Annotated in this window: 44 protein-coding genes and 2 tRNA genes (2 of these 46 cut by a window edge); 9 read left to right on the top strand and 37 right to left on the bottom strand. The window is 70.4% G+C overall.

Translation table 11 applies throughout. The annotated features are described in order from the left end of the window. The 10 genes from ACZ58V_RS14990 to ACZ58V_RS14945 all read right to left on the bottom strand — a co-directional run. Positions 1-587, bottom strand: partial view of a VCBS repeat-containing protein gene (locus ACZ58V_RS14990; RefSeq protein ID WP_468190497.1) — the 5' end (the start) only. Its footprint begins 913 nt before the window's first position; 587 of the gene's 1,500 nt are visible here — the first part of the coding sequence; its start codon is at positions 585-587; its stop codon lies off the left edge, out of view. A gap of 136 nt (positions 588-723) precedes the next feature. After that, entirely contained in the window at positions 724-2,160 is a 1,437-nt protein-coding gene (obgE, locus tag ACZ58V_RS14985) for a GTPase ObgE (RefSeq protein ID WP_468189686.1), read from the bottom strand. A 106-nt stretch (positions 2,161-2,266) separates the two neighbouring features. Then, positions 2,267-2,521 (bottom strand): 50S ribosomal protein L27, encoded by a 255-nt coding sequence (gene rpmA / locus ACZ58V_RS14980; protein WP_031130899.1) that lies wholly within the window; start codon positions 2,519-2,521, stop codon positions 2,267-2,269. Between the two features lie 14 nt (positions 2,522-2,535). After that, the gene (rplU, locus tag ACZ58V_RS14975) at positions 2,536-2,856 is read right to left on the bottom strand and encodes a 50S ribosomal protein L21 (protein ID WP_010041937.1); all 321 of its coding nucleotides are present in this window, start codon (positions 2,854-2,856) and stop codon (positions 2,536-2,538) included. 228 nt (positions 2,857-3,084) lie between these two features. Beyond that, entirely contained in the window at positions 3,085-7,116 is a 4,032-nt protein-coding gene (locus ACZ58V_RS14970) for an Rne/Rng family ribonuclease (RefSeq protein ID WP_471290299.1), read from the bottom strand. 260 nt (positions 7,117-7,376) lie between these two features. Then, entirely contained in the window at positions 7,377-8,204 is an 828-nt protein-coding gene (locus tag ACZ58V_RS14965) for a TIGR03936 family radical SAM-associated protein (protein WP_468189691.1), read from the bottom strand. A 48-nt stretch (positions 8,205-8,252) separates the two neighbouring features. Next, positions 8,253-9,431, bottom strand: coding sequence for a hypothetical protein (locus tag ACZ58V_RS14960; RefSeq protein WP_468189693.1), 1,179 nt, complete (start codon positions 9,429-9,431; stop codon positions 8,253-8,255). Between the two features lie 98 nt (positions 9,432-9,529). Further along, entirely contained in the window at positions 9,530-10,000 is a 471-nt protein-coding gene (locus ACZ58V_RS14955) for a GNAT family N-acetyltransferase (protein ID WP_468189695.1), read from the bottom strand. Positions 10,001-10,025: 25 nt separating this feature from the next. Next, on the bottom strand, positions 10,026-10,244 hold the full coding sequence (locus ACZ58V_RS14950; RefSeq protein WP_471290297.1) for a helix-turn-helix domain-containing protein: 219 nt from the start codon (positions 10,242-10,244) through the stop codon (positions 10,026-10,028). Then, positions 10,244-10,660 carry a DUF2975 domain-containing protein gene (locus ACZ58V_RS14945; protein ID WP_471290296.1) on the bottom strand — a complete coding sequence of 139 codons (417 nt, stop codon included), beginning with the start codon at positions 10,658-10,660 and terminating at the stop codon, positions 10,244-10,246. The genes ACZ58V_RS14950 and ACZ58V_RS14945 overlap by 1 nt, the downstream gene beginning before the upstream one ends. A gap of 134 nt (positions 10,661-10,794) precedes the next feature. Here ACZ58V_RS14945 and ACZ58V_RS14940 point away from each other — a divergent pair, with 134 nt between their 5' ends. Beyond that, positions 10,795-11,484 carry a GAF and ANTAR domain-containing protein gene (locus ACZ58V_RS14940; protein ID WP_468189699.1) on the top strand — a complete coding sequence of 230 codons (690 nt, stop codon included), beginning with the start codon at positions 10,795-10,797 and terminating at the stop codon, positions 11,482-11,484. 122 nt (positions 11,485-11,606) lie between these two features. On the opposite strand, the gene ACZ58V_RS14935 is transcribed toward ACZ58V_RS14940, so the two are convergent. Beyond that, positions 11,607-15,251: a LamG-like jellyroll fold domain-containing protein gene (locus ACZ58V_RS14935; protein ID WP_471290295.1), complete on the bottom strand. Its 3,645-nt coding sequence runs from the start codon at positions 15,249-15,251 to the stop codon at positions 11,607-11,609. Positions 15,252-15,590: 339 nt separating this feature from the next. Here ACZ58V_RS14935 and ACZ58V_RS14930 point away from each other — a divergent pair, with 339 nt between their 5' ends. From ACZ58V_RS14930 to ACZ58V_RS14910, 5 genes are all read left to right on the top strand, one after another. After that, the gene (locus tag ACZ58V_RS14930) at positions 15,591-16,622 is read left to right on the top strand and encodes a LacI family DNA-binding transcriptional regulator (protein WP_471290293.1); all 1,032 of its coding nucleotides are present in this window, start codon (positions 15,591-15,593) and stop codon (positions 16,620-16,622) included. A gap of 115 nt (positions 16,623-16,737) precedes the next feature. Continuing rightward, positions 16,738-17,985, top strand: coding sequence for a sugar ABC transporter substrate-binding protein (locus ACZ58V_RS14925; protein ID WP_471290291.1), 1,248 nt, complete (start codon positions 16,738-16,740; stop codon positions 17,983-17,985). Continuing rightward, the gene (locus ACZ58V_RS14920) at positions 17,982-18,890 is read left to right on the top strand and encodes a carbohydrate ABC transporter permease (RefSeq protein ID WP_471290289.1); all 909 of its coding nucleotides are present in this window, start codon (positions 17,982-17,984) and stop codon (positions 18,888-18,890) included. Before ACZ58V_RS14925 ends, ACZ58V_RS14920 begins: the two co-directional genes overlap by 4 nt. After that, entirely contained in the window at positions 18,887-19,723 is an 837-nt protein-coding gene (locus ACZ58V_RS14915; RefSeq protein WP_468189709.1) for a carbohydrate ABC transporter permease, read from the top strand. Before ACZ58V_RS14920 ends, ACZ58V_RS14915 begins: the two co-directional genes overlap by 4 nt. A gap of 46 nt (positions 19,724-19,769) precedes the next feature. Further along, positions 19,770-21,551 (top strand): amylo-alpha-1,6-glucosidase, encoded by a 1,782-nt coding sequence (locus ACZ58V_RS14910; protein WP_471290286.1) that lies wholly within the window; start codon positions 19,770-19,772, stop codon positions 21,549-21,551. Here the strand turns inward: ACZ58V_RS14910 and ACZ58V_RS14905 are convergent. From ACZ58V_RS14905 to ACZ58V_RS14850, 12 genes are all read right to left on the bottom strand, one after another. Further along, positions 21,505-23,475: a TIGR03960 family B12-binding radical SAM protein gene (locus tag ACZ58V_RS14905; RefSeq protein WP_468189713.1), complete on the bottom strand. Its 1,971-nt coding sequence runs from the start codon at positions 23,473-23,475 to the stop codon at positions 21,505-21,507. The genes ACZ58V_RS14910 and ACZ58V_RS14905 overlap by 47 nt on opposite strands. 87 nt (positions 23,476-23,562) lie before the next feature. Next, on the bottom strand, positions 23,563-25,068 hold the full coding sequence (locus tag ACZ58V_RS14900) for a CYTH and CHAD domain-containing protein (protein ID WP_471290284.1): 1,506 nt from the start codon (positions 25,066-25,068) through the stop codon (positions 23,563-23,565). A 66-nt stretch (positions 25,069-25,134) separates the two neighbouring features. After that, positions 25,135-25,743 (bottom strand): hypothetical protein, encoded by a 609-nt coding sequence (locus ACZ58V_RS14895; RefSeq protein ID WP_468189717.1) that lies wholly within the window; start codon positions 25,741-25,743, stop codon positions 25,135-25,137. Positions 25,744-25,764: 21 nt separating this feature from the next. Beyond that, positions 25,765-26,967 carry a rod shape-determining protein RodA gene (gene rodA, locus ACZ58V_RS14890; protein WP_468189719.1) on the bottom strand — a complete coding sequence of 401 codons (1,203 nt, stop codon included), beginning with the start codon at positions 26,965-26,967 and terminating at the stop codon, positions 25,765-25,767. Then, positions 26,964-29,210, bottom strand: a complete 2,247-nt coding sequence (gene mrdA / locus ACZ58V_RS14885) for a penicillin-binding protein 2 (RefSeq protein WP_471290283.1) — start codon at positions 29,208-29,210, stop codon at positions 26,964-26,966. Before mrdA ends, rodA begins: the two co-directional genes overlap by 4 nt. Positions 29,211-29,274: 64 nt before the next feature. Then, the gene (gene mreD / locus ACZ58V_RS14880; RefSeq protein WP_468189723.1) at positions 29,275-29,946 is read right to left on the bottom strand and encodes a rod shape-determining protein MreD; all 672 of its coding nucleotides are present in this window, start codon (positions 29,944-29,946) and stop codon (positions 29,275-29,277) included. Between the two features lie 13 nt (positions 29,947-29,959). Then, the gene (gene mreC / locus ACZ58V_RS14875) at positions 29,960-30,907 is read right to left on the bottom strand and encodes a rod shape-determining protein MreC (protein ID WP_468189725.1); all 948 of its coding nucleotides are present in this window, start codon (positions 30,905-30,907) and stop codon (positions 29,960-29,962) included. Between the two features lie 144 nt (positions 30,908-31,051). After that, a complete protein-coding gene (locus tag ACZ58V_RS14870; RefSeq protein WP_121888712.1) occupies positions 31,052-32,071 on the bottom strand; it encodes a rod shape-determining protein in 1,020 nt (339 codons plus the stop codon). 265 nt (positions 32,072-32,336) lie between these two features. Further along, positions 32,337-32,750, bottom strand: coding sequence for a nucleoside-diphosphate kinase (gene ndk / locus ACZ58V_RS14865; protein WP_184592637.1), 414 nt, complete (start codon positions 32,748-32,750; stop codon positions 32,337-32,339). A 63-nt stretch (positions 32,751-32,813) separates the two neighbouring features. After that, complete coding sequence (locus ACZ58V_RS14860) at positions 32,814-33,179, bottom strand: DUF4233 domain-containing protein (RefSeq protein ID WP_189723586.1); 366 nt, start codon at positions 33,177-33,179, stop codon at positions 32,814-32,816. Between the two features lie 5 nt (positions 33,180-33,184). Beyond that, positions 33,185-34,705 carry a bifunctional tetrahydrofolate synthase/dihydrofolate synthase gene (folC, locus tag ACZ58V_RS14855; RefSeq protein WP_471290281.1) on the bottom strand — a complete coding sequence of 507 codons (1,521 nt, stop codon included), beginning with the start codon at positions 34,703-34,705 and terminating at the stop codon, positions 33,185-33,187. A gap of 203 nt (positions 34,706-34,908) precedes the next feature. Then, complete coding sequence (locus tag ACZ58V_RS14850; RefSeq protein ID WP_468189731.1) at positions 34,909-37,539, bottom strand: valine--tRNA ligase; 2,631 nt, start codon at positions 37,537-37,539, stop codon at positions 34,909-34,911. A gap of 138 nt (positions 37,540-37,677) precedes the next feature. Here ACZ58V_RS14850 and ACZ58V_RS14845 point away from each other — a divergent pair, with 138 nt between their 5' ends. Then, on the top strand, positions 37,678-38,637 hold the full coding sequence (locus tag ACZ58V_RS14845) for a hypothetical protein (protein ID WP_471290279.1): 960 nt from the start codon (positions 37,678-37,680) through the stop codon (positions 38,635-38,637). 64 nt (positions 38,638-38,701) lie between these two features. Here ACZ58V_RS14845 and clpX read toward each other — a convergent pair whose 3' ends face one another. From clpX to ACZ58V_RS14820, 5 genes are all read right to left on the bottom strand, one after another. Then, a complete protein-coding gene (clpX, locus tag ACZ58V_RS14840) occupies positions 38,702-39,988 on the bottom strand; it encodes an ATP-dependent Clp protease ATP-binding subunit ClpX (RefSeq protein WP_020271910.1) in 1,287 nt (428 codons plus the stop codon). Positions 39,989-40,168: 180 nt separating this feature from the next. Beyond that, on the bottom strand, positions 40,169-40,876 hold the full coding sequence (locus ACZ58V_RS14835) for an ATP-dependent Clp protease proteolytic subunit (protein ID WP_308400922.1): 708 nt from the start codon (positions 40,874-40,876) through the stop codon (positions 40,169-40,171). Positions 40,877-40,986: 110 nt separating this feature from the next. After that, positions 40,987-41,592 carry an ATP-dependent Clp protease proteolytic subunit gene (locus ACZ58V_RS14830; protein ID WP_030818448.1) on the bottom strand — a complete coding sequence of 202 codons (606 nt, stop codon included), beginning with the start codon at positions 41,590-41,592 and terminating at the stop codon, positions 40,987-40,989. A gap of 283 nt (positions 41,593-41,875) precedes the next feature. Beyond that, entirely contained in the window at positions 41,876-43,252 is a 1,377-nt protein-coding gene (tig, locus tag ACZ58V_RS14825) for a trigger factor (RefSeq protein ID WP_468189735.1), read from the bottom strand. A 201-nt stretch (positions 43,253-43,453) separates the two neighbouring features. Then, positions 43,454-43,530, bottom strand: a tRNA-Pro gene (locus tag ACZ58V_RS14820). A gap of 163 nt (positions 43,531-43,693) precedes the next feature. Between ACZ58V_RS14820 and ACZ58V_RS14815 the strand changes: the two genes are divergently transcribed. Beyond that, a tRNA-Gly gene (locus ACZ58V_RS14815) sits at positions 43,694-43,764 on the top strand. Positions 43,765-43,817: 53 nt separating this feature from the next. On the opposite strand, the gene ACZ58V_RS14810 is transcribed toward ACZ58V_RS14815, so the two are convergent. Beyond that, complete coding sequence (locus ACZ58V_RS14810; RefSeq protein ID WP_471290278.1) at positions 43,818-46,067, bottom strand: protein kinase domain-containing protein; 2,250 nt, start codon at positions 46,065-46,067, stop codon at positions 43,818-43,820. A 102-nt stretch (positions 46,068-46,169) separates the two neighbouring features. Continuing rightward, positions 46,170-46,364: a hypothetical protein gene (locus tag ACZ58V_RS14805; protein ID WP_142163958.1), complete on the bottom strand. Its 195-nt coding sequence runs from the start codon at positions 46,362-46,364 to the stop codon at positions 46,170-46,172. Between the two features lie 622 nt (positions 46,365-46,986). Here ACZ58V_RS14805 and ACZ58V_RS14800 point away from each other — a divergent pair. Further along, complete coding sequence (locus tag ACZ58V_RS14800) at positions 46,987-48,168, top strand: acyltransferase family protein (RefSeq protein WP_471290276.1); 1,182 nt, start codon at positions 46,987-46,989, stop codon at positions 48,166-48,168. 94 nt (positions 48,169-48,262) lie between these two features. On the opposite strand, the gene ACZ58V_RS14795 is transcribed toward ACZ58V_RS14800, so the two are convergent. From ACZ58V_RS14795 to ACZ58V_RS14765, 7 genes are all read right to left on the bottom strand, one after another. Next, positions 48,263-49,684, bottom strand: coding sequence for a DUF6177 family protein (locus ACZ58V_RS14795; protein ID WP_471290275.1), 1,422 nt, complete (start codon positions 49,682-49,684; stop codon positions 48,263-48,265). Between the two features lie 4 nt (positions 49,685-49,688). Beyond that, positions 49,689-53,663 (bottom strand): type VII secretion protein EccCa, encoded by a 3,975-nt coding sequence (eccCa, locus tag ACZ58V_RS14790; protein WP_471290273.1) that lies wholly within the window; start codon positions 53,661-53,663, stop codon positions 49,689-49,691. Positions 53,664-53,714: 51 nt separating this feature from the next. Further along, positions 53,715-55,139, bottom strand: a complete 1,425-nt coding sequence (locus ACZ58V_RS14785) for an AAA family ATPase (RefSeq protein ID WP_471290272.1) — start codon at positions 55,137-55,139, stop codon at positions 53,715-53,717. 78 nt (positions 55,140-55,217) lie between these two features. Continuing rightward, a complete protein-coding gene (gene eccD / locus ACZ58V_RS14780) occupies positions 55,218-56,555 on the bottom strand; it encodes a type VII secretion integral membrane protein EccD (RefSeq protein WP_471290687.1) in 1,338 nt (445 codons plus the stop codon). Between the two features lie 94 nt (positions 56,556-56,649). Beyond that, positions 56,650-56,955, bottom strand: a complete 306-nt coding sequence (locus ACZ58V_RS14775) for a hypothetical protein (protein WP_471290271.1) — start codon at positions 56,953-56,955, stop codon at positions 56,650-56,652. A 30-nt stretch (positions 56,956-56,985) separates the two neighbouring features. Further along, positions 56,986-57,441 (bottom strand): HD domain-containing protein, encoded by a 456-nt coding sequence (locus tag ACZ58V_RS14770; RefSeq protein WP_471290269.1) that lies wholly within the window; start codon positions 57,439-57,441, stop codon positions 56,986-56,988. Between the two features lie 83 nt (positions 57,442-57,524). Next, on the bottom strand, positions 57,525-57,671 hold the 3' portion of the coding sequence (locus tag ACZ58V_RS14765) for a DUF6508 domain-containing protein (RefSeq protein WP_471290267.1). It continues 1,053 nt past the right edge of the window; only the last 147 of its 1,200 coding nucleotides appear in the window; its start codon lies off the right edge, out of view; its stop codon occupies positions 57,525-57,527.

The raw sequence follows: 57,671 nt of genomic DNA, 5'->3' as shown, positions 1-57,671 counted from the left end.
CGGTTGCCGGTGGCGAGGTCCAGGTTGCCGTCGCCGTCGAAGTCGCCGAGCGCCGGGGTCTTGGCGTCGACCCGGTCCTCCTCGGTGCCGGTGGCGACGGCCGTACCGCCGGACAGTCCCTGCTTCCCGCCCCACAGCACGGCGAGCGTGCCCGCGGCGATGACCTCCCCGACGTCCTCGCCCGGGGCGCCCACGACCAGGTCGGCGTAGCCGTCGCCGTCCAGGTCACCGGCGGCCAGACCGTCGCCGTAGTCGTCGTTGGTCTCCGCTGCACCGGGTATGCCCGGGGTGTCCTGGCTGAGGACCTGCTTGTGGGTCAGGTCGAGGCCCTTGGCCGAGCCGTACACGACAGCCACGTACCCGGCCTGGGCCTGCCCGCCGACCTTGCCGCGCGGGGCGGCGACGGCCAGATCCTGGTAGCCGTCGCCATTGAAGTCGTCGTGGAGCTTCGTCGCGGCGGACTCGGCGGCGCCTGCATCGGTGGCGGCGTGCGCGGCCACCGGGGCGGTGACGGCGGCAACGACGGCGATCGCCGCCGCGACTCCGATGCCTCGGCCGATCCCGCGCTTGCTCGTGGACTGGGGCACGTACGTCAACTCCGTTGATCGTATGGGCAGTTACTGCACGGCGAGGAACAAGATCCTCATCCGCTCTGCCCTGTACGACACCCCGGAGAACGACTTGGTTGCATCAAAGTCGGTCGCGAATTTGCGCTTTGTTAACTCAGAACGGCTCGAAGTCGTCGAACTCCTGCTGCGCCTCGTCCCTCTCGGCCTGCCGGTCCCTACGGCGCTGCGCTGCCGGGCGATCCCCCTCGAACCGGTGGTCCTCGCCCCGTCGGCCGAGCATCTCAGCCCCGGCCGTCAGGGACGGCTCCCAGTCGAAGACGACCGCGTTGTCCTCGGGCCCGATGGCGACGCCGTCGCCACCCCGGGCACCCGCCTTCACCAGCGCCTCTTCGACACCGAGCCGGTTGAGCCGGTCCGCCAGGTACCCGACCGCCTCGTCGTTGTTGAAGTCGGTCTGCCGCACCCACCGCTCGGGCTTCTCGCCGCGCACCCGGAACAGGCCGTCGGCCTCGAGGGTCACGGTGAAGCCCGTGTCGTCCACGGCCTTGGGCCGGATCACGATCCGGGTGGCCTCGTCCTTCGGCTTCGCGGCCCGGGCCGTGGCCACGAGCTCTGCGAGTGCGAACGACAGCTCCTTCAGCCCCAGGTGCGCCACGGCCGACACCTCGAACACGCGGTACCCGCGCGCCTCCAGGTCGGGCCGCACCATTTCGGCCAGGTCCTTGCCGTCCGGTACGTCGGTCTTGTTCAGGACGACGATCCGCGGACGCCTGTCCAGCCCGCCGTACTGCCTCAGCTCCTCCTCGATGACGTCGAGGTCGGAGGCCGGGTCGCGGTCCGACTCCAGCGTGGCGGTGTCCAGGACGTGCACGAGCACACTGCACCGCTCCACGTGCCGCAGGAACTCCAGGCCCAGGCCCTTGCCCTGGCTGGCCCCGGGGATCAGCCCGGGCACGTCGGCGATCGTGTACACGGTCGAACCGGCGGTGACGACACCGAGGTTCGGCACGAGCGTGGTGAAGGGGTAGTCGGCGATCTTCGGCCGGGCGGCGCTCAGCACCGAGATCAGGGACGACTTCCCGGCGCTCGGATACCCGACGAGCGCCACGTCGGCGACCGTCTTCAGCTCCAGGACGACGTCCCGCAGGTCCCCCGGCTCGCCGAGCAGCGCGAAGCCGGGCGCCTTGCGTCGCGCGGAGGCCAGCGCCGCGTTGCCGAGCCCGCCCCGGCCGCCCTGCGCGGCGACGAAGGACGTGCCGTGCCCGACCAGGTCGGCGAGGACGTTGCCCGCCTTGTCCAGCACCACCGTGCCGTCCGGCACCGCCAGCACCAGGTCCTGCCCGTCCTTGCCGGAGCGGTTGCCGCCCTCGCCGGGCTTGCCGTTGGTGGCCTTGCGGTGCGGGGAGTGGTGGTACTCGAGAAGCGTGGTGATGGACTGGTCGACGGTGAGGATCACGTCCCCGCCGCGACCTCCGTTGCCGCCGTCCGGTCCGCCCAGCGGCTTGAACTTCTCACGGTGGACGGAGGCACAGCCGTGGCCTCCGCTACCCGCGGCGACATGCAGCTCGACGCGGTCCACGAAGGTGGTCATGGGATGTGCCTCCAGTTACGTACGGGGTGTTCTCTGAGAACCAACACGCGAAAGGCGGACCCGCTTCCCGTGAGGGAAGTGAGGTCCGCCTCGCGAAAGCTTCCGGTCAGGCGACCGGAACGATGTTCACGACCTTGCGGCCACGGTGGGTGCCGAACTGCACCGAACCGGCGGCCAGGGCGAACAGCGTGTCGTCGCCGCCACGGCCGACGCCGCTGCCCGGGTGGAAGTGGGTGCCACGCTGACGGACCAGGATCTCACCCGCGTTGACGACCTGACCGCCGAAGCGCTTCACGCCGAGCCGCTGGGCATTGGAGTCGCGACCGTTCCGAGTGGACGATGCGCCCTTCTTGTGTGCCATTTCTCCTCAGTCCCTTACTTCGCAGCCGCGGGGATCTCAGTGACCTTGATCGCCGTGTACTGCTGGCGGTGGCCCTGGCGACGGCGGTAACCGGTCTTGTTCTTGTAGCGCAGAATGTCGATCTTCTGGCCCTTGTGGTGGTCCACGACCTCGGCCTGGACCTTGATGCCGGCCAGCACCCACGGGTCGCTGGTCACGGAGTCGCCGTCGACAACGAGCAGGGTCGAGAGCTCGACCGTGTCGCCAACCTGGGCAGTGGAAATCTTGTCAACCTCAACGATGTCGCCGACAGCAACCTTGTGCTGGCGACCACCGCTGCGCACGATGGCGTACACGCGGAACTCTCTCTCGCTCGGGGAAACGGCACCCCCGCAGGCCAGCCGCCCGACTCAGCGGGCAGCCTCTCCTGGGCGCCAGGCGCCCGGAGGGTGAGGTTTACGGGGATGTGACGCGTCATTCGACACGCCGACGGTCTAGGTTACGGGGCCCCGGCCAAGGGGGTCAAACCGAGGCCGGTCCGCCGCCTGTGCGACCGGTCACGCCGGTCGCACAGGGGCGGGATGTCAGCCCTCGTCGGTGGAGGCCGAGACGGAGGACGCGGACGACACCGTCTGCTCCGCCGCCACGGTCTTCTTCGACGCGGTCTTCTTCGCGGCGGTCTTGGTGGTCGCCGCCTTCTTGGCCGTCGTCTTCTTGGCCGCGGTCTTCTTCGCCGCCGTCTTCTTGGTGGCGGCCTTCTTCGCCGTGGCCTTCTTGGCCGTCTTGCGGGCCGTCTTCTTGGCCGGAGCCGACTCCTCGGCGGCCTCGGCGCTCTCCGCGGGCACCTCGGCGGCCGGGGCTCCGGCGTCCGACGGCTCCTCCGCGGCCGACGACACGACCACGACGGCCGCCTCCTCGGACGCGGTGGACGCGGTGGGCTTGCGCACGGCACGGCGCCGCGGACGGGCCGGGGCGGCGCTCTCGGCGGGCACCTCGGCGGCCGGCTCGGGCTGTTCGGCCCGCTCGGGCGCCTCCGTGGCCTCGGACGCGGCGGGCGCGGTCTCGGAGACCGTCACCACGGTCGCCTCCGCCCCCGCGGGGGAACCGGCCGGCGCGGACACCTTGCGCGTCGCCCGCCGACGGCCACGGCCCTTGGGCGCGGCCTCCTCGGCGGCCGGGGCCTCCACGACCGGGTCCTCGACGGCCATCGGCTCGGCCTGCGCCTCGGCGGCCGGCTCCGGCTGCACCGGACGGGCGACCTCCTCGGCGGCGGTCACGTCCTGAGCCGTCGGCACCTCGGCCTCGGCCTGCTCGGCCTTGTTCCGGCCCTTCCTGGCCTTCGGCTCCGCCGCCTCACCGCGCGGCGCACCCGCCGGAGCGGACGCCCGCCGGCTCGCCCGGCGCCGCGTACGCCCACGCCCGGCCGCGGCCTCCGCCTCGGCGGCGCTGCTGTACAGCTCCTCGTCGGGCTCGAAGGACGGCTCGGGCAGGGCGATCGGCTCGGCGATCTCGGCACCGACCTCCGCCTCGGTCTCCGCCTCCTGCTCTGCGGTCTCGACGGCGGCCGCCTCGTGCACGTGCGGCTGGTCGGCGGCACCGGCACGCGCGCGCTTCTTGCGCTTGCCGCCGCCTCCACCACCGGCGGCGGTCGGCTGCTCCATGTGCACGATGACACCGCGGCCGTTGCAGTGGACGCAGGTCTCGGAGAAGGACTCCAGCAGCCCCTGCCCGACCCGCTTGCGGGTCATCTGGACCAGCCCCAGCGAGGTGACCTCGGCGACCTGGTGCTTGGTCCGGTCCCGGCCCAGGCACTCCAGGAGGCGCCGCAGCACCAGGTCCCGGTTGGACTCCAGCACCATGTCGATGAAGTCGATGACGATGATGCCGCCGAGGTCGCGCAGCCGCAGCTGGCGCACGATCTCCTCGGCCGCCTCCAGGTTGTTCCTGGTGACGGTCTCCTCGAGGTTGCCGCCCTGACCGGTGAACTTGCCGGTGTTGACGTCGACGACGACCATCGCCTCGGTCCGGTCGATCACCAGCGAACCGCCGCTGGGCAGCCAGACCTTGCGGTCGAGGGCCTTGGCGAGCTGCTCGTCGATCCGGTACGTGGCGAAGACGTCGACCTCGGAGGTCCACTTCGACAGCCGCTCGGCCAGGTCGGGGGCGACATGCGAGACGTACCCGTGGATCGTCGACCAGGCGTCGTCACCGCTGACGACGACCTTGGAGAAGTCCTCGTTGAAGATGTCGCGCACGACCCGGACGGTCATGTCCGGCTCGCCGTACAGCAGCGTCGGCGCGTTGCCGCTCTTGGCCTTCTTCTGGATGTCCTCCCACTGCTGCTGCAGCCGCTCGACGTCACGGCGCAGCTCGTCCTCGCTCGCGCCCTCGGCGGCGGTGCGCACGATGACGCCCGCGTCCTCGGGGACGATCTTCTTGAGGATGGTCTTCAGCCGGGCCCGCTCGGTGTCGGGCAGCTTGCGGCTGATGCCGGTCATGGAGCCCTCGGGGACGTACACGAGGTAGCGGCCCGGGAGGGAGACCTGGCTGGTCAGACGGGCGCCCTTGTGCCCGATGGGGTCCTTCGTCACCTGGACGAGCACGGACTGCCCGGACTTCAGGGCGGACTCGATGCGCCGCGGCCCGTTGGCCATGCCCAGCGACTCGAAGTTGACCTCACCGGCGTACAGCACGGCGTTGCGGCCCTTGCCGATGTCGATGAAGGCGGCCTCCATCGACGGCAGCACGTTCTGGACCTTGCCGAGGTAGACGTTGCCGACGTACGAGGTCGACTGCTCCTTGTTGACGTAGTGCTCGACGAGCACGTCGTCCTCGAGGACGCCGATCTGCGTACGGTCGCCGTGCTGGCGGACGACCATCACGCGCTCGACGGCCTCGCGCCGGGCCAGGAACTCGGCCTCGGTGATGATCGGGACGCGCCGGCGGCCCTGCTCGCGGCCTTCGCGGCGGCGCTGCTTCTTGGCCTCCAGACGGGTCGAGCCCTTGATGGACTGCACCTCGTCGGACGGCTCCGCCTTCGGCCTGGGCTCGCGGACCTTGACGACCGTGCGCTCCGGGTCGTCGTCGGAGGTCTCGGGCTCGGTGCCGCTGTCACCGGCACGGCGACGGCGGCGACGGCGCCGGCGGCTGCTGCTGGAGCCGCCCCCGCCGGACGACTCGTCGCGGTCGGCGGCCTCGTCGGACTCCTCGTCCTCCTCGGCCGTGTCCTCGGCGTCCTGGGTGGCGGCGTCCTGCTCGGACTCGTCGTCCGTGCTCTCGTCGGAGTCGGCGGAGTCGCCACGACGGCGGCGGCGACCGCCCCGGCGACGGCGACGGCGCGAGCCGCTGCCGTCGGACTCCTCCTGCTCGTCGGAGTCGGCGGAGTCCTCGGCGTCTTCCGGCTCGTCCTCGGCGCTCTGGGCGGCTGCCTCGGCGGCCGGGGCCTCGGACTCGTCGCCGGCACCACGGCGGCGACGTCGGCGGCGCGTCCCGCCGGACTGCTCCTCGCGGGGAGCCTCGGCCGTGGCGGACGCCTCGGTCTCCTCGGGCTCCTCGGCCACGGCCGCCTCGGCGGCGGCAGCGGCGGCGGCGCGCTCCGGCGTCTGGAACTGGGGCTCGGTGAACACGGGTGCCTGGAACACGGCGACGGCCGGACGCGCGGGGCGCGCGGCCGACTCGCTCTCACCGGCGGCCGTGTCCGTGGCCGCGGCGGCGGACTTCGAGGACCTGGAGGACCTGGAGGTCTGGGCAGGCTCGGCGAAACCGCTGGCGGCCCTGCGGGCGACCCGACGACGACGCCGCGGGGCTGCGTCCTCGGCGGCCTCGGCGGGTTCCGCGGCAGGGGTGGCTTCGGCGGGGGCCTCGGGCGCGGGCGCGGCCTCGGAGGCGGGGGCCTCGGTGGCACGGGCGGGCTCGGTGGCGGGGTTCTCGGTCACAGGTGCCTTCGTCTCCTCGGCGTTGCCTTCCGGCGCACCGGCAGGCGCGGACGCCCGCCGCGAGGCACGGCGACGGGTCCGACGCGGGGCGGCGTCCTCGGAGACCTCGGCTGGTGCGGCGGCCTCGGCCTCTTCGGCGGGCCCGTCGGTGACGACCGCCGGCGCCGTCTCGGGCGTCTCCGCCGGAGCCGCAGCAGGCGAGGTCACCGTGCGCGTCGCACGACGCCGGGTACGCCGGGGAGCGGCGTCCTCAGACACCGCGGCGGACGCGGCGGGAGTGGAGACCTCGGCCTGCTCCGACGCCTCGGAGCCGGCCGGAGCGGCGGCGGTCACCGGGACCACGGTCTCGGCGGCCTCCGTGGCCTCCGGAGTCCCAGCGGGTGCGGATGCGCGACGGACCGCGCGGCGCCGCTTGGGAGCGGCGGGTGCGGCCTCGGACGTCTCGTCCGCCTCGGCAGCGGCTGCCTCGCCGGCGTCTACGACCTCGGTCGCGAGTTCGTCGGGATCGGCGGCCGGTATGGCCGGCGCGACGGTCTCCACCGGGGCGTCGGAGGTGCCGCCGACGGGGGGACCCGCCGGGCGGGACGCGGCACGGCGCCGCCGGCGAGGCGGCAGGGTGTCGCTGGGGGTGTTCTGTTCGGAGCCCGTTGAGGACTCTGCGGTTTCGGTCGGTTCGAGCATGCGGGCTTTTCTCCCGTCAGGCTCCCGGGCGCCGCACCTGGTCCGGCGATGCCGGTGACGTCCGCGGCGCGCGCTCTGCGCGTTCGCCGCCGTCCGGGGCGCGGGCGCCGCACGGGAGCTCTCCGTGTCCTGTCTCGCCGGTTCCGTACGCCGAATGCGTACGGCCTGGCGAAAGTCTGCTGGTCGGTACGCTGCCCGACCCAGGTGGCTCCCGAGTCCGAGGGCGGCGCTACGACGTCCGTCCCTTCGCGGAACCTTCCTTACGCCGGCGCCGTCGCGGCGGCAGTCGGTTCGGCCGTTGAGTGGGCCTCCGCTGCCTCGCGGTCGGGCGCGAGCGGGTCGGTCACCGTGCCGGTCTCTTCATCGAACAGCCCCTGCGCCAGCCTGGTCACCGCTGCGGGGACCGGCGGCGCCAGGTCGGCCACGGCGCGGAGACCGGACAGGACGTCGTCGGGTCGTACGGCAGGCGTCACGTGCCGAACAACCAGCCGCAGTATCGCACAGGGCTGGTCGGTCGGCCCAGCAAGGAGCGCGGCGCCAGCCGCTCCGGTGGAGCCGACGCTTGCGGCGGGCTGCGAACTGTGCGTTTCCGTGAGGTCTGGGATCTCCAGGCTCACGACGGCGGCGCGGGCGTCGAAGGTGCGGATGCCGTTCTTGGCTTGGCGCTGGACCTCGACGGTCTCGGCCGCGGTGAAGGCGTCCACCGCGCGGCGGGCCTCCTCCGGCGGCACACCGTCCAGCCGCAGCTCCCATACGGAAGCCGTCAGCCGGTCGGCGAGTCCCGAGGTCCGGGCCTCGACCGCCTCGACGATGTCGAGCCCGGTGGGCATCGACGCGTCGAGAAGGGCCCTGAGCTGCTCCGGATCACGCGGTGCGGTGAGCGCGATCTCCAGGAATTCCGCCTCACTGCCCGTGCCGGTGGGTGCGGCATTGGCGTACGACACCTTCGGGTGCGGTGTGAAGCCCGCCGAGTAGGCCATCGGCACCTCGGCACGGCGCAACGCACGCTCGAAGGCGCGCTGGAAGTCACGGTGGCTGGTGAACCGGAGGCGGCCGCGCTTGGTGTAGCGCAGTCGGATGCGCTGCACCGCGGGTGCGGGCGGCGGGCCTTCGGGCTGTCGCTTGCCCAGTGTCGTTCAGTCCTTCGTGAGAGCGGTCGTACTGCTACCAAGAGTACGTGTCCCGCGCCCCGAAGGTTCCCCGCGGTCGACCGGCCGGGGCCGCCTCGGCTCGCCGAAGAGCATCCGCCGGAAGTCGGCACGCGCCTGCCGTACGGACTCCCGGGCGGTGGCCAGGGCCTGCCGGGTGGCGCGCCCCACGCTGCGGGCGGCTTCGGCGACGGGCCGCAGGACGGTGTCCCGCACGACGTGTCCGACCGGTGTCAGCACGCTGCGGTACACCCACCGCACCGGCTCGACGAAGATCCACCGGAAGAGGGTGCCGAGGAACCGCCCGACGGCGAGGGAGATGTGCCCGGCGACGCGCCACGCGTGCCCGAGGGCGTCCCCGATCTCCCGTCCGATGACGGCGAGGATCCTTCCGACGGGGGCGAGAACCCAGCGCCAGAGGGCGAGCGCGGGCAGGACGAGCAGGATCCGGGTGATCCAGTAGAGGGCCGTTCCGATGCCGGTGACGATCGCGCTCACCAGCCACACCAGCCCCTTGCCGCACCAGGCGATCGCGCGCCCGACGGGTGCGAGCACCCAGGTGTACAGCCACAGGGCGGGTACGACGACGAGGTACCGCGCGAGCCATGCCAGGGCCGTGTACACCCCGATCCCGGTCGCGGCGAGCACGGCGCCGAGCCCCTTGAGCACCCACATCACGGCACGCCCGACCGGCGCGAGCAGGTACGCGTACACCCAGCCGAGCGCGGCACCGACTCCCCTTGCGACCCAGGCGATCGCGTGCCCCACGGGCGTCAGCACGAACCGGTACAGCCACCCCAGCGGCACGACCGCGAGCACGTACCCGAGCCACCCGAGGGCCTTGCCCACCGGCACGACGACGTACCGCCACAGCCCCACGAACGGCCAGACGAAAACGGCCCGCCCGAGCCACAGCAGCGCCCGCCCCACCGGCCGGAACAGCGCGTCGTTCAGGAACCGCCCGGTTACGACGAGCGCGTCCCACACCATCCGCACGGGGACGACCAGCACGAGCACTACGATCCGCACGGGAATGCGGATCGCGACGGCGAGACACCCCTCGGGCGCGGCGCCCTCACGTACAGGCGGCGCAGTCGGTTCGGGCACCCTCTTGCGCAGGTCGACCCGCGCCACGGACCCCTCGCGGGCCGGCTTCTCCACATCCATACCGTCGAAGACGCCTCAGCGCCCTGTCCGGATCCAGCACCGCACAGTCCCGCCCCGTTCTCCCGCGGATCCTCCACCTGGCGCCATGATCATACGAGTCACCCACCCGCGACCCGAGCCTGCAGCAGCCGGGGCGACTCCTGGAAACCACTCCGGGCGTACGCGGGGATCGCCCGCGGAGACGAGTGCACGGTCACCCGCTCCAGCCCGAGTTCCCGGGCCCGGTCCAGAACCGCCTGGATGAGCCGCCCGCCGAGCCCGCCGTCCCGCGCCCCGGGTACGACGTACACGCACTGCAGATCGCCGGAGGCGCGCCGCATCGCTCGGGGTGTGGGCACCCGCTGCACCACGGCCAGCCACGCCATGCCGATGACCACGGCGTCGTCACGCACGACCACCATGCACCGGTGCGAACCGGCGTTCTCCCGGGCCCAGGCGGCGAAGTCCCGTACGAACTCCTCGCGTTCGCCGGGGGCCTCGTCGCCGTTCTCGACGAGCCACTCCCATCGGAGCCCGGCGACAGCGGCCAGTTCGCCCGGCCGGACGGGCCGGATGCTGATGTTGTCCATCACCGCATTCTGGAGAGCGGCGACCTCACCCGTCCACACCGTTGGACTCCCAGCGGAGCAGGTCCCCCGGCTGGCATTCGAGTACTTCGCAGAGCGCGGCGAGGGTCGAGAAGCGGACCGCCTTGGCGCGGCCGTTCTTGAGGACCGCCAGGTTGGCGGGGGTGATGCCGACGCGTTCCGCGAGCTCGCCCACGGACATCTTCCGTTTGGCCAGCATCACGTCGATGTCGACGGCGATCGCCATCAGATGACCTCTTCCAACTCGGCCCGCATCCGGGCCGCCTCGATGTCGCGTGCGACGGCCTGCGCGAGCAGCATGCGCGGCACGAGCACGACCAGCGCGACGCCCGGCACGGCCACGACGACCCCGCACAGCAGCAGGACCGCCCCGGGAGCGACGGCCTCGCCGGGCGCGAGGACGACCGCGAGGGCGAAGACCAGCAGGGCGGCCGCCACGGACGCGCCGATCACGATGTGCACGTACCGGAAGGCGGCGGTGGAGAACACCGCCCCGCGGCGCACCATCGTCCCCAGCCGCCACACACAGACCACAACGACCTGGTCCGTCACGATACCGAGGATCGTGATCACGAGGATCGGGGTGCGGAGGTACGCGTGATCCGGGTTCAGGCCCTCCAGATCGGCGGCCAGCTCCCCCATCACCACGCATCCAATCGATCCACGATGGAAATCTATCGAAACTCGATAGATAACGCAATGGAGCGGCCCTACCTGGGGAAACGTGGCACCGTGGGCAGAGAGCACGCCGAGGCGACGAACGAGGGAGAAGCACCGTGGAATGGCGCGTGTTCGCGCAGGAGATGGCCTTCATGGCGCGGGACCTGCTCGCTCAGCACTCGGTCGATGCCACCCTCGAGCACATCACCGACTCGGCCACGAAGCTCGTGGCGGGATGCGACGCGGCCGGCATCCTGCTCCTGCACGGCAAACGGGTGGAGACGCTGGCTCCCACTTCCGATCTGGTCGTCAAGAGCGACCAGTTGCAGGAGCGCCTGGCGGAGGGCCCCTGCTTCGACGCGGCCCGCAGCGACACAGCGGAGCGGATCTACCGCATCACCGACTTCACCGACCCGCAGCCGCGCTGGCCCGCGTACGCCGAGCAGGCCCGTGACCTGGGCGTGGGCAGCATGATGGGCTTCCTGCTGTACACCGAGGACGAGGATCTCGGCGCCCTCAACCTCTACTCCGGCCGCCCGGGATCCTTCACGGAGGACAGCGAGACGGCGGGCTGGCTGCTGGCCTCGCACGCCGCCGTCGCCTTCTCCAGCGCCCGCAGCCACGCCCAGCTGGAGCAGGCCGTCGCCACCCGCCACGTCATCGGCGAGGCCATGGGCATCCTCATGGGCAGCCACCACCTCACCGAGAAGGAGGCCTTCGACGTGCTGCGCCGCTTCTCCCAGGAGAAGAACATCAAGCTCCGCGAGGTCGCCCGGCGGGTCTGCGAACAGGGGCGCCTCGCCTGACGGCTCCCCCAGCACATGGCTGAACTGGGGGAACCTTGGCCGGGCCGGTCCCCCGGGGGAGCGTCACCGACCCCGCCTGCTCAGCGGGTCCCCCGGAGGAACGACCTCACCCCTCGGTCCGCTCAGTCTTCTCGCGCGTACGGCACGACGGTGATCCGGTCGATCAGCGGCGCGTAGCGGGAGCGGAGCAGCACCCCGGGGAAGGTGTCCGAGGCGTAGGTGGTGCCGTCGTGGTTCGGCAGCTCCTCGGAGCGGAAACCGACCGTGTTCTTCCCCTTCCTGAGCTGGACCGGGACGGTCAGCTCCCAGAAGTTGTTCCGGTGGAAGCTGTGCGGGAAGCCGACGCGCCGCGGCGCGCCGCCGTTGACGCTGATGTCGGCGTGGCGGGCGAGCGGGTCCGGGTTGTAGTGGGTGGCCTCGGACTGCTCCGGGTTGGAGTAGCGGACGCGCAGCGCGTACAGGCCGGCCCGGTCGGCCGTGACGGTGAACGTCGCGGTGTTGCCGTTGCCGGGGTCGCCGCCGATGCCCGTGATCGCCGTGCCGTCGGTGGCCAGGGAGAGCGGGGTGAGCGTGGCCGAGCCCGCGAGCCTGGCGTCGCCGGCCTCGTAGGTACGCGTGGGCAGCTTGCCCTCGGTCGGTGTGACCGTCAGACGGTCGAGGAGGGTGGTGGCCCGGCCGCCGGTCACGGTCACCTTGTTGACGCCGCCCGAGAGAGACACGGCCACGCTGCTCCGTTTCCCGGCCAGGCGCAGGACGTCGTGCCCGTTGACGGAGAGCCGGGCGCCGGTGCCGCCGAGGGTGTCGGCCCTGAGGGTGGCCTCGCGGTCGGCGGGTGAGTAGACCCAGAACGTGGCCGTCTGGTCCTTCGCCAGCCGGAGCGCGCCCGAACCCGACTGGTTCGGCAGGTCGTAGACGGGCCGTGCCCCGCCGGCCGGCCAGGCCAGCTCGCCCTCGTACACCTGGGTGCGGGCCGAGGCGTCCGGCAGGGACAGGGTGAGGCGGTCGACGATGGCGTCACCCCGGGTGGCGCGCTCGCCGTCGAGACTCTTCGCGGCGAGCGTCAGGGTGTGCCTGCCCTTGGTGAGCTTCACCTCGGTGTCGGTGTGGTCCCAGACCACCCACTTGTAGCCGAGCGGCAGGTGCAGCTCCCGCTCGCTCTCCGCCTTGCCGTCCACGCGCAGGAAGACATTGGTCGGGCCCTGCTCCTTCACCTTGTCGAAGGTGTTGAGGGAGTTGGCGAAGACGCTCAGGTCGTAGACGCCGTCCTCGGGCACGTCCACGGTGAAGTCCAGGGTGACGTCCGAGCCGGTGCGCAGACCGCCCACGTCGTAGCCGCCGGAGGTGTAGAACTTCGACACGTCGCGGGGCGAGCCCTCCGGGCCGTTCTTCGACCAGCCGGACCCGGTGTGGGCGGCGTCCTCCGCCTCGTACGAACCCTGCCAGCGCACCGGCGGGGACTGGGTGCTCTTCGCCTTCCCGGCCGGGCTGAGGACGATCTCGTAGGCCGAGGACTCCTTCAGCGCCGGCAGCCCGCCGTCGCCGAAGTCGACGACGACCGTGCCGTCGTCACCGACCTTCAGGTTGCGCTCGGTGAGCAGCTTCGGGCCGGAGTTGTCGCCGACCTGCCCGCTCCACTCGACCTCCTTCACCCAGGCGTGCACGCGGTCACCGAAGAGCTTCTTCGGGACCTTGTCGAAGGTGATGTGGCCCTTGCCGGAGGAGCCGCCGAAGAGCAGCCGGGCCTGCTTCCGCCGCTCGTCGAGCGTGGCGACGCCCTGCATCGTGTAGTTCTCGCCCGGGAAGGGCGGAGTCACCTTCACGGTGTGGCCGCTCATCGAGGCGTACGAGTTCAGCAGCCACCACTGGCCGTTGCCGCGGTTCGACTGCACCGCGGAGTCGGAGAGGTTGCCGTCGATGTTCCAGTACGCGATGTCGGCGTCGACCTTGGACTCCTCGATCGCGGACACCCACTGGATCATCTGGCCGGGCACCGAGGTGTGGTAGTTGAAGGCGTACTCGTTGATGTTGACGGGCAGTTCGGTGCCCGCCTTGTCGGTGCCCTTGAACAGGTCCTTCTCCCACGCCTGGTACTTGGCGACGCTCGCCCGCACCGCCTCCGGGTGGCTCAGCTCGTGCCAGGTGATGACGTCCGGGAGGGTGCCGGCGGCCAGGGTGTGGGTGAGGAAGCCCTTCACCTGGTCGTACAGGACGCTGGTGTTGGGGCCGGCGATACGGGCCTCGGGCATCTTGCCCTTGATGAGCCGGTAGAAGTCGTCCCAGGCGGCGAGGAAGTCGTCGGGGTCGTCGAGCCAGCTGACCTTGTCGTAGCTCCACTCGCCGGTGCCGAACATGTTGCCCTCGGGCTCGTTGAACGGCACGAAGACGATGTTGTCCTGGTACTGCTTCGGCAGCTTGAGGACCTGGTCGACCTGTTTGGCGACCTTCTCCCGGTAGAGCTTCAGCTTCTCCTCGGGCGTGTCGCCCGGCCACTGGTACGGGAAGCCGCGGTGGATGTCGGTCATGTAGATGTACACATCGCCGTCGGTGGAGTCGGCCAGCGGCTTGACCACCTCCAGCGCGTCGGCACCGGGGTGCTGCGGACCGTCCTGGGCCTTGGTGGAGACCGTGCGCAGGCCCATGCCCTCCATGAGGTTGTTGGTGGGCACGTCCGGTCCGTACACGCCGTAGAGGGTGCCGGACGCGCCGCCGTGGAACGCGCCGGTGTCCGAGCCGAGGTCGACGGTGAGCTGCCCCTCGCGGACCACGGTGACGGTGGCCCGCACCGCGCGTCCGGCCGCGGTCCCGGCGACGGTGAACGTCCCGGGCTTCGCGTACTTCTCGGACGGTACGGCGTCCCAGGTGACCGGTATGTCCCGGTCGTAGCCGTCGGAGAAGGAGGCGCGGGCGGCGGCCGGGAGGGCCGGGGCGGTCCCGGTGGTGGTACGGACCTCGAAGGACGTCTTCGAGAGCTCCTGGACGGTCGGCACGGCACCGACCGTACCGGCCACCTGCTCGGCGCTCAGCGCCGCGTGCCACACGGTGAAGTCGTCGATCGCGCCCTTGAGCAGCGGGTCCGGGTAGAGGGACTTGCCGATGTAACCGGCGGCGGTGGCCGAACTCTCCAGCAGATCCTTGGCCTTGATGCCCGTCTCGGCGGAGGAGACCGCCACGCCGTCGAGGTAGGTGGTGAGCCGGCCCGCGGAGGTGTCGAGGGTGACGGTCACCGTCCGCCACTCGTCCGCGGGGAGCGGCGCGTAGCCGCGGACCTGTGCCTCCGCGCCCCCGCCGCCGGTGGTGACGGAGGTCTGGAGCAGCCCGCTGCCGTTGTACGGGGTGCTGAAGAGGTACTTGGTGGTGTCGGTTCCCAGGTCGAAGATCCGCTGCCAGGGCGACGTGCCGCCGCTCCACTTCACGCGCGCGGAGACCGTCAGGTCGGCCGCTTCACCGACCACTTCGCGGGGCAGGCGGACGTACGCGCCGCTGGAGTCGGCCGCACCGCCGGGCAGGGCGAGGGCCTTGCCCCCGGCCGTGCCCTCGACGGACCGGGCGGTGGAGGCGTTCACCAGGTCTGCCGTCAGGCCGTTGCCGGAACTGTCGGCGATCTTCCCGGAGGCCACGTCGTCCTGGTCGAAGGTGTAGCGGGCGGCGGGCCGGGGTGGCTCCGCCGCGTGCGCGGGGGCGACCGGTGCGGCCAGCAGGCCCGCACCGAGGGTCAGCGCCACGGCGGCCGGGGCCCGGCGCCGCGTGGATCTGTCAGCGGATGGCATGGATGGCGTCCTCAATCGTCGGGGGATCATCGAACCGGTTCGATTCGGGCGGCACACGGAGACGCGAGGTGGGTGACGGTGGCGGGCTCGGGGAGGGGAAGGGCAAGCCCGGGAAACGGGATCGCCACGTCGAACCGGTTCGGGAAGCTAGCACCGGTGCCTCGGGCCAGCAATCCCTTCGACACCAGGATCTTGTCGGCCGCAGCGCCCGGCCTGCGAAGTTCGGTCCGGGTGTTGACAGGCGTCCGGCCAGTTCCTACGTTCCCTCCATGCGAACCGGTTCGACGACGACCCGGTCAGCGTCGAACCGGTTCGAGCACCTTCGAGCAAGGAGTGGCCGTGAACATCGGTGAGATCGCCCGCCGGGCCGGTGTCTCGCGGAGCACCGTGTCCTACGCGCTGAGCGGCAAGCGCCCGGTGTCGGACGACACCCGCCGGAAGATCCAGCAGGTCGTAGACGAACTGGGTTACCAGCCCAGCGCCAGCGCCCGCGCCCTGGCCAACGGGCGGACCAGCACCCTCGGCCTGGTCTTCCCGCCGGCCGGAAACCACTACACGGGGATGCAGCTGGACTTCATCGGCAGCGTGGTGGAGGCCGCCGCGGTCTACGACTACGACGTGCTGCTGTCCCCCAGCGACGTGGACAGCGACCGTTCCTTCCAGCGCCTGCTGGGTGAGCGGCGGGTCGACGGCGCGATCCTGATGGAGATCAGGCTGGAGGACGACCGGGCCGACCATCTGGCCGCCCTGGAGTTCCCCTCCGTCGCCATCGGCCGTACCGCTCACCCCGAGGGCAGTTGGTGGGTGGGCCTGGACCACATCGCGCTCGTGGAGGCGTGCGTCCATCACCTGGCGGATCTCGGCCACCGCCGGATCGCCTTCGTCAACCGTCCTGAGCAACTGCTGCGGGCCGGCTACGAGTCCGCGCACCGCGGCCTCGACGGTTTCACCAAGGCCGCGGCCGAGCGCGGGCTGACCGTCCGCACCTACTGCTGCGGTGACGACGCCGCCTCGGGCCAGGCGTGTGTGGAACGGATCCTGCACGACGACCCTGACACCACCGGCCTGGTCACCCTGAACGAGGCCGCGCTGGGCGGCCTGTACCGGGGGCTGGCCCAGGCCGGCCGCCATGTCCCGCGCGACTTCTCCGTCACCGGGGTCGTGGCCGCCCGCTGGGCGGAGACGGTGACCCCGCAGCTCACGGCGGCGGACGTACCCGCGGCCGACCTGGGCCGGCTCGCCGTCGACCTGCTGGTGGAGCGGCTCGACCACCCCGGCGCCCCGCCCCGGAACCACCTCCTCACCCCGCCCATCTCCCTGCGGGCCAGCACCGGGCCCGCGGGAGCCGCGCCCGGCGCGGACACTCCCTGATCAACACCCACCTCCTCTCCTCCCGTCACACGCCCTGACGGCGGTGCCGTTCGGCGTGCCCACCTTCGGCAGCCCTCGCCTCGGCACCCGCATGCCCAAAACAAAGGACCCCGCGATGAACAGCTTCTCCAGACGGCGCCGACTGACCGCAGCGGCCCTGACCGCCCTGGCCGTCGCCACCAGTGCCACCGCCTGCGGATCCGGCTCGGCAGGCACCGGGACCAAGGCGGCGGACGACGGCACCTACACCATCTGGGACCCGTACCCGCAGTTCGCCAAGGGCTCCGCGTGGGTGAAGCTGCTGGACGCCTGCGGCAGCGAGGCCGGAGTGAAGATCAAGCGGACCGGCTTCGACACCAGCGACCTGGCCGGCAAGACGCTGCTCGCCGCCCAGCAGGGCAACTCCCCGGACGTCCTCGTCGTCGACAACCCGGTGGTGTCGACGCTGGCCGAGGCGGGCGTGCTCACCACCACCGACGACAGCGAGCTCGACACCTCGGGCGTGGACCCCAACCTGCTCGCCGCCGGCCAGTCGGGCGGCAAAACCTACGGCACCCCGATCGGCGCCAACACCCTCGCCCTCTACTACAACAAGAAGGTCCTGAAGGAAGCCGGGGTGGACATAGCCACCGTCAAGGACTGGGCGTCGCTGACGGCCGCGCTGGCCAAGGTCGAGCAGGCCGGGAAGAAGGGCATCACCTTCTCCGCGATCGGCACCGAGGAGGGCAGCTTCCAGTTCCTGCCGTGGTTCTGGGGCTCCGGCGCCGAGCTGACCGACGTCGACTCCCCCGCGGCCGTCTCCGCGCTCTCCCTGTGGAAGGACTGGCTGGACAAGGGCTACGCCCCCAACTCGGTGCTCAACAACACCCAGACCACCAGCTGGCAGGAGTTCGCGACCGGCGACTACGCCTTCGCGGAGAACGGCACCTGGCAGCTCGCCGCCGCCAAGAAGGCCGGCTTCGACTTCGGCGTCCTGCCCATCCCCGCGTCGAAGGGAGGCAGCGCCGCGGCCCCGACGGGCGGCGAGTTCGTCACCGTCCCGGTGCAGAGCGACACCGGCCGCTATGCCACGACGCGCAAGCTCACGACGTGCCTCACCAGCACCAAGAACCTGTACGACACCGACACCACCCTCTCCTACGTCGCACCCACCAGCGAGGTCCAGGACAAGCAGGTGGCGGCCGACCCCGACCTCAAGCCATGGGTGGACGCGGTCAAGTCGGCCAAGGGCCGCACCAGTGACGACCTCGGCACCAAGTACCCCAAGATCTCCGAGCAGTTGTGGAAGGCCGTGCAGTCCGCGCTCAGCGGCTCCAAGTCGCCGAAGGACGCGCTCACCACCGCCCAGTCCGCGGCCAAGTGACCGTGAACCGGGGCCTTTCGACGATCCACACGAGGCAGTGGGCCGCCTGGGCCTTCCTCACCCCGGTGACGCTGTACCTCGTCCTCTTCTACGCCTATCCGCTCTACCGCAACCTCGACCTGAGCCTGCGCGACTACACCGTCCGCTCCTTCGTCCAGGGTGACGCGCCCTTCACCGGCCTGCACAACTACCGGACCGTCTTCGACGACCCGGCCTTCGCACCCGCCCTGCTCCACACCGTGGTGTTCACCGCCGTGTGCCTGGTCTTCCAGTACGTCATCGGCCTGGCGCTCGCGGTCTTCTTCCACCAGCACTTCCGGCTCTCCGCCACCCTGCGGGCCCTGTTCCTGGTGCCCTGGCTGCTGCCGCTGATCGTGTCCGCCTCCACCTGGTCGTGGCTGCTCAACAGCGACTCCGGGCTGGTCAACGCCCTGCTGAGCGCCGTCGGCATCGACCCGGTGAACTGGCTGACCTCACCGTCCTGGTCGCTCGCCTCCGTGATCATCGCCAACATCTGGATCGGCATCCCGTTCAACCTGGTCGTGCTCCACAGCGGCCTGCAGTCCATCCCGGCCGGCCTGTACGAGGCCGCCGCCCTCGACGGGGCGGGTGCCTGGCGGCGGTTCTGGAGCATCACCTTCCCACTGCTGCGGCCGGTGTCCGCGATCACCCTGCTGCTCGGGCTGGTCTACACGCTCAAGGTCTTCGACATCATCTGGATCATGACCAAAGGCGGCCCGGCCGGAGCCTCCACGACCCTCGCCACCTGGTCCTACCAACTCGGCTTCGGCAATCTGCTGCCCGCCTTCGGCCCGGGCGCGGCCGTCGGCAACCTGCTGGTGGTGGCCGCCCTGGTGTTCGGCCTGGTCTACGTCCGGGTGCAGAGAAAGCAGGCGCTCTCATGAGCCGGAACGGCAAGCGCACGGGCGTGAACAGAGCGGGAAAGACGACCCTCGGTGTCCTGCTGACCGGGATCATGCTCTTCCCGGTCTACTGGATGCTGAACGTGTCCCTCACCCGCCCCCAGGACCTGCGCAAGAGCCCGCCGGACCTGTTCCCCGACCACGGCACCCTGGCCGGCTACCGCACCGTCCTCGACGAGCAGTTGCCCTATCTCGCCACGAGCCTCGTCATCGGCCTGGGCACCGTCGCCCTGACCGTGGCCCTGTCCGCCCCCGCCGGCTACGCGCTGGCGAAACTGCGCCCACGCGGCGGCGGCATCCTCACCTTCGTCCTGCTCGCCGCCCAGATGATCCCCGGCATCATCATGGCGATGGGCTTCTACGCCATCTACCTGCAGCTCGGCCTGCTCCAGTCCGTCCCCGGCCTGATCGTCGCCGACTCCACCCTGGCCGTCCCCTTCGCGGTCCTCATCTTCACCGCGTTCATGTCCGGCATCCCCGACGAACTCCTCCAGGCGGCCCGGACGGACGGAGCAGGACCATGGCGCACCTTCCGGTCGATCGTCCTGCCCATGAGCCGCAACGCCGTCGTCACCGTGTCGCTGTTCGCGTTCCTGTGGTCCTGGTCCGACTTCGTCTTCGCGAGCACCCTCGTCAACGGCGGCGCGCGGGAGCCGATCACCCTCGGCATCTACCACTACATCGGCAACAACAACCAGGAGTGGAACGCCATCATGGCCACCGCCGTCGTGGCCTCGCTGCCGGCCGCGGTCATCCTCGTCCTGGCCCAGCGCTATGTCGCCGCCGGCGTGACGGCCGGCGCGGTCAAGGACTGACCCAGGACCTCCCGACGATCCCTGCTCGAGAAACGAGTGCCCCTTCATGACCGCCGACCGCTCCGGCCCGGCCTTCTCCGTCCAGGACATCCCGTTCAGCACGTACGGGTCCTGGTTCGACATCTCCCCCGTGGTGGCGGAGAAGACGTACGCCGAGGACCTCCACCTCGTCTCGCACCAGAACGGCATGCACGCCGTCCTGACCCTGACGCCGCTCGACCGGGCGACGGGCGAGCGGACCGAGACCCGGGTGGAGGCCACCCCGGGCCTGCTCAGCTGGATCAGCGTCAGCGGGCCCGGCCGCGTCGACCTCGCCTACGAGTCGCCGGACACCGTACGCCTGCGCGGCACTGAACTGCCGCTGCGCGTCTCCGCGTCAGCCCGCACCCTGACCCCCTTCAGCGGCACGTACTTCTTCCGCGACGCGGCCACCGACGCCTACGTCTTCACCTCGTACGAGACCGGCCGCCGCTACCGCGTCACCGTCCTGTCCGGCACGGTGACCCACACCCACGGCGACCAGACCCTGGGCACCTCCGACCGCGGCCTCACCGTCACCGCCGGCCCGGACGACTCCTGGGAGATCGCGGTCGAGGAACTCGACACGGCCCGCCCGCCGTACGTATCGACGTCACTCTTCGGCAAGATCGTCGAGGCGGCGCGGAACGCCTTCGCGGACTTCGTCGACGCGGTGGCCCCTTGGCGCTCTCCGGCCACCCCGGCCGCCGAACTCGCCGCCTACGTCCTGTGGTCCGCGACCGTACGCCCGGCAGGGCTGGTCCCCCGGCCCGCCGTCCTGATGTCCAAGCACTGGATGGACAAGGTCTGGAGCTGGGACCACTGCTTCAACGCGCTGGCCCTGGCCCCCGGCCGCCCCGAACTGGCCTGGGACCAGTACCAGCTGCCCTTCGACCACCAGGACGAGACCGGGGCGCTCCCCGACTCGGTCACCCACTCCGAGGTCCTGCACAACTTCGTCAAACCGCCCATCCACGGCTGGGCCCTCGGCCACCTGCGACGCCGCCTGCCCACACCCCCCGACCGCACGGAACTGGCAGGCACCTACGACCGGCTGGAACGCTGGACGACCTTCTGGCTCACCGCCCGGCGCACCCCCGGCGCGGCACTCCCCCACTACCACCACGGCAACGACAGCGGCTGGGACAACGCCACCACGTTCGACCCCGAACGCGTGGTCGTCACCGCGGACCTGGCCGCCTTCCTCATCCTCCAGCTGCACGAACTAGCCGCCCTGGCAGCACACCTGGACAGACCCGACGACGCCACGCGGTGGACACGAACCGCCGAGACGACCCAGGCGGCCCTCCTGGACGAACTCTGGACCGGCGACCGATTCACGACCCGAGGCGTCCACAGCGGGAACACCTGGACCAGCTCCAGCCTCCTCGACCTGATGCCCATCGTGCTGGGCGAGCACCTCCCGCCCGAGATCAGCGCACAGCTGGCCGACCGCATCGCGACCCACCTGACCCCCCACGGCCTGGCCACGGAGCTGCCGACCTCACCGCACTACCTCTCCGACGGCTACTGGCGCGGCCCGATCTGGGCCCCCGCCACGGTCCTCATCGAAGACGGCCTGCGCCGCGCCGGCCACCACCGGCTGGCAGCCGACATCAGCACCCGCTTCCGCGCCCTGTGCGAAACCCACGGCTTCGCCGAGAACTTCGACGCCCTCACCGGCACGGGCCTACGGGACCGCGCCTACACCTGGACCGCCGCCGGCTACCTTCTCCTCGCGGAGGCAGCCGCCGACGACACACTCAGTGCGCGTGCCCGCTCGAAGCAGGCGCCGGACCGGCGTTCTTGACCGACAGAGGCAGGAGCTTCTTCCCCGTCGGGCCGATCTGGATCTCCGTGTCCATCTGCGGACACACCCCACAGTCGAAGCAAGGAGTCCACCGGCAGTCCTCGACCTCCGTCTCGTCGAGGGAGTCCTGCCAGTCCTCCCAGAGCCAGTCCTTGTCCAGGCCGGAGTCGAGGTGGTCCCAGGGGAGGACCTCCTCGTAGGTGCGCTCGCGGGTGGTGTACCAGTCGACGTCGACGCCGAACTCCGGCAGCGTCTTCTCGGCGCACGCCATCCAGCGGTCGTACGAGAAGTGCTCGCGCCAGCCGTCGAAGCGGCCGCCGTCGTCGTAGACCGCGCGGATGACCGCGCCGATGCGGCGGTCGCCGCGGGAGAGGAGGCCTTCGACGATGCCGGGCTTGCCGTCGTGGTAGCGGAAGCCGATGGAGCGGCCGTACTTCTTGTCGCCGCGGATCTTGTCCCGCAGCTTCTGCAGCCGGGCGTCCGTCTCCTCGGCGGAGAGCTGCGGGGCCCACTGGAAGGGGGTGTGGGGCTTGGGGACGAAGCCGCCGATCGAGACCGTGCAGCGGATGTCGTTGGAGCGGGAGACCTCGCGGCCCTTGGCGATGACCTTGGTCGCCATGTCGGCGATCTGGAGGACGTCGTCGTCGGTCTCCGTGGGCAGGCCGCACATGAAGTACAGCTTCACCTGGCGCCAGCCGTTGCCGTACGCGGTGGAGACCGTGCGGATGAGGTCGTCCTCGGAGACCATCTTGTTGATGACCTTGCGGATGCGTTCCGAGCCGCCCTCGGGGGCGAAGGTGAGGCCGGAGCGGCGGCCGTTGCGGGTCAGTTCGTTCGCCAGGTCGATGTTGAAGGCGTCCACGCGGGTGGAGGGGAGGGACAGGCCGATCTTGTCCTCCTCGTAGCGGTCCGCCAGGCCCTTGGCGACGTCGGCGATCTCCGTGTGGTCCGCCGAGGAGAGGGACAGCAGGCCCACCTCCTCGAAGCCCGTCGCCTTCAGGCCCTTGTCGACCATGTCGCCGATGCCCGTGATGGAGCGTTCGCGGACCGGGCGGGTGATCATGCCGGCCTGGCAGAAACGGCAGCCGCGGGTGCAGCCGCGGAAGATCTCCACCGACATGCGCTCGTGGACCGTCTCGGCCAGCGGGACCAGGGGCTGCTTGGGGTACGGCCACTCGTCCAGGTCCATGACGGTGTGCTTGGAGACCCGCCACGGGACACCACTGCGCTTCGGTACGACACGGGCGATCCGGCCGTCCGGCAGGTACTCGACGTCGTAGAAGCCGGGGACGTACACCCCGCCCGTCCGGGCCAGGCGGAAGAGGAGTTCCTCGCGGCCGCCGGGGCGGCCTTCCGCCTTCCAGGCGCGGATGATCGCGGTGACCTCGAGGACGGCCTGCTCACCGTCGCCGATGACCGCGCAGTCGATGAAGTCCGCGATCGGCTCGGGGTTGAACGCGGCGTGCCCGCCAGCCATGACGATCGGGTCGTCCAGGCCGCGGTCCTTGGACTCCAGCGGGATGCCGGACAGGTCCAGGGCCGCCAGCATGTTCGTGTAGCCGAGCTCCGTGGAGAAGGAGAGGCCGAACACGTCGAAGGCCTTGACGGGCCGGTGGCTGTCCACCGTGAACTGCGGGACGTCGTGCTCCCGCATCAGCTCCTCCAGGTCCGGCCACACGCTGTAGGTGCGCTCGGCGAGGACGCCCTGCTGTTCGTTCAGGACCTCGTAGAGGATCATGACGCCCTGGTTGGGCAGACCGACCTCGTAGGCGTCCGGGTACATGAGCGCCCAGCGGACGTCACAGGAGTCCCACTCCTTGACCGTGGAGTTGAGCTCCCCGCCGACGTACTGGATCGGCTTCTGCACGTGCGGGAGCAGAGCTTCGAGCTGCGGGAAGACCGACGCAGCGACTTCGGCAGGCATGTCGCGCACCTTCGTGAGCTGGACTGTACTGACAGGGGTGACCATCCAGCCTAACGTGACCGCGGGGCGTCTCCGTACGCCCGAGGCTCAGAGGCTCGCCGCCCCGTCCTTGATCCCGTCCCAGAACCCGGGCAGTTCGGCCTCCACGCGCAGGGCCCGCTGCTCTTCGCGCTCGTGGAGAAGGCCGTAGGTGAAGGCGTTCTCCCCCGCCGCGTGGGCGACCGCCGACAGCTCGCGCAGGGTCTGCCGGGCCATGACGCTGTCCTGGTGCTCGCCGAGCAGGTTCTGCAGCGCCTTCATGGACTTGACCAGGTTCTTGGCCGGCTTGCCGAGGGCCGGTTTGCCCGCCTCCGCCGCGTAGCGGGTGCGCTTGGTCTTCTTGCGGGCCTCGTGGATCGCGACGTCCCGGTCGGTGCCGGGCTCCAGTTCCCGTGCTTGCTGGACCAGCCCGGTGACCTTGCGGAAGTCCTTCTTCACGGCCTTGGCGATCACCTTGCGGGGCTTCTTGCCGGCCGCCTCGAGGAGCGGCGGGTCGGCGATCAGCGCGTCGAGGGTGTCGAGCAGGGCGAGATAGCGGTGGGAGTCCAGGACGCCGAGGAGCCGGCCGCGGGCGCCGCCGTGCTCGGCGCTCGACCAGGTGTGCAGCCGCTCGGACACCGGGCCGCGGACCAGGTCGGCGGGCACCTCGTCGAGGGCCGCCGTCAGCCGTTCGGTCAGCACCTCGCGGTCCCGGTCCCGGCCCAGCTCACCGGCCAGCCACTTCAGCTCGTCGCCGACCGGGTCGGTGGCGGTCCGGTCGAGGACCGCGCCGTACGACTTGAGGGTGCTGCGCAGCCGCCGGGTGGCCACGCGCATGCTGTGCACGGAGTCCTCGGCGTCCCGGCGGACGGCCGGGTCGAGTTCGACGATGGCGTCGCGCTGGGTGCGTACGTAGGCGAGCACGTGGTCCCCGGCGGTCACCGGGTCCCCGGCGGAGGCGGCCGGGCGCTTCGTGGCCGGCGCCGTCTCCGCGAGGGCACGGGCCAGCTTCGATGCCGACGCCGACGGCCGTACGCCCGCCTTGCGCAGTCGTTTCTCCACCTTGTCGAGCACGGCCGGGTCGCCACCGTCGGCGAGTTCCACCTCGATCTCGGTCCACTGGGTCTCGGCGCCGCCGGGGGTGAGCCGCTCGGCGTGTACGGCGTCGACGGCGACCTCGGCGAGCAGTCCGCCGTCGGCGTCGACGAGGTGGCGTACGTCACGGTCGGAGCGCAGCCGGACCACGGGCAGCAGTTCGCCGCCGCGGACGCGGGAGCGGACGAGCCCGGCGAGGTCGTCGGGGAGGGTGTCGGAGAGCGGGGCGTGCAGCTCGTCGCGGACGCCCGGGGCGACCGGGAACTTCAGGTGCCAGCCCGCGTCGGAACCGCCGGTGCGGCGGCGCAGGGTGACGGACGACGCGGCGAGGCGTTCGTCCACGGTGTCGTAGTAGGTGGCGTCGAGGTGGGCGACACCCTTGTCGACAACGGCCGCGACCCCGGCGACGCCGGTCAGGTCGGGAAGCCCGCTCTCGTCGGATTCGTACTTGCGCTCGATCTCGCGTTTCGTCTCCGCCATGAAACAAATCTAGTGGCTGACCGGCCGGGACAGCAGTGGTGAGCGCCCCCGAGAGGGTCGTGACGTTCAGGTCGTCAGCAGGGCCCGCATCTCCTCGCCGTCCGGGAACGGCGCGTCCTTCGCCGTCCGGGAGACGAGGTACACATGGGCGTCCTCGAACTGGTGGTACGACAGCGGCTCCGGGCCCTGTCCGACGATCAGCACGTTGTGCTCCAGGCGCCAGCTGACGTACCGGGTCTCGTACCTGGGCTGCCGGATGTCATGGTTCGGCAGGCCCAGCCGCTCGGTGAAGCGCTGCACGACGGTGCCGAAGTGGGCGTCGAACTCCGGCCGCCAGGCGCCCTCCTCGCTGGTCCAGCCGGGCAGGGCGCCCCAGCAGTCCTCGTCGAGCAGACCGCCGTCGACCGAGTAGAGGTAGGCGAACGGCAGGTAGAGGGAGCCGTCGCCGTCGCAGGTGACGAAGTGGCCCTGCGGGGTGACGTGGGTGGCGTCGGGGACATCGGGGGTGTCCTCGTACGCCGGTCCCCGCACCGCCTGCGACCAGTCGGGCCAGCCGGCCTCACGCATCCGCGCCTCGATGGCGTCGTCGTCGGTCAGGTCCAGCTCCGCCAGCGCGAGGAGATGGCTCACCAGTTCCTCGGTCACCCGGCACTGGGCCACATACTCCCCGGACATTCCGCTCCCCCGTTCAGGTTGCTAGGCCGACAACGGCCGCTGCACCCGGATCGACTGCAACAACCCGACCGCTATCCACACGGCGAACATCGACGAACCGCCGTACGACACGAAGGGCAGCGGCAGGCCGGTGACGGGCATGATGCCGAGCGTCATGCCGACGTTCTCGAACGTCTGGAATCCGAACCAGGCGACGATGCCCGCGGCCACGATGGTGCCGTACAGGTCGCTGGTGTCCCGGGCGATGGCGCAGGCCCGCCACAGGACGATGCCGAGCAGCAGGATGATCAGGCCGCCGCCGAGGAAGCCCAGCTCCTCGCCCGCCACGGTGAAGACGAAGTCCGTCTGCTGCTCGGGCACGAACTGGCCGGTGGTCTGCGAGCCGTGGAAGAGGCCGGAGCCGGTCAGTCCGCCGGAGCCGATGGCGATCCGGGCCTGGTTGGTGTTGTAGCCGACGCCCGCCGGGTCGAGCTCGGGGTTGGCGAAGGCGGCGAAGCGGGCGATCTGGTAGTCGTCGAGCACCCCGAGCTGCCATACGGTGACCGCCCCGAGGGTGCCCGCGCCGAGCAGGCCGAACACCCAGCGGTTGGACGACCCGGAGGCGAGCAGCACACCGAGCACGATGATGACCATGACCATGACCGAGCCGAGGTCGGGCATGAGCATCACGATCAGCATGGGCACCGTGGCCAGGCCCAGGGCCTGCACGACCGTGCGGTGATCGGGGTACTGCTTGTCGCCCGCGTCGACCCGGGCCGCCAGCAGCATCGCCATGCCCAGGATGATCGTGACCTTCACGAACTCCGAGGGCTGCAGGGAGAAGCCGCCGGGGAGCTTGATCCAGGAGTGGGCGCCGTTGATCGTGGAGCCGAGCGGGGTGAGCACCAGCAGGATCAGCAGGACCGAGAGGCCGTACAGGATCGGCACGGCCGTGCGCAGGGCGCGGTGGCCGAGCCAGATCGTGCCGGCCATCAGGGCGAGGCCGATGCCGGTGTTCAGCAGGTGCCGGACGAGGAAGTAGTACGGGTCGTCCTGGTTGAGCTCGGTGCGGTTGCGGGTCGCCGAGTAGACGAGGAGCGTGCCGAGCAGCGACAGGGCCAGCGCCGACAGCAGGATCGGCCAGTCGAGCCGCCGCACGACCGAGTCACGGGCGAGGAGCCGGGTCCAGCCGGAGCGCTCGGGCCCGTAGCCGGAGACCTGGAAGCTGTTCACACCGCCGGTCATGCCGCCCACCTCCGGCTGCCCCGCCGGCGCCGCCGCCTTCGGGTGTCACGGTTCTCCGGCGTCGGCGGGGCGGCCGTCGCCGGCTGGAGCGGGTCGGCCGGGGCGTTGGGGTCCTTCTTCTTGGCCTGCTGGTCCTTGGCCGGGTCCTTGGAGACCTTCGGGGAGAAGATGGTGCCGTCGGTCTTGACCTTCGGCAGGGCCTCCTGCGGGGTGGGCAGCAGGGCCTTCTTCTTGTCGATCTTGCCGTCCTCGGAGACGCCGTACAGCGCGTTGTAGATGTTGCGGACGGCGGGGCCCGAGGCGCCGGAGCCCGTACCACCCTGCGCGATCGTCATGACGATCGCGTAGTCCTTGGTGTAGGTGGCGAACCACGAGGTCGTCTGCTTGCCGTAGACCTCGGCCGTACCCGTCTTGGCGTGCATCGGGATCTTGTCCTGCGGCCAGCCGCCGAACCTCCAGGCGGCCGTACCGCGGGTGGCGACTCCCGCGAGGGCATCGTCTATCCGGTCGCGTGTCGTCTTCGTCATCGGCAGCTTGCCGTGCGACTTGGGCTTGATCGGCGTGACGGTCTTGCCGTCGGCGCTGATGACGGCCTTGCCGACGGAGGGGTCGTAGAGGGTGCCGCCGTTGGAGATGGCGCCGTAGATGGTGGCCATCTGGATCGGGGTGACGAGGGTGTCGCCCTGGCCGATGGAGTAGTTGACGGAGTCACCGGCGCGCAGGCGGTTGCCCTCGAGGCAGTTCTCGTAGGCGATCTTCTCGGCGTAGCTGCCGTTGCGCTTGCCGGTGCGGCACCAGACGTCCTTGTTGGCCTTCCAGTAGTCCAGCTTCCACTGGCGGTCGGGGATGCGGCCGGTGACCTCGTTGGGCAGGTCGATGCCGGTCTCCTTGCCGAGGCCGAACTGGTGGGCGGTCTTGTAGAACCAGTCGTTGGTCTTCTTCTTCGGCTTGGCGCCGCCGTCGCGCTTCCACTCCTCGTGGGAGAGCCGGTAGAAGACGGTGTCGCAGGAGACCTCCAGGGCGCGGCCGAGGCTGATCGGGCCGTATCCCTTGGACTCGAAGTTCTTGAAGACCTGGCCGCCGAGGGAGAACGAGCTGGAGCACTGGTAGGGGCCGTCGAAGGAGTAGCCGGCGTTGATCGCGGCGGCCGTCGGGACGACCTTGAAGATGGAGCCGGGCGCCGACTGGCCCTGGATCGCGCGGTTGAGCAGCGGGTAGTTGGAGCTCTTGCCGGTGAGCCGCGCGTAGTCCTTGGCGGAGATGCCGCCGACCCAGGCGTTGGGGTCGTAGTTCGGGTTGGACGCCATGGCGACGACCCGGCCGGTCTTGGCCTCCATCACCACGACGGCACCGGAGTCGGCCTTGTAGTTGGTGCCGGTGTTCCGGTCGTTCTGCTTGCGGGCTTCCTTCATGGCCTCGTTCAGCTGGTACTCGGCGATCCGCTGGACGCGGGAGTCGATGCTGGTGACGAGGCTGTCGCCCGGGTGGGTGGGGTCGGCCTCGGCCTGGCCGATGACGCGGCCGAGGTTGTCGACCTCGTAGCGCGTGACGCCGGCCTTGCCGCGCAGCTGCTTGTCGTACTGGCGTTCAAGACCGGAGCGGCCGACCTGGTCGGAGCGCAGATACGGCGAGTTGGTGTTCTGGGCCTGCTTGATCTCCTCGTCGGTGACCGGCGAGAGGTAGCCGAGGACCTGGGCGGTGTTGGCCTTGCCCGGGCTCGGGTAGCGGCGCATGGCCTGCGGCTCGGCGGTGATGCCGGGGAAGTCCTCGGCGCGCTCGCGGATCTGCAGGGCCTGCTTGGGCGTGGCCTCGTCCGTGATGGGGATGGGCTGGTACGGCGAGCCGTTCCAGCAGGGCTGGGGCGTCTCGGAGTCGCACAGCCGGACCTTCGCCATGACCTCCTTGGGCTTCATGCCCAGGACCTTGGCGAGCTTGGCGAGGACGTCCTTGCCGTCGTCCGGCATCTTCAGCAGGTCGGTACGGGACGCGGAGACGACCAGCCGGGTCTCGTTGTCGGCGAGGGCCACACCGCGCGCGTCCAGGATCGAACCCCGGACGGCGGGCTGGACGACCTGCTGGACGTGGTTCCCGGACGCCTCCTTGGCGTACGCCGCGCCCTCACGGATCTGGAGGTACCACAGGCGTCCGCCGAGCGTGAGCAGGAGCGAGAGGACGAGAACCTGGATGACGACGAGCCGGATCTGGACCCGGGTGTTCCGGCCGGTCTCGGGAATGTTGGTCACGGGTGCTGCCTCCCCCTCTCCCTACGTGTACGAGTCTGTGATGACGGGATGAAGTCCCCTGCGTTCACAGGCGCTTGACCCCCTTGATGCGCCCGGCCCGCGCCATCCGGGCCCGGGCCGCCTTCACCCGCAGCCCGTTCCGCTGGCTGCCGATCTTCAGGCCCGTGCCGCCGGAGAGCCAGCCGGAGGAGATGTCGGAGGCCTTGGCGCCGGAGCCGGAATCGGCGAGCGGATCGTTCTCGGCGCGCCGGGCCAGGGCCATGATCCCCGGCACGACGAACGGGGCGAGCAGCAGGTCGTACAGGGCGGCCGTGAACAGCAGGCTGCCCAGGCCCACATGGCGGGCGGCGGTGTCACCGACGAGGGCGCCGACCCCGGCGTACAGCAGGGTCGAGCCGATGGCGGCGGCGACCACCACGACCATGGGGCCGGTGGCGGACTTCAGCCGGCCCGTCTCCGGCTTCGCCAGGCCGGCGAGATAGCCGATGACACAGAGCACGAGGGCGTACCGCCCGGCGGCGTGGTCGGCGGGCGGGGCGAGGTCGGCCAGCAGGCCCGCGCCGAAGCCGACGAGGGCGCCACCCATATGGCCGTACACCAGGGCCAGGCCGAGGACGGTGAGGAGCATCAGGTCGGGCACGGCGCCCGGCAGGTGCAGGCGGGCGAGGACGCTCACCTGGATCACCAGGGCGACGACGACCAGGGCGGAGGAGAGCAGGATCCGGTTGACGCGCATGAGGTGACAGCTCCTACTGCTCTTGCTGGTTCTGGCCGTCTGCGGGTGCCTCGGCGGACGGCGTCACGGTCACCGTCACCGTCGGCCTGGGGGTGGGCTTGGGTTTGGGCGGGAGCACCGTGTCGCGCGGGTCCTTCTTCGGGACCTCGACGACGACACCGACGATGTCGAGCTTGGTGAAGCTCGCGTACGGCGTGACATAGAGCGTGCGGGTCAGGCCGCCGCCGGACGGGTCGACACGGGAGACCACGCCGACGGGCACGCCGGGCACGAACGGCCGGTCGGCCTGCGAGCCGAAGGTGACCAGACGGTCACCCTTCTTCACCTCGGCCTTGCCGTTGAGGAGTTCCACGCGCAGCGGGCGGTCGCCCTGCCCGGAGGCGAAGCCGAGCTCGTCGCCGGCCTCCATCCGGGTACCGACCGTGAAGTCGGGGTCGCTGGCGAGCAGGACCGTGGCGGTGTTGGGGCCGACGGTGGTGACCCGGCCGACGAGCCCGTCCCCGTTCAGGACGGTCATGTCGCGCTTGATGCCGTCGTTGGCGCCGACGTCGACGGTGATGGTCCAGGAGAAGCCCTGCGCGGCTCCTATGGCGATGACCTGGGCGCCCTTGATGCCGTACTGGCCGGTGCCCGCGACCTTCAGCATCTTGTCGAGCTGCTTGAGGCGGCTGCGGCTGCGGTCGTCGCTGCCGAGTCTCGCCTTCAGGGCCGCGTTCTCCTCCTCCAGCACGGCGAGCCGGTCGTGCCGTTCGCCGGATTCACGGATGGCGGAGACCGCGTTGCCGACCGGGTCGACCGCGGCCGAGACACCGCTCTCGATCGGGCCGAAGACCGTCGCCGCGCCCTGCCGGGCACCGTCGACGGGCGAGTCCTCTCCACCGCGGATGTCCACCGTGATCAAAGCGAACGCGATGGCGATCAGCAGCACCAGGAGCAGCCGACTCTCTCGTGTGTCCCTCACGTGCGGCGGCCGTGCCCTTCCTCATAGGAATTCGGGGAGCCCCAGGGAAACCCAAGGGGCTGCTTTGTGGGAGCTTATGCCTCTATATCAACGATCCGCCGTACGAGAGGAGATCGTCCCGTACGGCGGAATCGAAGAGTTATGTCATCTGCGCGGCTGGGCGTCCAGCACCTGCTGGAGCGCCTCGAACTCCTCGACACACTTACCGGAACCGAGAGCCACGCTGTCCAGCGGATCCTCGGCGATATGGATCGGCATGCCGGTCTCGCGGCGCAGCCGCTCGTCCAGGCCCCGCAGCAACGCCCCGCCGCCGGTCAGAACGATTCCCCGGTCCATGATGTCGCCGGACAGCTCCGGCGGACACTTGTCGAGGGTCGTCTTGACGGCGTCGACGATCGCGTTGACCGGTTCCTCGATCGCCTTGCGGACTTCGCCGGCGGAGATGACGACGGTCTTCGGCAGCCCGGACACCAGGTCCCGGCCGCGGATTTCGGTGTGCTCGTCGGAGTCGAGGTCGTACGCCGAACCGATCGTGATCTTGATCTGTTCGGCCGTGCGCTCACCCAGCAGGAGGGAGTACTCCTTCTTGATGTGCTGGATGATCGCGTTGTCCAGTTCGTCGCCCGCCACCCGGATGGACTGGGCGGTGACGATGCCGCCGAGGGAGATGACCGCGACCTCCGTGGTGCCGCCGCCGATGTCGACCACCATGTTGCCCGTGGCCTCGTGGACCGGCAGGCCGGAGCCGATGGCCGCGGCCATGGGCTCCTCGATGATGTGCACCTGGCGGGCGCCGGCCTGGGACGACGCCTCGATGACGGCGCGGCGCTCGACGCCCGTGATGCCCGAGGGCACACAGACGACGACCCGCGGACGAGCCAGATACCTCCGCTTGTGGATCTTCAGGATGAAGTAGCGGAGCATCCGCTCGGTGATCTCGAAGTCGGCGATCACGCCGTCCTTCAACGGACGAACGGCAACGATGTTGCCGGGCGTGCGCCCGATCATCTTCTTCGCTTCGGCCCCGACCGCGAGGATGCCACCGGTGTTGGTGTTGATCGCGACGACGGACGGTTCGTTGAGTACGATCCCGCGACCCCTGACGTACACCAGCGTGTTGGCGGTCCCGAGGTCGACAGCCATGTCACGGCCGATGAACGACATTGAGTTCCCCATCAGGATTCGTCTGGCCTTCCCACTAGCTTTTGAGGGCTTTTCAGGTAGGCAAAGGTGGGTGCTGTGACGTGAAGGCTTCCATCGTAGACGCGCCTTCGCGAACACTGCGGGAGGGTCTCCGCCAATGTCAGCAGATGCTGTGCGGGTTCGCTTGTGGAGACGGGCGTTCGGGGGCGATCGTTCCCTCGATCGGCACGTATATGCCAGGAAAGTCCGGGAGCGCCGCTCCCGGACTTTGCTCGCCCTTCGCGCTTTAGGCGCGACCCGGGAAGAAGATCTTCACTTCCCGCTCTGCGGACTCCTCCGAGTCCGAGGCGTGGATCAGGTTCTCGCGGACGATGACGCCGTAGTCGCCGCGGATGGAGCCGGGCGCGGCCGCGATCGGGTCGGTCGGGCCGGCGAGCGCGCGCAGCCCCTCGATGACCCGCTCACCCTCCACGATCAGCGCCACCACCGGACCGGAGGCCATGAACTCCACCAGCGGCTCGTAGAAGGGCTTGCCCTTGTGCTCGCCGTAGTGCTGCTCCAGCGTGTCCTGGTCCAGGGTGCGCAGTTCCAGCGCGGTGATCCGCCAGCCCGCCTTGCGCTCGATGCGGCCGATGATCTCGCCGGTCAGGCCACGCCGGACGGCGTCGGGCTTGAGCAGGACGAGGGTGCGCTGGGTCACGACGGGCTCCTTATGCGTCAAGGTTCAGGAAAGACGAGATTACCCGGCGTGTCGGGCCGCTCGTTACGCAGCGTCAGGTGTGGAGGAGCCCGAGGGGCCCGCCTGGGCCGCGAATCTCGCCTTCGCCTCGTCCACCTTCCGCCCGTAGTGCACGGACGCCCACCACAGGGCCGCGAAGATCGCGCCCAGGAAGAACATGATCGGCACGACGAAGCCCGACGCGATGAGCGCGAGCTGCAGCGCCCAGCCGAGCACGACCCCGCCGGGGCGCGTCACCAGTCCGCACAGCACCAGGCACAGGAACATCGCGACACCGCTGACCGTCCACACGGTCGCCATGGACAGATCGGGATCCTTCATGGCGACCAGACCGGCGAAGCCGATGACGAAGAACTCGCCGATCAGGGTCGAAGAACAGAGCGTACGCACGGGTCTCAGCCCTTCCCCAGGAGCAGTCGGGCCTCGCCGACGGTGATGACGGAACCGGTGACGAGCACACCGCCACCCGCGAACTCGCCCTCCTCCTCGGCGAGCGTGATGGCGGCCTCGAGCGCGTCGGGCAGGCGCGGCTCGACCTGGACGCGGTCGTCGCCGAACACCTCGACGGCGATACCGGCCAGTTCGTCGGCGTCCATCGCGCGGTGGCTGGAGTTCTGGGTGATCACGACCTCGGCGAACACCGGCTCGAAGGCCTCCAGCAGCCCCCGTACGTTCTTGTCGCCGCTCGCGCCGACGACCCCGATGAGGCGGCTGAACTGGAAGGCCTCCCCGACGGCCTCGGCCGCCGCCCGGGCGCCCGAGGGGTTGTGGGCGGCGTCGAGCACGACGGTGGGCGACTTCCGCACGACCTCGAGCCGCCCCGGCGAGGCCACGGCGGCGAACGCCTTGCGGACCGCGTCCAGGTCCAGCGGCTCGGCCCGCTGCGCGCCGACCCCGAAGAACGCCTCGACGGCGGCGAGCGCGACCGCCGCGTTGTGCGCCTGGTGCGCGCCGTGCAGCGGCAGGTACACCTCGGGGTACTCGCCGCCGAGGCCACGCAGCGTCACCAGCTGCCCGCCGACGGCCACCTGCCGGTCGACGACGCCGAACTCCAGACCCTCCCGGGCCACGGTCGCGTCCACCTCGACGGCCTTCTTCAGCAGCACCTGCGCCGCCTCGACCGGCTGCTGCGCCAGGATGACCGTCGCGCCCTGCTTGACGACGCCGGCCTTCTCCGTGGCGATCTCGGCGTGTGTGGTGCCGAGCCGGTCGGTGTGGTCGAGGTCTATGGGCGTGACGACGGCGACGTCACCGTCGATCACGTTCGTGGCGTCCCAGGAGCCGCCCATGCCGACCTCGACGACGGCGACGTCCGCGGGCGCGTCGGCGAAGGCCGCGTAGGCCATGCCGGTGAGCACCTCGAAGAAGGACAGCCGGTACTCCTGCTGCGCGTCGACCATCTCGATGTACGGCTTGATGTCCTCGTACGTCTCGATGAACCGCTCGGCGGAGATGGGGGCGCCGTCGAGGCTGATGCGCTCCGTGATCGACTGCACGTGGGGGGAGGTGTAGCGGCCGGTGCGCAGCTCGAAGGCGCCGAGCAGGGCCTCGATCATGCGGGCGGTGGAGGTCTTGCCGTTGGTCCCCGTGATGTGGATCGACGGGTACGACCGCTGCGGCTCGCCCAGGATGTCCATCAGCGCGGCGATACGGCTGACGGAGGGCTCCAGCTTGGTCTCGCCCCAGCGCGTGGCGAGCTCCGCCTCGACCTCGCGCAGGGCCTTGTCCACCTCGGGGTCGGCGGGCCGGGTGGGAATGTCGGCCTCGGGCGGGCCGCCCTGGGTGCGGAGGGTTCGGCTGCCGGCTTCGATGACCGCGAGGTCGGGGTCGCGGGTGGTCTCCTCCGCGATGATCTCGTCGAAGTTGTCGAGGGGGTCGGGCTGGTCGTCGCTGTGGTCTGGAGGGAGCTCGCTCACGGGGCCCAGTCTACGGAGGGGCGGTGACATTGGTCGGGGGTGGTTTGTGTCGTCGTGTTTGTGCGGGTGCGTCGTGGCTTGTCGCGCCCACGCGGCGGAGCCGCATATCGATACAGCCCCGCGCCCCTGAGTCCGTGCCCCGCAGCTACGTGTGAGGCCCCCGGGCCTGACAGCACCGGGGGCCTCACACACCGTACGAACGCTTACGCCTGCGGCAGACGATCCAGCTGTGCCTGAATCCGGGCGATGTCCTCCTCCGCCTTGGCGAGGCGGGTGCGGATCTTGTCCACGACGTGGTCGGGGGCCTTCGCCAGGAACGCCTCGTTGCCGAGCTTGCCGGTCGCCTGCGCCTTCTCCTTCTCCGCCGCCGCGAGGTCCTTCGCGAGGCGCTTGCGCTCCGCCGCGACGTCGATCGTGCCGGAGAGGTCGAGGGCGACCTCGGCTCCGGCGACCGGGAGGGTCGCCGTGGCCGTGAAGGCGTCGCCCTCCGGCTGGAGCCGGAGCAGCTGCCGGATGGCCGCCTCGTGGGTCGCGAACGGCGTGCCGTCCAGCGTCAGCCGGGCCGGAACCCGCTGGCCCGGCTGGAGGCCCTGGTCGGCGCGGAAGCGGCGGACCTCGGTGATGACCGACTGGAGCGACTCGATCTCCTGCTCGGCGCCCTTGTCACGGAACCCGCTGTCGCTCGGCCACTCGGCGATGACGACCGACTCGCCGCCGGTGAGCGTGGTCCACAGGGTCTCGGTGACGAAGGGAACCACCGGGTGCAGCAGCTTCAGCGTGACGTCGAGGACCTCGCCGAGGACCCGCTTGCTGACCTCGGCCGCCTCGCCGCCCGCCTGGAACGTCGTCTTGGACAGCTCGACGTACCAGTCGAAGACCTCGTCCCACGCGAAGTGGAAGAGGGCGTCGGACAGCTTCGCGAACTGGTAGTCCTCGTAGAACGCGTCGACTTCGGCGACGACCGAGTTGAGCCGGGACAGGATCCAGCGGTCGGTCGACGACAGCTTCGCCGGCTCCGGCAGCGGGCCGTCCACGGTCGCGCCGTTCATCATCGCGAACCGCGTCGCGTTCCAGATCTTGTTGGCGAAGTTGCGGGAGCCCTGGACCCAGTCCTCGCCGATCGGGACGTCGACGCCGGGGTTGGCGCCCCGGGCCAGGGTGAAGCGCAGGGCGTCGCTGCCGTACTTGTCCATCCAGTCCAGCGGGTTGACCGCGTTGCCGAAGGACTTCGACATCTTCTTGCCGAACTGGTCGCGGACCATGCCGTGCAGGGCGATGGTGTGGAACGGCGGGGTGCCGTCCATCGCGTACAGGCCGAACATCATCATCCGGGCGACCCAGAAGAAGAGGATGTCGTAGCCGGTGACCAGGACGGAGTTCGGGTAGAACTTCGCGAGCGACTCGGTCTGTTCGGGCCAGCCCATCGTGGAGAACGGCCACAGGCCGGAGGAGAACCAGGTGTCGAGGACGTCGGTGTCCTGACGCCAGCCCTCGGCCTCGGTCCCGGGCGGCTCCTCGTCGGCGCCGACACAGACGACCTCGCCGTTCGGCCCGTACCAGACCGGGATCCGGTGGCCCCACCACAACTGCCGCGAGATGCACCAGTCGTGGAGGTTGTCGACCCAGTCGAAGTAGCGCTTCTCCATCTCCTGCGGATGGATCTTGACGCGCCCGTCACGGACGGCGTCACCGGCGGCCTTCGCGAGCGGACCGACCTTGACCCACCACTGCATGGACAGACGCGGCTCGATGGTGGTCTTGCAGCGCGAGCAGTGGCCGACGGAGTGGACGTAGGGCCGCTTCTCGGCGACGATCCGCCCTTCGGCGCGCAGGGCCGCGACGATCGCCGACCGCGCTTCCAGCCGGTCCAGGCCCTGGAAGGGGCCGTGGGCCGTGATGACCGCGTGCTCGTCCATGATCGTCAGGGCCGGGAGGTCGTGGCGCTGGCCGATCTCGAAGTCGTTCGGGTCGTGCGCCGGGGTCACCTTGACGGCGCCCGTGCCGAACTCCGGGTCGACGTGCTCGTCGGCGACGACCGGGATGGAGCGGTCGGTCAGCGGCAGCTTGACCAGCTTGCCGATCAGGTGCTTGTACCGCTCGTCCCCGGGGTGAACGGCGACGGCCGTGTCACCGAGCATGGTCTCGGCGCGGGTGGTGGCGACGACGATGGTGTCGTCCCCGTCGCCGTACTTCATGGAGACGAGCTCGCCGTCGTCGTCCTGGTACTCCACCTCGATGTCCGAGATGGCCGTCAGACACCGGGGACACCAGTTGATGATGCGCTCGGCGCGGTAGATGAGCTCGTCGTCGTAGAGCCGCTTGAAGATGGTCTGGACGGCCTGGGACAGGCCCTCGTCCATGGTGAAGCGCTCACGGGACCAGGCGACACCATCGCCCAACCGCCGCATCTGCCCGCTGATCTGCCCGCCGGACTCGCCCTTCCACTGCCAGACCCGCTCGACGAAGGCCTCACGGCCCAGGTCGTGCCGGGACTTGCCCTCCTTCGCCAGCTCCCGCTCGACGACGTTCTGCGTGGCGATACCGGCGTGGTCCATGCCGGGCTGCCAGAGCGTCTCGAAGCCCTGCATGCGCTTACGGCGCGTCAGCGCGTCGATGAGGGTGTGCTCGAAGGCGTGCCCGAGGTGCAGGCTGCCCGTGACGTTCGGCGGCGGGATGACGACGGTGTACGGCGGCTTGTCGCTCTTCTCGTCCGCCTCGAAGTAGCCCCGCTCTACCCAGCGCTCGTACAGCGGCCCCTCTACGTCGGCCGGCGCGTACTGGGTCGGCAGGTCGGTGCTGGGCGCTGGTGGCTGCTGCTGAGCGTTCTCGGTCACGGGGGTCAGTTTAGAGGTGTCACTCCCCCGTCCCGAAACTCGTTTGCTTTGTAACGGTGGGGGCCCCGATGCCATGCACACGACGGGTCTGCGCCAGGATGTCTGGAACACATAAGCATCTGGAGGGGAACCCAGAACATGAGCTACAACCAGCCGGGCCCGTACGGCGGGCAGCCCCAGCAGCCCGGACCGTACGGCCAGCCCGGTCCGTACGGCCAGCCGCCGCAGGCGCCCCAGCCCGGCTACGGCTACCCCCAGCAGGCCCCTCCGCCCCAGCCCGGCTACGGCTACCCGCAGCAGGCCCCGCAGGGCGTCCCGCCCCAGCAGCCCGGCCCCTACGGCCAGCAGCCCCCGTACGGCCAGCAGCCGCAGCCGCCCTACGGCCAGGCCCCCTACGGCGTCCCGCAGCCCCCGGCCCCGGGCGGCGGCGGCAAGAAGAAGACGGGCATCATCCTCGGCGCGGTCGCGGTCGTCGCGGCCATCGGTGTGGGCGCGTACTTCGTGATCGGCGGGGGCGGTGGCGGCCTGGAGGACGACGGGCCGCACAAGATCGCGACACCGGCGAAGGTGCTCAGCGAGTACAAGCGCACCACGAAGGACGGGCAGACCGCCGGAAACGCGTCGGATCTGGAGAAGAGCGGCGTCAAGAACGCCAAGACCGCTGCAGGCCTCTACACCACGGTGGACCTGAGCGACTACGACCCCGACGATCCGTCGTCCGCGGCGAAGATGGCGTCGGCCAAGACCCTTACGGTGGCGGGTGCCTACGGTGAGATCTCCGACCCGGAGGCGACGCTGGACTTGTTCTTCGCCAACTTCAAGAAGTCGGCCGAGAAGGATGCCGCGTCCGGGTCCGGCAGGCCCGAAGTGATCGGCGAGCCCGAGGAGGCCGAGCTCGACGGCGCGGCCATGAAGTGCCAGTCGGCCAAGAGTCAGGACGAGTTGACCAAGAAGCCGAAGGTCAACTGGTTCTGCGCGTGGGCCGACTACAGCACCATCGCCATCGTGTCGCCGGCTGAGGCGGCGCAGGGCGTCACCAAGGACGTGGCGATCGACCTCACCACCAAGGTCCGCGAGGAAGTCCGCGTCGAGGCCTGACGCCGGCAACGACGAAGGCGCCCAGCAACTGTGCTGGGCGCCTTCGCGTGCCGTGGGTGACTGACTAGGCGGTCTTCTGCTCGCCCGGCCCCCGACCCCGCGCATCCCGCGGAATCAGCGTCGGGTTGACGTTCGACTGGACGACGTCCGCCGTGATGACGACCCGGGCCACGTCCTTGCGGGACGGGACCTCGTACATCACGCCCTGGAGGACCTCCTCCATGATGGCCCGCAGGCCACGCGCGCCGGTCTGGCGGAGGATCGCCTGGTCGGCGATGGCCTCGAGGGCCTCACGCTCGAAGTCCAGCTCCACACCGTCGAGTTCGAAGAGGCGCTGGTACTGCTTGACGAGCGCGTTGCGCGGCTCGACGAGGATCTGCAGCAGGGCCTCGCGGTCGAGGTTGTGGACCGAGGTGATGACCGGGAGCCGGCCGATGAACTCGGGGATCATGCCGAACTTGACCAGGTCCTCCGGCATGACCTCCTGGAACTGGTCCTTGGACTCCATCTCGCGCTTGGAGCGGATCTGCGCGCCGAAGCCGATGCCCTTGGCACCCGCCCGGGACTCGATGATCTTCTCAAGACCGGCGAAGGCGCCGCCCACGATGAACAGCACGTTCGTCGTGTCGATCTGGATGAACTCCTGGTGGGGGTGCTTGCGGCCGCCCTGCGGCGGGACCGAGGCCGTGGTGCCCTCAAGGATCTTCAGCAGGGCCTGCTGGACACCCTCGCCGCTCACGTCGCGCGTGATCGACGGGTTCTCACTCTTCCTCGCGACCTTGTCGATCTCGTCGATGTAGATGATCCCGGTCTCGGCCTTCTTGACGTCGTAGTCGGCGGCCTGGATCAGCTTGAGGAGGATGTTCTCGACGTCCTCGCCGACGTATCCCGCCTCCGTCAGCGCCGTGGCGTCGGCGATCGCGAAGGGGACGTTCAGCATGCGCGCGAGGGTCTGCGCGAGGAGGGTCTTGCCGGAGCCCGTGGGGCCGAGGAGGAGGATGTTGGACTTCGCCAACTCGATGGCGTCGTCACGGCCGTTGCCCCCGCCGTTCTCACCGGCCTGGACGCGCTTGTAGTGGTTGTACACCGCTACGGAGAGGGCCTTCTTGGCGGCCTCCTGGCCGACCACGTACCCCTCGAGGAACTCGTAGATCTCGCGAGGCTTCGGGAGTTCCTCCCAGCGGACCTCGCTGGTCTCCGCCAGCTCCTCCTCGATGATCTCGTTGCAGAGGTCGATGCACTCGTCGCAGATGTACACACCGGGCCCTGCGATGAGCTTCTTGACCTGCTTCTGGCTCTTGCCACAGAACGAGCACTTGAGCAGATCGCCGCCGTCACCGATGCGTGCCACGGTGTGCTTCCCCTTCGCCTGGGAGACGACTGGACGTCGACGTCCAGCGGCTCCTGGTGCAGCCTTATGTCCGACGGTACCTTGCCGGGCCCCTCGTTCGGGCCCCCCTTGGCGCGGTTCACTTTGACGTGCACCGTGCCAAACCGTGCCAAGGGGCGGCAGACGATACAGCCTCTCGCCTCAGCGCAGGCTCGAGTTGTCCATCTTCCGGGTGCTGATGACCTGGTCGATCAGTCCGTAGCTCAGCGCGTCCTCGGCCGTGAGGATCTTGTCGCGCTCGATGTCCTCGCGGATCTTCTCGACCGGCGTGGTGGAGTGCTTGGCCAGCATCTCCTCCAGCTGCGAGCGCATCCGCAGGATCTCGTTCGCGGCGATCTCCAGGTCGGACACCTGACCGCGGCCGGTCTCGCTGTACGGCTGGTGGATCAGCACGCGCGCGTTCGGCAGGGCCATGCGCTTGCCCGCCGTGCCGGCGGCCAGCAGGACGGCGGCGGCGGAGGCGGCCTGGCCCATGCAGACCGTCTGGATGTCCGGCTTCACGTACTGCATCGTGTCGTAGATCGCGGTGAGCGCCGTGAAGGAGCCGCCGGGGCTGTTGATGTACACCGAGATGTCACGGTCGGGGTCCATCGACTCCAGGCACAGCAGCTGCGCCATGACGTCGTTGGCGGAGGCGTCGTCGATCTGGACGCCGAGGAAGATCACGCGCTCCTCGAAGAGCTTCGCGTACGGGTCGTACTCGCGGATGCCCTGGGAGGTGCGCTCGACGAAGCGCGGAATGATGTAGCGGGACTCGGCCTGCGGGCCGGTGTAGCGGCCCTGCGAGGCGCTCATGTCCTGCACGGCGTTCATACGGTCGTAGATCCCGCTGCCGGGGAACTGGTTCACGGTGTCTCCTGAAAAGGGCTGAGGCGGTCGGCTGGGGCTGTCTGGGGTCGCTTGGGGCCCGGGAGGGCTCCGGGGGCCTCACGGGGCGCCACAGGCCCCGTGGGGACCTCTCAGGCCCCGGTGCCGCCGCCGCCCGGCATACCTGCGGCCGTGGGGATGACGTCGTCGATGAGGCCGTACTCCTTGGCCTCGAACGCGTCGAACCAGCGGTCGCGGTCCGAGTCGCGGGTGATCTGCTCGACCGACTGCCCCGTGTGCTGGGACGTGAGCTCGGCCATGCGCTTCTTGGTGTGCAGCAGCCGCTCGGCGTGGATCTTGATGTCCGAGGCCGAGCCCGCCAGGCCGGCGGAGGGCTGGTGGATCAGGATCTCGGCGTTCGGCAGCGCGAAGCGCTTGCCGGGGGTGCCCGCGCTGAGCAGGAACTGGCCCATCGAGGCCGCGAGACCCATGGCGATCGTCACCACGTCGTTCTTGATGAACTGCATCGTGTCGTAGATCGCCATACCGGCCGTGATCGAACCGCCGGGGCTGTTGATGTAGAGGTAGATGTCCTTGTCGGGATCCGCGGCAAGGAGCAGCAGCTGTGCGGTGATCTTGTTCGCGATGTCGTCGTCGACCGGCTGGCCGAGGAAGATGATCCGCTCGTTGAGCAGCCGGTTGTAGACCTGGTCACCGAGGCCACCACCGATGGAAGGCTCGCCGGCGGCGGAGGGCATCAGATTCGTCACGTATCCACCTGCTCGTCTTACGACGGCGCCGGGCCGTCTCACGTTTCCCTGCGGGGCTGGAGCCGTTCGCAGACTCCACTGCCCTCGTATTCATGGACCCTAACGCGCGGGTCCCTTCGGGGAATCCCGGAGATGGGAGTGTTCGCCGGGGGCGTAGCGACTTGGGTGCTTCGGTCCGCACCTGGGTCGGTGACGCCGACGGGCCCCGAGAGGCACTGGTGTGTGTCTCTCGGGGCCCGTCCTTACGGCGTTACCAACCAGGTACCGGGGCTCAGCCCTCGGTCTTCTCCTCGGCGGCCTCGGTGGCCTCGGCCTCGGGGGCCTCGGTCTCCTCGTCCTCGTCGTCCAGGTCGACGACCTCGCCGTTGGTGTCCTTGACCGCGGCCTTCTCGACCACGACGGCCAGGGCCTTGCCGCGGGCGACCTCGCCGACCAGGAGCGGAACCTGACCGCCCTCGACGACGGCCTGGGCGAACTGGTCGGGGGACATGCCGGAGGAGGCGGCGCGCCGCATGAGGTGCTCGGTGAGCTCCTCCTGGCTGACGTTCAGCTTCTCCTGCTTGACGAGCTCGTCGAGCACGAACTGCGTCTTGATGCCCTTGACCGCGGCTTCCTTGGTCTCGGCGTCGAACTCCTCGACCGTCTTGCCCTGGATCTCGAGGTACTTCTCGAGATCGAGGCCCATCTGGCCGAGCTGGTGGTGCTCGAGGTTGTGCTTGCGGGTGTTGACCTCGTCCTCGAGCAGCTTGTCCGGGACCGGCACCTCGACCAGCTCGAGCAGCTTCTCCAGGACGCGCTCCTGGGCCTGCGTGGCCTGGTCGTACTGCTTCATGTTCTCCAGGCGCTTGCGGCTGTCGGCCCGCAGCTCCTCGATGGTGTCGAACTCGGAGGCGAGCTGCGCGAACTCGTCGTCCAGCTCGGGCAGTTCACGCTTGGCGACCTGGGTGACCTTGACGGTGACCTCGGCCTCCTTGCCGGCCGCCGAGCCGCCCTTGAGCTCGGAGGTGAAGGTGGCCTCGCCACCGGCCTCCACGCCCTTCACGGCGTCGTCGATGCCGTCCAGCAGCTCGCCGGAGCCGATGGTGTAGGAGACGCCGTCCGCGACGCCGTCCTCCAGGACCTCGCCCTCGACCTTGGCCTCCAGGTCGATCGTCACGACGTCGCCGTCCTCGGCGGCACGCTCGACCGGGGCGGTGGAGGCGAAGCGCTCGCGCAGCTCCTCGACCGCCTTGTCGACGTCCTCCTCGGTGACCTCGACCGCGTCGACCTCGACCTCGATGCCGGAGTAGTCCGGGATCTCGATGGAGGGACGGATGTCGACCTCGGCGGTGAAGTTCAGCGTCTCGCCGTCCTTCAGCTCCGTGATGTCGACCTCGGGCTGGCCCAGCGGGTTCAGCTCGGCCTCGTTGACCGCGTCGGTGTAGAACTTCGGCAGCGCGTCGTTGACGGCCTCCTCCAGCACCGCACCGCGGCCGAACCGCTGGTCGATGACCCGGGCCGGGACCTTGCCCTTGCGGAAGCCCTTCACCGTGACCTGCTGGTTGATCTTCTTGTACGCCGCGTCGAGGCTGTCCTTGAGCTCCTCGAAGGGCACCTCGACAGTGAGCCGAACCCGAGTCGGGTTCAGGGTCTCCACGGCGCTCTTCACGGTTCGGTCTCCTTGTGGCTGACTTCTTGGGTTCTGCCGGGGCCAGAACGGCCCGGCGGATTTCGCCGCCCGGAGACTTCAGACGCTGAGACACACGGGCGTGCAGCTTGCATAGTAACGGCAGCGACTACACCGCCCAAAAGGCGATCACATGAGTGACCGGGCGACGATCACTCAGGTGACTCGAGATGATCGGATGGCTGGTCGGGGTGGCGGGATTTGAACCCACGGCCTTCCGCTCCCAAAGCGGACGCGCTACCAAGCTGCGCCACACCCCGTTCGGTGCGACACGTAGGGTACATGGCGCAAGGCCGTACGGCCGCCGTATTTCCGCTGCGTCGGCGCCGGGAAGGCCCGGACGCGAATGCGGTGTGCGACGAGGGCGCACAACCCGCTACGATGCTTGCGTGCCGAGGTCACCCGACCTGCGGCGCGCACCGTGCGGGCGTAGCTCAATGGTAGAGCCCTAGTCTTCCAAACTAGCTACGCGGGTTCGATTCCCGTCGCCCGCTCTGAACGGCTCGGGCCCGGTTCTTCGGAACCGGGCCCGAGGTGTTTTCCGGATTCAGAGGCCGCGTACGTCCACCGTGTAGACGGAGCGGACGCCGTACGGGACGTACAGGGCGTCGCCGACCAGGACGAGCGGGGCGCCCGAGGTGACGAGCACGCTGTCGGTTCTGCCGCCGTCGTCGCGGCCGTCCAGGGTGGCCTCGACCTCGCCGGTGCTCGCGTCCAGGGCGGCCAGGCGGCCGCTGGGGGACGCGAAGTACACATGGGTGGCGGAAGCGGTCGGCGGCCCCTGCTGCTCCACGCTGGAATTGGATTCCCACAGCGTCCGGCCGGTGCGCGGCGAGACCGCGCGGACGCCGCCGCTTTCGCGTGTGAAGTAGACCGTGCCGCGGACCAGGTACGCCTGCGCGTCCTCGGGCCGGGGCTGCGCGAGCCGGCGCACGGTGAGCACGCGCGAGGAGACGTCGATCAGGGTCAGGCCGCGGTCCGTGGCGAAGGAGTCCGCGAGGACCAGACGCCCGTCGTGCTGGCCGAGCAGGTACTGGGCGCCCTTGGCCTCGACGGTCCAGCGGGCCTTTCCGGTGGCCGCGTCGATCTGGGAGACGGTGGTCCGGGAGGCTCCCCGCTCCGACAGGCCGATCACGCAGAGGAGGTAGGCGCGGTCGGCCGCCGAGCGCAGCAGGCAGTCGACCGGGCCGTCCGGGTCGCTCGGCTTCGGGCGGCTCCAGCGGACGTCGCCGGTCTCGGCGTCGAGCAGGGCGTACCGGTCGCCCTGGGAGCCGTGGAAGGTGACGACACCCTCGGGGACGGCCGTGGCGGCGTCCTGCGTGCTGTCGGGGACGGACGCCGACTCGCCGGTGCCCGTTTCGGTCCGCCAGAGCTCCTTGCCGGTGTCGGCGGCCAGGGCGTACACCGTGTAGCTGAACCGGGGGCCGGCCGCCGTCTCCCCCTCCTCCGCCTCGTAGGCGTAGACGTGACTGTCGGTGGTGCCGATGAGCGCGCCCTCGCTGCTGCTGGAGGAGCCGTCGGGTGTGGGGTCGACGGACCGGCCCCAGGTGGTGCGGCCGTCGGCGAGATCGAAGCGGGTCGCCATGAGGCCGGAGCCCGCGCACACGAGGGAGGTGTCGACGGCGGCGCAGCCCGCGAGAGCGCTGTCGGCGCCGCCGAGGAGGCGCTCGCTGCCCTTGGGGGCCTTCGCGGCGGTGGCCCAGGGCTTCCAGCCGTCGGGGAGGTCGCTGGGTGCGGAGGCCGAGGTGCCGGGGTCGGTGTCGCGGGAGAGGGCGCCGGTGAGGACCACGGTGGTGGCGGCCAGTACGGCGGCCACGGCCGTCCCGGCCGCCGCGGTGAGGAGGTAGCGGCGTCTGCGGCCGCCGCGCGGCCCGGCGGGCTCGGGCGGCGGGTCGGCGAGCGGGGTGTCGCGCGGCGGCGTGGCCGCGGGGACCCGCCGGGGCGGAACGGTTCTCGACTCTTCGGCGGCCGGGGGCACCGCGGCCGGGTCTCCGTCGCGCAGCAGGGTCAGGAGTTCGTCGGCGGTCACGCGGGACTTGGGGTGCTTCTCCAGGCAGAGGCGCACGAAAGGGAGCAGTTCGTCCGGTACGCCGGCGAGGGCCGGTTCGCCCTCGACGACCCGGACGGCCGTCTCGTAGGGGCTCGGGCTGTCGAAGGGGCCGCGGCGGGTGGCGGCGTAGGCGAGGACCGAGCCGAGGGAGAAGATGTCGGCGGCCGGGCCGACGTCCTGCGGGGAGGAGAACTGCTCAGGCGACATGTAGGGCGGGGTGCCCATGACGCGGCCGGTCTGAGTGAGGACGTCGGCGGCGGCGAACTCGGCGGCGCGGGAGATGCCGAAGTCGATGACGCGGGGGCCGTCCTCGGCGAGCATCACGTTGGCCGGCTTGAGATCGCGGTGGACGACTCCGGCGCGGTGGATGTCGCGCAGCGCCTCGGCGAGTCCGGCGGCGAGTTCACGCAGCCGGAGCACGGAGAGCGGGCCGTGCTCGCGGACGTGGGTGCCGAGGTCCGCGCCCGGTATGTAGAGGGTGGCCATCCAGGGGCGTGACGCGTCGGCGTCGGCGTCCACGACGGGGGCCGTGAAGGCGCCGCTGACCTGTCGGGCCGCGGCCACCTCGCGGCGGAAACGGGCGCGGAACTCGTCGTCGTCGGCGTACTGGCCGTGCACCACCTTGACGGCGAGGCGCCGGCCGGAGGCCGAGCGGGCCAGGTAGACCACACCCATGCCGCCGGAGCCGAGGCGGTCCTCGATGCGGTAGCCACCCACCTCCACCGGGTCAGAATCGCGCAGCGCCATCCCCGTACGTTCCCCCCGTCACGCACTGTCCCGTCGGGAGGAGGGTATCCGCACGCCCCTCGGGCCCGGGGCACCGGCCCGGGAGGGGTGCTCCCGGCCCGGTCAGAAGCTGATGGAGTTGACCGTCTCCGCTATCGAGTTGAGGAAGCGCTGGATGGACGGGGCCATGCCGGTCGAGGCGAGGAAGAAGCCGAAGAGGATCGCCACGATCGCGGGGCCTGCCTTGATGGATCCCCCTCTCAGCAACACCACAAGGATGATCGCCAACAGCAGCACCACAGACAGTGAAATGGCCACAACTGATCACACCCTCGGTCGGTCCGCTCTCCCGGCCCGGGGGCGCCACTGCGCGCACCCCGCCAGAACCATCGTGCCACCAACGCGGCCGGGCTATGCGGCCGGTGACGCATCGACCGCCCCCGTGTCGTCCGGGCCCGTGTACGGCGCGTGTGGGAGGGGACCCGACGGCGGGGACTCGTACGGCAATTCGAAGGGCCACCCGCACAGGGAATTCGTCCGGATCGTTTCCGTCTCCACACAACGCGTTCGCAGCTAATTCGAATTACTACCCAAGGCTCCTCAACGACCCTGCGGAGAGGCTCTCGGAGAGCGCTGAAGCGGACATTCCACTGGAGTCGCCCCCTGGTCTTATGCACTGCTTAGTCCGGAAGTGTCCTGACAAGCAGGGCACCTGTGACGGACACAACTCGATACCGAAGATGTGTTGGTCATCACGCCGACAGCGACGTCAACTACCCGAAATCCGGGGTACCCACAGCGAATAGCCAGGAATCACGTCCGGCGTTTTACGAATAGCTGCAGGGAAGGCTAGGGTGCCTCAGATGTTCCACGCTGCCTCGTCCCCCGCAAGCGCAGCGAGGTCCCGGATCGTCTCCCCGAGTTCTTGGTGGGAGGGTCTGTGACGAACTCGCTGCGACCGAACGGCGACCGCAAGGCGCCACTTCCCCCGGCACAGTCGCCGGCAGGCGGAGTGCCGAGCCCGCGCTCGCCGCAGAGCCCCCAGAAGAAGCAGAACGGCAAGCAGCGCGACGCGTTCTTCGACAACGCGAAGTACCTCGCGATCGTGCTGGTGGCCATGGGCCATGCCTGGGAGCCGCTGAAGGGCGACAGCCGGATACTCGAGGCGGCGTACCAGGTCGTCTACGCGTTCCACATGCCGGCGTTCATCATCATCTCCGGCTACTTCTCGCGCAGTTTCGACATGCGGCCCGACCGGCTCAAGCGCCTGATCACGGGCGTGGCCGTGCCGTACATCATCTTCGAGACGGCCTACCCGCTCTTCAAGCGGTGGATCGACGACGACCCGGGTCAGGACATCAGCCTCCTCGACCCGTGGTACCTGACCTGGTTCCTGGTCGCGCTGTTCATCTGGCGGCTGACCACCCCCATCTGGAACATGGTGCGCTGGCCGCTGCCGCTGGCGCTCGGTCTCGCGATGCTGGCGACCGTCACCCCGGAGATCGGTGACGACCTGGACCTGCAGCGCGTCCTGCAGTTCCTGCCGTTCTTCGTGCTGGGCCTGGTGATGAAGCCCGAGCACTTCCAGATGGTGCGCCGCCGTTCGGTGCGGATCGCCGCCGTGCCCGTGTTCGCCGCCGCGCTCGCCTTCAGCTGGTGGGCCGTGCCGCGCATGAACACCGCGTGGTTCTACCACCGTGACGCCGCGCAGGAACTGGGCGCGCCGTGGTGGGCCGGCCCGGTCATGGTGCTCGCGATGTTCGGCTGCTCCCTGGTGCTGACCGCCTGCTTCTTCGCCTGGGTGCCGCGCCGCCACATGTGGTTCACCGCGCTCGGCGCGGGCACGCTCTACGGCTACCTGCTGCACGGCTTCCTCGTGAAGGCCGGCGACTACCAGGGCTGGTTCGAGGCGGCCTGGTTCCACCAGCCGGCCGGGCAGATCGCCGTGACCGTCCTCGCGGCCGCCGTCGTGACGGTGCTGTGCACCAAGCCGGTGCAGCGCATGTTCCGGTTCGCGATGGAACCGAAGATGGCGTGGGCCTTCAAGCAGGACGCGGCCGAGGTCGCCCGCGAGCGCCAGAGCGCCGAGAGGCGCGAGCGCGAGAAGGTGGCCGTGGGCTGACCCACCTGTCCACGTACGGACGGCCCCGCACTCATCGGAGAGTGCGGGGCCGTCTGCTTGCCGACGTAGTCGCTGCGTCGGCGGGGCGGAGGAACTAGCTGCCCTTCAGGTGTCTCATCAAGCGCTCGAAGTCCTGCCAGCCCGACAGGTCGGACGGGTTGCCCGGAAACGCGTAGTACAGAGCCGGACGGGTTTTCGGACCCAGCTCTCGCGGGGCCTCGGCGAGCGTGGTGCGGCGGGCCCGGTCGCCCGGCATCTCGCGGACCTCCTCGGCGCCCAGGACGAAGGCGTAGGGCACGCCGGGGCCTTCGAAACGGGGCGGGACGGACAGGTCACGGCGGGCCCGGCGGATCTGGACCAGCATGGACTGCAGATGGTGCCGGGTGGCCAGGGCCTCCGCAGCGGCGACCACGGCGTCCGTCGGGACCTGCTCGCCCGGTCCGTAGCCGAAGACCATCGTGACGTCCTCTTCGACACCGGCTTGCGTCCGGGTGACGCGAACCGTCGCGAGACCGGGACGTTCCGGGGTGCCGACGACCACCAGCCAGGTCGGTTCGGGTGCGCGTTCGTGGGCCACATCGGTCAACTGCCGAAGGGACCATGGGAGGTTCGCGGGCTCCTCGGTGCCCCAGCCGGCCGGCGGCCCACCGGTGATCTCCTGCCAGACGGCTTCCACGGCACCGCCGAGAACGAGCCGGTCGTCGGCCGGGTGGACCGCGCGGAAGGAGATCGCCAGCTGGCGCTCACCTGTGTCTCCGGCGCCCTGCTGGAAGGAAGCGGCGATGGGTGTCCGCGGATCCTCGGGGGTGGCCTCCGGCGAGTCGACCGTCACGAACAGACCGTCGCTCCACCGCAGGACCGCCCCGGTCAGACCGTCGTAGTAGCCGTCGCGCTCGTCCTGCACCACCCAGCGGGAGGGCCAGCCCGGCAGGCTGCCCCGGACCGCCGGGGAGAGGCGGGTGCCCGCCGGGGTGACGATCTGCAGGCCGAGGCCGGCGTTCGCGACGGCACGGAAGGCATCCGACAGCCAAGCCGTCATCGCGACCACGGGGCGGTCCTGGATGACGACGGCGACCTTGTCGGTGAGCACGTCCACGGCGGGCTGGGCGGCGGCCGGAGCCGGCGCCACGGTCATCCCGTCCGTCTCGACCACGGCCAGCGACCACGCGGTCTGCGGCGGCCAGGCCGTACCACCGACCAGCGTGGCGACGCGGGCGGCGAACGTTCCGGCGAGTTCCTCGGCCTCCTTGACCCCGGTCGTGGCACGGGCCTCGGTCCACCAGTACGGCACCTCGGGCTCGAGCGCCCCGAGCAGCCTCTCGGCCTCTCCCCTGACCTGTACGAGCAGCGGCGCCTCGACGGAGACGAGCGGCCGCCCCTGTGGGTCGCAGAGCTGCACCACAGCCCCTTCGCCCTCGGCACCCACCAGCAGGTCCGGGCCGCCGGAGAGCAGGCCCGCGAGGACACTGAGCGGGTCGGGCATCTTCTTCGTGAGGGCGATGACATCCTTCGTCACGCGTTCACCTGGTCCCCTGGTAGACGGTCTGGATGAGCCGACTCGGTTCACCCCTGCGGACCAGCACGCCGCGGCCGGGCGGCTGGTGACTGGCGTACACGCCGGAGAAGAGCTGCCCCTCGCCGCGGTCCCCCGCCATCACCAGCGCCGAGGCGCCGGACTCGTGCAGACCCTGCTGCAACGGCTCGTACATGCCCCGGGAGGCCCCCGCGACTCGGCGGGTGAGGACGAAGTGCAGTCCGATGTCGACGGCCGACGGGATGTAGGGCACGAAGGGCGCCAGCGGCTGCTGCCCCGCGGTGGTGAGGACGTCGTAGTCGTCGACGAGGATCACGATCCGCGGGCCGGAGAAGCTGCCCGGTTCCAGGTCGGCGCCATCGGCGGTCTCGTCGGGCAGCCGCTTGTCCAGTTCGGCGGCGATGCCGGCGGCGAGTCCGGCGCACAGCTTGGTGTTGTACGCGTAGCCGCCCCGGTACTCCTCCGGAATGACGCCGCGCAGGCCGCGGCGCGGATCGAAGACGCCGAAGACCAGTTCGTGGTCGCCGTAGCGCTCGATCAGGCTCTGGGCGATCACCTTGAGCAGGTTGGTCTTGCCGCACTCGCTGTCGCCCATGATCAGCAGGTGCTGGTCGCGGTGGAAGAGGTCGAGCAGGACGGGAGCCAGCTGCGTCTGGTCCAGGCCGATCGGGACGCGGCGCGGTTCGGCGGCGGGGCCGGGCAGCTGGCGCGACTCCAGCACGTGCGGCAGCACGCGGACGGGCTGGGCGACCTCGCCGGTCCAGGTGGCGCGGATCGTGCGGGCGGTGGTCTCCAGGACCGCGCCGAGGTCGGCGGTGTCGGCGAGGCCGTCGGTGCGGGGCAGGGCGACCTGGGCGAAGAGCTTGCGGTCGAGGAGGACGCGCCCCTTTTCCTCGGGTGAGAGGGTCTCGCCGAGCTTGCGGTCGATACTGGACTCGCCCGGGTCGTTCAGGCGCAGTTCCACTCGGGTGCCGAACTGGGACTGGGTGGCGATGCGCACGTCGTTCCAGCGCAGCATGCCGGCGACGACGTGGATGCCGTAGCCGCTGCCCCGCTTGAGGATGTCCACGACCGGGTCGTCGAGGTCCTCGAAGTCGTCGCGCAGCGCGCCGAACCCGTCGATGAGCAACACGATCTCGGTACTGGCCAGTTCAGGCACCCGTCCCGCCGCACGCAGGGTGCGCAGTTGCTCCAGCGAGTCGATGTTGTGGACGCGGAAGAGCTCCTCGCGCTGGTCGAGCATGGCACGCACCGAGTCGATGGTGCGGGCGGCACGCTCCCGGTCCGCGCGGCCCGCGATCCCTCCGACGTGCGGCAGCCCGGACAGGGCCTGCAGGCCGCCGCCGACCAGGTCGAGACCGTAGACGCCCACCTCCTGCGGGGTGTGGGTCAGGGCCAGGGAGAGCGCGAGCGTACGCAGCAGGGTGGTCTTGCCGGACTGGGGACCGCCGATGATCGCGGCATGACCGCCGGCCAGCGTGAGGTCCAGGTACCACTGGCCCTGCCACTGCCTGGTCGGGTCGTCGAGGACGCCCAGCGGCACCTGGAGCGGGCCGGGGCGCTGAGCGAACTGCATGCCGCGCGGACCCACTTCGACGGCACCGGCGACCTTGTCGAGCGGGACCGCGGCGGGCAGCGGCGGAAGCCAGATCTGGCGGACCGAGCGGGCACCGGAGCGCTCCAGCTGGTCGATCATCACGCCCATCTCCGTGGGGCCGGTCTCCCGGCGCCGCATCTGCGGCTCCTCGGGGGAGGCGCTGCCTTCCTGGCCGAGCGTGTTGTAGGCCTCGTACTCCAGGACGATCGGCCCGGTGTCCTCGGTCTCGCGCCGGACGGGGCCTCGGTAGGCGCCGGAGACATAGCCGGCCTTGAACCGCTCGTAGTGGCTGGTGTCGACCTTGAGGTAGCCGAAGCCGGGCAGCGGGGGCAGGTGGAAGGCGTCCGTGGTGTCCAGGACGGTGCGCGATTCGTCCGGGGAGAAGGTGCGCAGACCCAGCCGGTACGACAGGTAGGTCTCCAGCCCTTTCAGCTTGCCGGCTTCGATGCGCTGGCTGGACAGCAGCAGGTGCACGCCGATGGACCGGCCGATACGGCCGATGGAGAGGAACAGGTCGATGAAGTCCGGCTTGGCGGTGAGGAGTTCGCCGAACTCGTCGATCACGACGAAGAGGTGCGGCAGCGGCTCCAGGTCGGGACGCCGCTCGGCGCGCAGCGCGGCGTAGTGGCCGATGTCGGCGACGTTGCCCGCGTCCTTCAGTACCTGCTGACGGCGCTTGACCTCGCCCGCGAGGGACGCGTGGACGCGTTCGACCAGGCCGGCCTGGTTCTCCAGGTTGGTGATGACGCCGGAGACATGTGGCAGGTTCGCGAACGGGGCGAAGGTGGCGCCGCCCTTGTAGTCGACGAGGACCATGGCCAGGTCCTCCGGCGGGTGGGTGGCGACCAGGGCGAGGACCAGGGTGCGCAGCAGCTCGGACTTGCCGGAACCCGTGGCGCCGACGCACAGGCCGTGCGGTCCCATACCGAGTTCGGAGGATTCCTTCAGGTCGAGGAGCACCGGTTCCTTGGCGTCGCTCACGCCGATCGGCACGCGCAGGAAGGCCCGTTCACCGCGCGGGGCCCACAGGCGGCTCAGGTCGAGTCCGGCGACGTCGTCGACACCGAGCAGGTCGGCGAAGTCGACCGGGCCGGAGAGCGGTGCGTCCGCCATCGACTCCGCGGACAGGCGCAGCGGGGCGAGCATCCGGGCCAGTCCCTCGGCGAAGGGGACGCCGATCTCGTCGACCGTGCCGTGCGCGCTGACGGGCTCCTTCGCACGCAGGTCCTCGATGACGACGCGCTCGCCGTCGACCGTGATGCGGACACCGACGCTGCCGGGCTCCTGCACGCGCCGGTCGAGCAGGTGCAGCACGGTGACGCTCATGTCGCGCAGGCCCACCGCGTCGTCGGGTCGCGGCAGGTCCACGGCGTCTTCGCCGTGCGCGTCGGCCACGACGAGCAGCCGGGAGGTCATGGCCAGGGCGTCCCGGTCGGACAGGCCACGGCGTACCTCGGCCGCGTACGAGGCGCGGCGGCGCAGTTCGGTGCCGATCTGCCGAGCCAGCTGCGGCAGGGACGGCGCGAACCGGCGAGCGGCGACGGGGCCGTCGAACTGCTCACCGTCGAGCAGATGCGGCAACCACTTGGCCCATTCCCAATCGGCCATCCGGTCACCGGGGACGGCCAGCGCCATGGCAACGTCATCGGGCGCGTGGGTCGCCGCGGCCTGCGCGATCAGCGCGCGGGCGACCTGGAGGGTGTCCTCGCGGTCGCCGATGACGGTGATGTTGCCGACGCGGTCGAGCGGGACGGTGAGCGGGAGTTCGGTCCCGTTCCCGAAGCGGGCGACGAGGGCGGATGCCTCGTTCAGCATGAACTCGTCGGGCGGGGAGAGCACGGACGATCCCGGCGGGGCCACCTTCAGATCGCGCACCGGCATCTCACCGGTGCCGACGCGTACCCGCAGGAAGTCCGCGTCCATGCGGCGCCGCTCCCACAACCGGGCCGGGTCGCGCACGATGTCGTAGAGCGCGTCCGGCGGAGGGCTGAGCACCTGGGTGCTCTCCCGCCGCTCCCGCTCTTCCTTCGACAGCTCCTCCCGCAGGTCCTCCAGGTAGGAGAGGTAGGCCTCGCGTTGGGTACGGCGCGTGCGCTGGGCCTTTCCGCGCTGGGAGAAGACCATGACGAGGGAGCCGAGGACGGTGACGACGAGGATGATCGCGCCCAGCCCCGCGAACTGGCTGTTGCGCACGACCGTCATCATCACGACGGAGGACATCACACCCGCCACGGGCAGCAGCGCGGTCGCTATCGAGCCCGTCTTGCCGTCCGGCAGGTTGGGCGGCGCCTCGATGGTGCGCGCTTCGGGGGCGGCCGGGGGCCGTGTAGTGCGGGCCGGCCGGTGGATCAGTCGGGTGCTCATCGTTGTTGCCTTGTCCTGTGAGTCCTCGTGGTCCCTTCGCGCAGGGCGATCTCAGCGGCGCCTGTGGGAGAGCTGGAAGGCCTCGGCCGCCAAGCGGGCGGCGGCCTGCCGGGTGTCCCGCGCGAGAAGCTCGGTGCGGATGGTGCCGCCCGCCGCCAGATGGCGGTCGTAGGGCAGGACGCACACACTGGCCCCCGTCGCCTTCAGCTGCTCGGCCGCCTTCTCGATGTCGATACCGGTGTGCGGCACGGTCTCGGTGAGCACGACGACGGTGGAGGTGGTGATGTCGCGGGGCAGGCCGCGCATCCATTCCAGGACGGCGTGGGTGCTCGCGATTCCGTCGAGCGTGGCGGGCACCGTCAGGATCCGGGCCTGGGCGGCGGACAGGGCGGTGCGGGCGACCTCGGCGGGCAGCGTCTCGCAGTCTGCCACGGTCACGCCGAAGTAGCGGCGCATCGCCACCATGATCCGCTCGTACCCCTTGGTGTCGAGCATGGCCCCGACCTGCCCCTGGCTGCCGGGCAACAGCCAGGCGTTCTCGGGGAGTTGCACCAGATATCCGGTGATGTCGAGGAGTGTCATCTGCGGTTCGACGACATCGGCGAGATCGCCGGTGGTCCAGCGCAGGCTCTCCGCGCCGAGCCGCAGCGGCAGCGACCCGAGCGCCGGGTCGGCCTCGACGGCCAGGACCGGGTCCTGGCGGTAGTGGGCGTAGGTGGCGGTCAGCAGCGCGGCGACCGTGGTCTTGCCCGAGCCGCCGCGGATCGAGGTCACCGCTATCTGGCGGCCGGTGGTGACCGGCTGCTGCAGTGTCTCGGCGGTGGCGGTGGTCTCGGCGACCTCACGGGACGCCGAGGACGCGATGGTTCGGCGTACGGCGCGCAGAGCGCGGGCGGCGAACGGCTCTCCGCGCCGGGGCCCCTTGTCCGCACCGAGGAGCTTCTTGTCGACGACCGGGCGGCTGCCGGGGGCGGAGCGTGAGGTGCGGGCACGCGGGGCGGGGGCAGGCTCCGCGTACTGCTGCGGCCGGCTCTGGTTCAGGTCCTGCTGGGCGGACTGCGGCTGCGGCTGGCCGGAGGCGGCCTGCTGCTGGGCGGCGTACTGCTCGGCGTAGGCCTGCTGTTCGGCGTAGGCCTGCTGCTCGGCGTAGGCCTGCTGCTGCGGATGGGCTTGGTGGGCATAGGCCTGGCCGGGGTGCGGCTGCTGGCCATGCTGTTGAGCGGCGTACTGCTCGGCGTACATCGGCTGCTGCGCGTACTGCTGATCCGGGGCAACGGGCTGCTGGTATTGCTGCGGGTAGCCGTAGGCCGGTGCCGGTGCTTGCCCCTGCCCCTGGGGGTACGGACCGGCCGTGCCCTCCTGCGCCTGCTGGGGCGTGTGTGGTGTCTGTCCGCCCTGTTGCACGGCACTCCGCTGAGGCGTGCCGCCCCTCAGGTCGCGCAGCACGTCGTTCTGCCAGTTGTCCCCGCTCGGCATGTCGCCCTTCTCTCCTGCCACACCCCGCCTTGCCGTTCCGCGGGAGCGACAGCTGGTGGGCGTCTGGTCTTCGCAGTCTCAGAACTTGTTGAGCAACTGCCCGTAGATGCCGAACGCCCCGATGGCGAGCGGGAACAGCCCGATCACGCCCAGGGACTCGATCAGGTCGGCGAACCTGCGCAGCCGGACCCGTACGTGATCGGGCGGCTCGATGCCGAGAACCAGCAGAGGCAACAGTGCCGCGGCACCCAGCAGCACCAGGGCTCCGGCGCCCCCGGCGTGGTCCAGCCACAGCACCGCGAGGCGTACGACGAGGAACGCCGCCGCCGCGAACAGCGCCACGACCTCGGCGACCAGAGGGAAGGCCCGGGCCCGGGACAGCAGCACGACGGCCACGAGGGAGGCGAGGCCGACCGTCCAGACCGTCGGTTCCTTCGCGGTGGTCAGCATCCAGCCGCCGAGGGCGGCCGACGCCGCGGTGACGATGGTGGCGAGGGCGAGCCCGCGGTGGGTGGCGGCGAGGGCGTTGGCGACCTGGTGGCGGCTCACGGACGTCCCCGTCGAGCGTTTGTCGTCCAGCGCGGTGAGTCCGGAGGCCATCAGTGCGAACCGGGGCAGCAGCCCGAGCAAAATGATGGAGAACACGGCCATCACGGCGCCGATCCGGTCCGCCCGGTCCTGGAGGAGGGCGACCGCCTCCCACACCAGGGCGACGACCACGATCGCACCGGCCCCGATCAGTCCGCCCCTGCCGAGCGGCGAACAGTAGGACAGCAGTACGAGGGTGATCACCAGTGCGGCGGCGACCCCGGCGAGCCGGGCCGTTCCACCCCAGTCGTAGGCGTCGGCGGCGGTCCAGGCGGCGAGCAGGCCCAGCCCGCCGGAGGCCAGCAGCAGAGCGGTGGCCAGGCCCTGGTTGCCGTCGCCGATCCTGGCGATGGCCGCACCGGCGACAAGGAACAGCACGGTGACGACCGCGAGCCCCGTGGTGAGGGACTCCAGTGAGAACTCCTGCCGGGCCAGGACGGCCGCGGCCACGGCGAACACCACGGTCGCCACGCCGGCGCTGATGCGGCGCGCGGCCGGGCGCCAGCGCCAGGTCCGCAGGTCGAGGTCGTCCGCGACCTGGTCGGTGACGTCGTGCACGACCGGCGCCGGCGGCGCGGCATGGGCCCGCACGAGGCGCAGCACGGCACCGTCGGGCACCTCGGCCGAGGACAGCGTCGCGTCATGGGGCAGCGCCGAGCCGTCGGACGTGATCAGCTGCCGGGTGGTCGGCCGGGCGGCGGCCCGGTCGTCCAGCAACTGGAGTATGTCCGGAAGCAGTTGGCCGATCGGCGTGTCGGACGGCAGTACCAGGTCGGCTCGTCGTCGCTCGCCGATCAGGGTGACCCGGCTCAGCTGGGTCCGGGACATCGTTGCTGCGCTCACCACTCGCCGGAACCTACCATCGCGTCGTTTCGGCCACGGCCGCGCTCCGATCCGGTCGCGCCGACCGCACACACCCCGTTCACTGCTTCTCCGCACCCTTGCCGCCGGCACCGCTCGCGGAGGCGCTGGGCGTCGGGTTGTACAGCTGCTGTTGTTGTTGCTGCTTCTCCTCCGCCTTCTGCTTCGCCAGCGTGGCCTGCAGGAAGGACCAGCCGATACAGCCGGCGCACAGTACGGCGGCGATCGCGATGCCCGCGAACATCTTGCCGAACCGCTCGTCCACCGTCCGCCGAGCGCGCTGCGCGCCGAACAGCAGTGCGTCGCGCATCCGGCGCCGGCGCACCGCCACCGACTCCAGCAGCTGGCTGTCGTAGTCCCGTGCCATTCAGTCGTCCTGTGCCTTGTTGGTGCGTGGTCAGTCGGCCGGGGCCAGACCGAGGTGCTTCCGCATGGCGGCGTACTTCTGCGTGAGCCGCCGGGCGGTGTGCTCGTCGAGTGCGGCGAGGCGGTGGGGGTCGGCGTTGTGCGCGAGGTCGGCGGTCTTGACCAGCCGGGCGCCCGGTGTGGCCAGAATCCGGCGTGCGTACGCCTCCGGCTCCTCACCCGGCCGCTTGGTCATGGCTCGTACGACGTCCTTGGTGTGCTGCGTGAGCGCGGCCGCGTCGAGCCACTCCTCACTGAGGACGCCGTCCTCCAGCGCGTCGTGCAGCCAGGCGGCGGCGACCAGCTCGTCGCCTCCGCCCCGGGCCCGCACGCCATCCGCCACGGCGCACAGATGCTCGGCATACGGCCGCCCGGCCTTGTCCGTCTGTCCGGCGTGCGCGGCGCGAGCGACGGCCTCGACCTCGGCGAGACTCATCTCCTGTGGCATGCGTTCCCCCTAGCTTCGCTTCCGCAACATAGGACACGAACGCGCCACCCGTACAACCGGTGCGGCCGTCCCCCCGAGCGTCTTCACACACCTCCGGACAGCCCCGTAACGATCATGAAGAGCACCCACAGCAGGGGGATGAACGCGATGTACGCGCGGGGCCGTCGCCGCACGGGTACGCCGGGGTCGTAGCGGGGGCCGAGCGTGCCCGGCCCCGGTGCGGGGAGTTT

It is taken from the genome of Streptomyces sp. NPDC040589, assembly GCF_055594445.1.
This window is presented reverse-complemented; position numbering and strand designations above follow the sequence as displayed.

What these genes read in the sequence shown, in the direction of transcription:
- obgE (WP_468189686.1), bottom strand. Translation starts at nt 2,160, where the DNA reads ATGACCACCTTCGTGGACCGCGTCGAGCTGCATGTCGCCGCGGGTAGC.
- rpmA (WP_031130899.1), bottom strand. Translation starts at nt 2,521, where the DNA reads ATGGCACACAAGAAGGGCGCATCGTCCACTCGGAACGGTCGCGACTCC.
- ACZ58V_RS14970 (WP_471290299.1), bottom strand. Translation starts at nt 7,116, where the DNA reads ATGCTCGAACCGACCGAAACCGCAGAGTCCTCAACGGGCTCCGAACAG.
- ACZ58V_RS14960 (WP_468189693.1), bottom strand. Translation starts at nt 9,431, where the DNA reads ATGGATGTGGAGAAGCCGGCCCGCGAGGGGTCCGTGGCGCGGGTCGAC.
- ACZ58V_RS14955 (WP_468189695.1), bottom strand. Translation starts at nt 10,000, where the DNA reads ATGGACAACATCAGCATCCGGCCCGTCCGGCCGGGCGAACTGGCCGCT.
- ACZ58V_RS14950 (WP_471290297.1), bottom strand. Translation starts at nt 10,244, where the DNA reads ATGGCGATCGCCGTCGACATCGACGTGATGCTGGCCAAACGGAAGATG.
- ACZ58V_RS14945 (WP_471290296.1), bottom strand. Translation starts at nt 10,660, where the DNA reads ATGGGGGAGCTGGCCGCCGATCTGGAGGGCCTGAACCCGGATCACGCG.
- ACZ58V_RS14935 (WP_471290295.1), bottom strand. Translation starts at nt 15,251, where the DNA reads ATGCCATCCGCTGACAGATCCACGCGGCGCCGGGCCCCGGCCGCCGTG.
- ACZ58V_RS14925 (WP_471290291.1), top strand. Translation starts at nt 16,738, where the DNA reads ATGAACAGCTTCTCCAGACGGCGCCGACTGACCGCAGCGGCCCTGACC.
- ACZ58V_RS14915 (WP_468189709.1), top strand. Translation starts at nt 18,887, where the DNA reads ATGAGCCGGAACGGCAAGCGCACGGGCGTGAACAGAGCGGGAAAGACG.
- ACZ58V_RS14910 (WP_471290286.1), top strand. Translation starts at nt 19,770, where the DNA reads ATGACCGCCGACCGCTCCGGCCCGGCCTTCTCCGTCCAGGACATCCCG.
- ACZ58V_RS14905 (WP_468189713.1), bottom strand. Translation starts at nt 23,475, where the DNA reads ATGCCTGCCGAAGTCGCTGCGTCGGTCTTCCCGCAGCTCGAAGCTCTG.
- ACZ58V_RS14900 (WP_471290284.1), bottom strand. Translation starts at nt 25,068, where the DNA reads ATGGCGGAGACGAAACGCGAGATCGAGCGCAAGTACGAATCCGACGAG.
- ACZ58V_RS14895 (WP_468189717.1), bottom strand. Translation starts at nt 25,743, where the DNA reads ATGTCCGGGGAGTATGTGGCCCAGTGCCGGGTGACCGAGGAACTGGTG.
- rodA (WP_468189719.1), bottom strand. Translation starts at nt 26,967, where the DNA reads ATGACCGGCGGTGTGAACAGCTTCCAGGTCTCCGGCTACGGGCCCGAG.
- mreD (WP_468189723.1), bottom strand. Translation starts at nt 29,946, where the DNA reads ATGCGCGTCAACCGGATCCTGCTCTCCTCCGCCCTGGTCGTCGTCGCC.
- ACZ58V_RS14870 (WP_121888712.1), bottom strand. Translation starts at nt 32,071, where the DNA reads ATGTCGTTCATCGGCCGTGACATGGCTGTCGACCTCGGGACCGCCAAC.
- ACZ58V_RS14845 (WP_471290279.1), top strand. Translation starts at nt 37,678, where the DNA reads ATGAGCTACAACCAGCCGGGCCCGTACGGCGGGCAGCCCCAGCAGCCC.
- ACZ58V_RS14830 (WP_030818448.1), bottom strand. Translation starts at nt 41,592, where the DNA reads ATGCCCTCCGCCGCCGGCGAGCCTTCCATCGGTGGTGGCCTCGGTGAC.
- ACZ58V_RS14810 (WP_471290278.1), bottom strand. Translation starts at nt 46,067, where the DNA reads ATGGCGCTGCGCGATTCTGACCCGGTGGAGGTGGGTGGCTACCGCATC.
- eccCa (WP_471290273.1), bottom strand. Translation starts at nt 53,663, where the DNA reads ATGAGCACCCGACTGATCCACCGGCCGGCCCGCACTACACGGCCCCCG.
- ACZ58V_RS14785 (WP_471290272.1), bottom strand. Translation starts at nt 55,139, where the DNA reads ATGCCGAGCGGGGACAACTGGCAGAACGACGTGCTGCGCGACCTGAGG.
- eccD (WP_471290687.1), bottom strand. Translation starts at nt 56,555, where the DNA reads ATGTCCCGGACCCAGCTGAGCCGGGTCACCCTGATCGGCGAGCGACGA.
- ACZ58V_RS14775 (WP_471290271.1), bottom strand. Translation starts at nt 56,955, where the DNA reads ATGGCACGGGACTACGACAGCCAGCTGCTGGAGTCGGTGGCGGTGCGC.
- ACZ58V_RS14770 (WP_471290269.1), bottom strand. Translation starts at nt 57,441, where the DNA reads ATGCCACAGGAGATGAGTCTCGCCGAGGTCGAGGCCGTCGCTCGCGCC.